Raw genomic sequence first — 55,087 nt, 5'->3', positions numbered from 1 at the left:
CGCGCGAGCGCTTCAGGGTTTCCATGGCTTTCAGCACGCCGGCCGCTTCCGGCACGACGACGGCTTCGCGCATGCTGTCCGGGTCGATCTTGCCGCGCGACACCAGGTCCTCGATGAGGTCCTTGCTGCGCGCGATGCCGACCACGTTGTCCAGGTCATCATTACAGACAGGAATCATGCTGTGCGGCGTTTCGCGCAGCAGTTGCAGCATCTTCTCGCTGCTGTCGTTCAGGTTAACCCACGAGACGTCGCCGCGCGGCGTCATCACGGAGCGGATCGAGCGTTCGGCCAGGGTCAGCACGCCGCTGACCATGTTGCGCTCTTCCACGCCGAAGGCGGACGGGTCGAGCGCTTCCTTGACTTCGTGCTCTTCGACGGCTTCGCGGCCCTTGCGCCCGCCCAGCAGACTCAGGACGGCTTGCGCCGTGCGGTCGCGCAGCGGCGCGTTCGACTGCAGCTTGAGGAAGTTGCGGCGCGCCAGCTGATTGAAAAATTCGATGACGATCGAGAAACCGATAGCGGCGTACAAATATCCTTTCGGAATGTGGAAGCCCAGGCCCTCGGCCACCAGCGACAGGCCGATCATCAACAAGAAGCTCAGGCACAGCACGACAACCGTGGGGTGGGCGTTGACGAAGCGCGTCAGCACTTTTGACGCGAGCATCATGACGACGATGGAAATGACGACGGCCGCCATCATCACGTACAAGTTGTCCACCATGCCGACGGCCGTGATGACGGCGTCGAGCGAAAAGACGGCGTCGAGCACGACGATCTGCGCCACCACGAGGCCGAAGCCGGCGTAGACTTTCGGGCCTGTCTGGGCGTGCGTGACGCCTTCGAGGCGTTCGTGCAGCTCGGTGGTGGCCTTGAACAGCAGGAACAGGCCGCCGATCAGCAGGATCAGGTCGCGTCCTGAAAACGAGAATGTCCATAGGGAAAACAATGGCGTGGTCAGCGTGACCAGCCAGGAAATCAGGGAAAGCAGGCCCAGGCGCATGACGAGTGCCAGGGTCAGGCCCAGCACGCGCGCCTTGTCGCGCTGGTGCGGCGGCAGTTTTTCGGCCAGGATGGCGATGAAGATCAGGTTGTCGATACCCAGTACGATTTCCAGTACGACCAGCGTCAGCAGGCCGACCCAGATTGTCGGGTCAAATAACCATTCCATGTGTGTAACCTTGTAAAGTCGATCAGTGTAAAGCGTACCTGGCGGCTAAAGCCCCAGGCGCGTGGGTGCTGCATGCATGTGTTCAGAGGCGGACGCGCGGCGGCCGGGTGGCCAGCCGCACGTCCGCTTCGGCAAGTGCGCCCGGTCCCGCTTGCCAAATGATGGCGCAAAACGGCGCGGCCTGGCGCGAGGTCGGGTACAGCGTGATGGGGTCGTTGTCGCATTCTTCGCTATCGCAGCTGTCGCCAGGCAGGCCCGCATGGAAGCTGGCGTCGGCACAATCGATGCTGAAGGCGGGCGTGGCTGTTGTGCCGGCCGCGATTGCATGCTGGAATGGGGAAGGGCTGGCGTAGGCCATGCTGGCGAACGCCTGGGGTAATGCGATGAAAACAAAAAGGCAGAGCAGGACGAGAGCTCGTCTCATATACAGGCAGATAGTTCTGGAACCATGGAGTATAACACGGGCACATAACAGCTCGATGACAGGACTTGCGTAAGTGATAAGCATGACGTAAATTGTGAGAGCAATAATTTCCCTGGGCGGCGAAGAGGCAGCGCGGGCCTATGGCAATGTTTGCGTTTGTATCGCATTGCGCTTGCGTATCTTTCGCCTGTGCATCTTTAAACGTAGTGTTACCAGGACTCCGACTTGAAACCCATTACCGCCCTCCTGCTTGCCGCCGGCATCCTTTCGCCGTCGTTCATCCTGGCCGCCACCCCGGTAGACGCCGCGCCGACCCAGAAAACCGGCAAGGCTGCACCGAACCGCGGCGCCGCCGTCAAAGTCACGTCCGTCGAAGGCATCACCGAATATCGCCTGGCCAATGGCTTGCGCGTGCTGCTGTTTCCCGATGCCAGCAAGCCGACCCTGACCACCAACATCGTCTACCTGGTCGGCTCGCGCCATGAAAACTATGGCGAAACAGGCATGGCCCACTTGCTCGAGCACTTGCTGTTCAAGCCCAGCGCCAACTTCGGCGTCAAGAAGGGCACGAAAACCCCGGTCGAGATCCTGAACTCGACGGGCGCCCAGTTCAACGGCACCACCTGGTACGACCGTACCAATTACTACGCTACCTTCCCCGCCAACGACGACAACCTGCGCCAGATGCTGGCCATGGAAGCGGACCGCATGGTGAACGCCGCCATCGACCAGAACGACCTGTGGAATCCGAAGACGCAGAAGGGCGAAATGACCGTGGTGCGCAACGAGTTCGAGATGGGCGAGAGCGACCCGATCGGCGTGACGAGCGAGCGCATCCAGGCCATCGCCTACGATTGGCACAACTATGGCAAGTCGACCATCGGCGCCCGCTCCGACATCGAGCAAGTGAATATTCCCCGCTTGCGCGCGTTTTACCATAAATATTATCAACCAGATAACGCTGTACTGATGGTGGCGGGCCGCTTCGACGAAGCCAAGGTCTTGAAACAGATCAATGATCTGTTCGGCAAGATTCCGAAACCTACGCGCGTGATCGAACCGACCTATACGGCCGAACCCGTGCAGGATGGCGAGCGCGCCGTGACGGTGCGCCGCAGCGGCGGCACGCAGTTCGTTGGCGCCGGCTATCACGTGGCGCCGTCCGGCAACCCGGACGCCGTCGCCATCGAGGTGCTGGGCCACGTGCTGACGGACGCGCCGGCCGGCCGCCTGCACAAGGCGCTGGTGGAAACCAAGCTGGCCAGCAAGATCGAATACAACTCCGTGAGCAATCTGGAGCCGGGCTACAACCTGTTTGGCGCGCTAGTGCCCGTCGATGGCAACCTCGATGCGGCGCAAGCGGCCATGCTGAAAGTGCTGGAAGAGCTGAAATCGCAGCCCATCACGGATGCGGAAGTGGCGCGCGTGAAACAGCAGCTGAACAAGCAGGTGGAACTGATCACCTCGAACACGGCGCGCATGACGATCGCCTTGACGGAGTCCTTGGCGGCCGGCGACTGGCGTTTGTTCTTCCTGCAGCGCGACCAGCTCGACAAATTGACGACGGCGCAGGTGCAGGCGGCGGCCGAGAAATACCTGAAGAGCTCGAACCGCACCCTGGGCCGTTTCATTCCCACCGATGCGCCGGACCGCACCGTCGTGCCGGCCTACGCCGACGTGGCGCCGCAACTGGCCGGCTACACGGGCCGCGCCGTCGTGGCGCAGGGCGAAGCGTTCGACCCCAGCCCCGACAATATCGAGGCGCGCACCACGCGCTTCACTTTGCCGAACGGCTTGAAGGGCGCCTTGCTGCCGAAGAAAACCAAGGGCAGCACGGTCAGCGTCGTGCTGAAATTGCAGATCGGCAGCGAAGAGAGCTTGCGCGGCAAGTCGTTTGTTGGCAGCTACACGGCCAATCTGCTGTCGCGCGGCACGGATAAACTGTCGCGCCAGGAAGTGAAGGACAAGTTCGACCAGCTGGGCATGCAAGTGGCCATCACGGGCGGCGCCGAGGGCGTCACCGCCATGCTGACGGGCAAGCGCGAGAACTTGCCGGCCGCCATGGACTTGCTGGCGCAAGTGCTGCAAAAGCCGGCCCTGAACGAAACGGAATTCCTGGAATTGCAGCGCGAGCGCGTGGGCCGCGCGGAGCAGGAATTGCCTGAACCGCAACCGCTTGCCGTGAATGCCTTCCGCCGCCTGCTCGACGCCACGCCGGAAGGCCATGTGCGCCACGTGGCCACCTTGCCGGCCGAACTGGCGCAATGGAAAGCCATCCAGGTAGCTGATGTGAAAGCCTTCCATGGCGCCTACTATGGCGCTGCCAACGCGACTTTCGCTGCCGTGGGCGACTTCGACCCGGCTGCCCTGAAGGCGCAAGTGGCCAGCCTGTACGGCAGCTGGAAGGCGCAGCAGCCATATGTGCGCATTCTTGATGCCGTCAAGCCTGTCAGCGGCGAGAAAGTCACGCTGGAAACGCCGGACAAGGCGAACAGCGTGCTGTTCGCCATCCAGCCAATTCCCCTCAAGGATGACGCCGCCAGCTATCCGGCCTTGCTGATCGCCAATCACATGCTCGGTGGCGGCGCCTTGCGCAGCCGCCTGGCCGACCGCATCCGCCAGAAGGAAGGCCTGTCGTACGGCGTCGGCTCGCAAGTGACGGTGCCGTCGCGCGAACCGGCCGGTTACTGGATGGCGTATGCCATCAGCGCGCCGCAAAACACGGTCAAGGTGGAAGCTGCCCTGCGCGAGGAAATCGCCAAGGTGCTGGCCGACGGCTTTACGCAAGAGGAATTGGCCGAGGCGAAGAAAGGCTGGCTGCAATCGGAAGAAGTGGGCCGCACGCAGGATGCGGGCCTGGCGCGAGAACTGGCCGGCTACCTGGCGCAAGACCGCACCATGGCTTACGACAAGGACCTGGAAGCGAAAGTGGCGGCCTTGACCCTGGCGCAAGTGAACCAGAGCCTGCGCGAGTACCTGAAACCATCGGCCGTCTCGGTGGTGGTGGCGGGCGACTTTGCCAAGGTGGCGAAAGAGGGCGAAAGCGGCGCCAAGGCAACGACGTCGGAATAAGCCGTTTTACATAGAAAAAACCCGCCGGCAAGTGACCTTGCCGGCGGGTTTTTTATTGATGCTGTCAACTTAGCGTGGCGCCATTTCGGCTACATAAATTTCCACGCGGCGATTGCGTGCGCGTCCCGAGGTATCTGTATTCGAGGCGATCGGCTCGCGGGCGCCGCGGCCTTCCGTGACGACGCGGGTCGGCGAGACGCCGCGCATGGACAGGTAGTCGCGCGTGTGGGCCGCGCGTTCCACCGACAGCGGTTCGTTGATGGATGCGCTGCCCGTGCTGTCCGTATGGCCGATGATGCTGACCGTGGTGTTCTGGTTTTCGTTCAGGGTGGCGGCAAAGCGGTCGAGGATGGGGCGGAAGTTGCCCTTGATGTCGGCGCGGTTGGTGTCGAAGGAAATATCGCTTGGAATTTCCATTTTCAGGCGGTTATCGGCCGTCTGAGACACTTGCACACCAGTACCCTGTGTGGCTTGTTCCATCGCGCGCTTCTGGTTTTCCATGCGGTTAGACCAGATATTGCCGATCACGGCGCCAGCAGCCGCACCGATCAGGGCGCCGCCGGCCGTGCGGCCGCTGCTGCCGCCACCGGTGGTGCCGCCGATCAAGGCGCCCAGGCCAGCGCCGACGCCGGCGCCCGTGGCCGTGCCGCGTTGTGTCGCGGACATGTCCGCGCAGCCGCTAGCGGCCAGTGCGATGACCAGCATGCCGATCAGGGATTTGGCGCCAGGGCCTTTTTTGAATGTTTCTTTCATGGATTTTCTCCTTGTTTTGTTATTGGGACATACCCAAGACTACCCGTACACGTTACTGCAAAATGACGCTGCTTACCAGTGGGCGCACACTGTACGCACAAGACGGCAAAAGGCGGCGCCCGTTTGCACGCGCGCCGCTCTTGTCAGGCCAGACTAATGGCCTGGGCTATAAACCGCGCCCGCTGATCAGGCGCAGCAGGATCATGATGACGGCGACCACCAGCAGGATGTGGATGAAGCCGCCAACAGTATAGGAAGTTACCAGGCCCAGCAGCCAAAGAATAATGAGTACGACGGCGATTGTATACAGCATGATATGTCCTCCGAGAGTAATGTGTGGATGACGGCGACTGCCTTGCCCTTGCAGGCGCTGGCGCGTGGCGCCGCCATCGGTTCTTGTCATTGCGCGGCGACTGGGTCGCTGAACGCTGATGCCATGACTAAGTGTCTACGTTGTTTCCCCTGTGTTCTGTACGCTGTCGTACACAAGGCTCAACTATCGGGGGCGATCGGCGTGTTCATCGGCCATGCCTGGCACCCACGCCAGCATACCGGCCATGCCGACGGCGCCCGCCAGGCAGCTGACCATGCCGCCCGTGAGCAACAGCATGACGCCAAATACGGGGCCGCCCGCTTCCGGCGCCAGATCCAGCGCGCAGAAGCCCAGCGCGGTGGCCAGCAAGCCGCCGCCAATAAAGCCGAGCCAGATCCTGTTGCTGCTTGCCTTGTCGCTATCCATGGTTACTCCCTGATGACACTGCGTTGAACTTTCCTGAGTGCATCATCTCGCGCGACGGCAAGCTCATCTGTACGCCAACGAACATTGCTAAAAAGAAAACGCCCGGACAGGCCGGGCGTGTGTTTGATTTGCCACGTTGGCGGGCGGCACGCTGGCCGCCAACCGCTTAGCCCATGGCGCGCAAGCCGCCGTTGACGACGCGTACGCGGTCGCCCTGGCGCCAGTTCGGTGCGGCGCTCTGGTGCACGGTGCGCGTCTTGCCGTTATCGAGGCGCACGACGATGTTGTAGCTGCGCGTGGCGCGCACGCTGCCTTCGATCTGGTTGCCGGCCACGGCGCCGCCAACGGCGCCCAGCACGGTGGCCAGCTGCCTGCCGTGACCACCACCGACCTGGTTGCCCAGCAAGCCGCCGACGACGGCGCCGCCAGCCGCGCCCACGCCGCTGCCTTCGGCGCGCGTATTGACTTCATGGATGGCTTCGATCACGCCGCAATTGCCGCACACCTGTGGCGCAGGGGCTGCCGCGTATTGTTGCTGTGGTTGCTGTGGTTGCTGCTGTGGCTGCGGCTGGCGCACGGGCTGTTGCTGCTGTTGCTGTTGCTGCTGTGGCGGCAGGGCGGCCAAAGGCTGCGCACCAGCCGGCGGCTGGTTCGCCTGCAGGCTGGCCAGCTGTTCGGCCGAGGTGCTGGCCGCCAGTGGCTGGCTATCGCCCTGGGACGAAGGCAGCCAGCCCATCAGGGCTGCCGTGCCTACGCCGCAAAACAGCAGGACGGCGACGGCGGCGGCAAGCACCAGCGGATGGAGGGATTTGGTGGTGGTAGTCATGGAAAGCTCCTTGGTTTTTATAAATAATGAAATGGGTAGTGCGTGTTATCCGTGCATGCAGCCAGTGTGCTGCGCCGCTTGCTCCGCTTCCGTGCGTCACCGTACATACAGGGCCCGTACTGCCCCGTAGGCTAAGTAAAAATTATGTCGAGTTGTAACGACACCAAGGAAAAGCAATGCCACCAACGACTGCCAGCATGACCCTGTCCCGCGACGCAGGCCGATCCGGCCTGGGCACGCCCGTGGGCGCGCTTGACGCCGGCAACCGCTTGCTGGCCAGCCTGCCCGAGCACGACTTGCGGCACCTGACGGCGCTGTTCGATACCGTCACGGTCGAGGTGGGCGAGGTGCTGTACGAACCGGGCCAGCCTATCGGCCACATCTATTTCCCCGGCGACTGCCTGATCTCGCTGCTGGCCGTGGCGGAAGGCCGGATGACCCTGGAAGTGGGTTCTGTCGGCCGCGAAGGTGTCCTGGGCGCTTCCGTCGCGCTGGGCCACGACCTGGCGCAAGTGCGTGCCGTGGTGCAACGTTCCGGCACGGCCAGCCGTATCGCGCGGGCCGAGTTCTGCGCCGAGTTCGCCCAGCTCGAGTCCCTGCAGCGCCTGCTGTACCGCTACACGGACACTCTGCTGGCGCAAGCCATCCAGATTGCCGTGTGCAGCCGCTTCCACGTGCTCGAGGCGCGCCTGGCCCGTTCGCTGCTGATCACGCGCGACCGTTTGCAATCCGAAAAATTTCACCTGACGCATGAATTCCTTGCTCACACCCTCGGTGTGCGGCGGGTTGGCGTGACCAAGGCGGCCAGCGCGCTGCAACAGCAAAAACTCATCACCTACAGCCGCGGCAATATCGAGATCCTCGATTCGGCGGGGCTGGAAGCCGTTTCCTGCCGCTGCTACGAGCTGGTCAAGGATAGCGGCGCCATCGGCATGGCCAACGTCTTCGTCTGATCATCCTTCTTGCTTTTATCCTTATGCCGCAGACGCAAAAAAGCGGGGCGGGCGCCTGGGCACCCACCCCGCTTTTTTGATCAACGATTACTTCGGCTTGACCTGGTTACCGATCACGCCGCCGACGGCAGCGCCGCCGACTGCGCCGATGGCGCTGCCGCCCGTCAGCACGGAGCCGGCTACGGCGCCGACACCAGCGCCGATGGCCGTGTTTTTATCCTGGCCGGACATGTTGGCGCAAGCCGTCAGGCTCAACAGCAGGGCGGCAACAGATGTGGTAGCGGCGATTTTTTTAATGATTTGCATGGTAGTTCTCCTATGAATTCGGACCTCGTGGCGCCGGCATGGTATGGGCCGGTGGGACTTCATATCGCCACGTCTTGGGTGTTTCAGGCACGATTACAGAATAGAATTGTGACAAGGCTGGGTCTGTTCGGCAACGCACATAGGCGTGTAACAATTGTAATCGTGCACAGATGCCCTATCCTGCCGGATTGTTCAGCGGTTTTTGCGCGGTGTCTTGCCCGGTTTCGGCGCCACCGGTTTCACGCGCGCCTGGGCCAGCAGTGCCGCGCATTCGCTGTCCTCGACGGGGCCGGTATTCACCAGTGGCAGCAGCGCCGCCACGGGCGCCACCACGGCCAGCGCCAGTGCGCCACCGGCGCGCAGGGCCAGCACGCCCTTGTCGACGCTCACGTCGGGCTTGCTGAAGGTGCCATGTACATACAGGGGCGAGCGCAGCGAAAAGATGCGCAAGCCCTTGCTATCCGGCCGCAGGGTCAGGTCCAGCCGTTCATCGGCCAGGTTCACCGTGCCATCGATATTCAGGACGGCGTCATCCGTGTCGACGATGAACTGGCGCGTGCGCATCAACCCCTTGGTGACGGTGAAGTCGGCGGCCATGCAGTTCAGCTTGACCTGCTTGTCGCCCGCCAGTTTGGCCAGCACCACACTGCCGATATTCAAGCCCATTTCTTCGAGTAACAGCTTGCTGATGCTGCCCCGGTTGATCAGCGCGCGCACTTCGCCGTTCGAGCTGCCCAGCAGGGTGGCGACGGAATTGCCCGTGGCCGACAGCGACGCGTCGCCATTGATTTCGCCCACGCTCGCTTGCAGGGCCGGCAGGCGGGGGAACAGTTGCTGGATGTGCAGATGGCGGGCGCTGGCCTTGAGTTCGGCGGCGATGCCGTTGGCGATGACCTTGCCGCTGCCATCGAGCTTGATCTGCGACGTCAAGGTGCCGCCCGCCACGTTGAAGTTGAGCGGCGTCAAGGACAGCACGCCGTCCGTCAGCACTACATGCGTGTCGAGTTTGCTGATCGGCAACTCGGCGTCGCGCGTGATCTTGTCGGCCGTGTAGCGCACGTCGGCGTCCAGGCTGGTCCAGCGTTCCGTCTTGAAGGTTTCCACCGGCAGCACGCGGCCGACTGGCTGCGTCGACGGCACGCCCCGTTCCTTCTTGCTGGCGCTGGAATCGGCGCCCACCAGCGGACCCAGGTCGGAAAACTGCAGCAGGCGCGAGTGGACTTCACCCGTCAGGCGCTTGCGCGGCGTGCTGGCGGAAAAGGCCAGCTTGCCTTCGACATCGCTGGATCCCACCTTGCCGCTGAACTTGTCGTACACCCATTCGCCGCCGCGGGGCGCCAGGGTGCCCGTCAAATGGCCTTCCGTGCTGAAGTGCGGCGTTTCCGGCAGCAACACGCCCGTCAATGGATACAGGCGCGCCATGCTGGGTCCGGATATTTTCAGGCGCACGTCGAGCGCGGCCAGGTCTGCCGGGCGCGTCAGGGTGCCTTCGATGGCCACGCTGCTGCCGCTCGCGCGCATGTCGGCCTGGATGGGGAAGGGCGTGCCTTGCCGCTGCAGCGACAGCACGCCGCCCGCCTTGCCGCCACCGTTGACGGTTTCGCCGTGGTAAGTGCCGGACAGTTTCCACGCGATGCCGTAGCGCGCATCGTCTGCGATGGTGTCGACATCGGCGCGCATCGCCGTTTTGGTGACGCCATCATCGAGCGTCACGGTGCCCTTGCTGAAGACCACGCTTTGCAGTTCCAACTGCCACGGCGATGGCTGTTCCTGCTTGTCGAAAGTCCAGTTATTTTTGCCATCCTTGCTGCGTAACAAGTGCACCTGCGGCGTGTCGAAGCGCAATTGCGGGATGATGATTTTCTTGTCCAGCAGGGCCAGCGGGTTGAGCGAGAACGCCAGCTGGCTCACGCTGGCCAGCTGCGCCTCGCCATCCGTGTCCGCCATGGCGCGCGGGTTGCCCAAGCGCACGTCCTTTGCCTGCAGGTGCGGCCAGGGCAGATAGTCGCGCCAGGTTTTTTGCCCCGCAGTAGTTGGCTGCTGCCACGTCAGCACCAGGTCGCCCGCAATGGCAAACGGCCGCCCCAGCGCTTCGCTGGCGCGCGCATTGAGCCAGGGCTTGGCGCGGTTCCAATCCATGTTCAGCAGGACGAGCGAGGCGGTGACGGGCAGGGCGATCAGCACGGCGGTGCTGGCGAGGGCGATTTTCTGACGGCGGGTAAGGGACATGGTGCGTGGCATAGGTGAGGTAAGAAGCATTTCTTTCTGGACAGATACCCGATGCTACAGGAATCGCTCCAAAGCCGGGGGCGTTTCAGGTTTTGCTGGCGCGCACGTGCGCTGGCGCACGTTGCCCATGCAAGCATTGTCGATTTCTTACTCTATGTGCGGCACCGAACGGATATGCAGGGAGCCGGAGCCTATAACGTCATACATCAAACGCAGTTCCTGATTCCAGATGCTCCGACATCACCCCCTCACGCTTAACATTCTCCAGGAGAAGAAAAATGACAAACCGAGATTTCAAGATTTCCCCGCTGGCCGCTTTCGCCGCATGTGCCACCGCCATCGTACTGATGACGGGCTGCTCCAGCCTGAAAACGCCTGCCACGGCCGACGTCGCCGTATCGCGCGCCGCCGTCGATAACGCTGCCAGCGCCGGCGCGGCCGACCTGGCTCCCGATGAAATGCGTTCGGCCCGCGAAAAAATGCGCATGGCCAACCAGGCCTTGAAAGACCGCGACTACAAGACGGCACGCGACCTGGCCGACCAGGCGCAAGCCGATGCCAAGCTGGCGCAAAGCAAGGCCAACTCGGCCAAGGCCACCAGCGCCGCCGATGAAATCAACGAGAACATCCGCGTCATGCGTGAAGAGCTCGACCGTGCCAACCAGCAAGCTCCAAAACAATAACTAACAACAATAACCAGGACCTCATCATGAAAAAAACTACCTACACGACCCTTCCCGGCCTGCTGGCCATGGCCGCTTTTGTCGCTGCCTGCAGCTCCGCACCAACCACCACCAGCCTGCTCGACCAGACGCGCGGCGACTACATGGCGGCGCAATCGAACCCGATCGTGTCGACCTATGCACCACGTGAATTCCGCGAAGCGAGTGCTGCGCTGGAAGCGGCGAACGCGGCTGCCACGCGCCAGGAAGATAGTGAAAAGGTCGACAAGCTGGCCTACCTGGCCAAGCAAAAGATAGCCACGGCGCAAGAAGTCGCCAAGCAGAAAGCAGCTGAGGCCGATATCGCCAACGCCGGCAAGCAGCGCGACCAGTTGCGCCTTGATGCGCGCACGCAGCAGGCTGACCAGGCCACGGCCCGCGCCCAGGCGGCGCAGGCCGATGCGGAAGCAGCCAAGGCCCAGGCGCAATCGGCCGAAGCATCGGCGCGTGACGCCACCGCCCGCGCCGCCGCGCTGGAAGTGCAGCTGGCCGACCTGGCCGCCAAGAAAACCGAACGCGGCATGGTGATCACCCTGGGCGACGTGCTGTTTGGCACGGACAAGGCGAACCTGACGGCCGATGGCGCCAATACGGCGCGCAAGCTGGCCGACGTGTTGAAAAACAACCCGCAACGCACCGTGCTGATCGAAGGCTTTACGGATAGCACGGGCGGTTCCGCGCATAACCTGGAACTGTCGCAACGTCGCGCCGAGTCCGTGCGCAATGCGCTGCTGGAGCAAGGCATCAGCCGTGACCGTATCGCCACGAAAGGCTATGGCGCCGCCTATCCGGCCGCCGGTAATGACAGCGCGGCGAATCGCCAGCTGAATCGCCGGGTGGAAATCGTCTTGTCCGAGGACAACACGGCCATTCCCGCCCGCCGCTAAGCTGCGTCAGTTGACGCGGCAGTAGAAAGGCAGCACCGGCCGCACCTTGGCCGGTGGATACCCATGCAAGACTTGAAAGGAAACATCATGACCCAAACATCTGTTGAGATTCCAGCTGGCATCGACACGGCCGCCATCCGCGCTGCCGCCATGAACCTGGACGACGGCGCCGTGACGGCCGGCTATCAAGGCGACCGCCAGGAATTAATTACCCTGTTGAATGGGGCGCTGGCCACCGAACTGGTGTGTATTGCGCGCTATAAACGCCATTACTACACCGTGAGCGGACGCGATAATGGCAGCATCAAGGCCGAGTTCCTCGAGCATGCGCAGCAGGAGCAGGAACACGCGGACTGGCTGGCTGAACGCATCGTGCAATTGAATGGCAAGCCGGATTTTAATCCTGCAACATTGCTTGCGCGTAGTCATGCCGAGTATGATGACTCCGAAGACGTGCAGAGCATGGTGCGTGCCAATCTGATCGCGGAACGGATAGCGATCGAGTCGTATCGCCAGATGATCGTGAAAATTGGCGACAAAGATCCGACCACACGCCATTTGTTGATCAAAATCATGGCTGTCGAGGAAGAGCACGCCGATGATATGCGCGATCTAATGGAATAGTGTTTTTGAGTAAAGTAGGTATAGTAACCACATTCATCCACAGCTAAGGAGCTAAACCATGTTGGAAAACAATATCACCACCGTCAATAACGATGTCAAAACCCTGGTCAAAGATGCGCAAGCCCTGTTCAGCGCCGCTGCCGCCCTGACCGGCGAAAAAGCCGATGAAGTGCGCATCAAGGGCATGAAAACCCTGGACGCCGCCCTGGCCAAAGCGCAAGAAGCGCAAGCATCGGCCATCGTTGCCACCAAACAGATGGCTGCTCAGGCTGACGGTTATGTCAAGGAAAACCCATGGCGCACGGTGGCCGTCGCCGCTGGCGTCGGCGTGCTGGTTGGCTTCATCCTGGGCCGCAAGTAATCCACTGTCAGGAGCGATATGGACAAGTCTGCTTCGTCTCACCAGGGGCCGGGATTGATCGGCTCGGTCGCCGGCCTGGCCAAAAACGCCGTCGGACTGATGTTGTCGCGGCTGGAACTGGCCACCATCGAACTGTCGGAAGTGCGCAATCACATGCTGCAGCTGATTGTCATTTTCGCGTTGGCGACGGTGGCGGGCTTGTTCGCCATCGCTTACGGCAGCGTGCTGATCGTCTTCCTGGCGTGGGATAGCCTGGGCTGGAAGATCCTGGCGATCATGACGGTCGTGTTCGTACTGCTGGCCATCGCCCTGGTCATGTATGCGCGTGCCATGCTGCGTCAAGGAAAGCTGTCCATGCCGGCCACCATGGCGGAATTAAAGGCTGACCGCGACATGCTGATGTAAGCTGCCTTACGAGGAGAATTCATGTCGGACAACGACAAACTGGCGGCGCAAGCCGCCCGCAAGCGCCTGCTGATCGCCCAGGGTGAAATGTACCGCGTGGGCATCGTGCATGCGCGCGCCAACGTGGGTTATGCACTGCGCCCCGAGTCGATGCTGCAGGGCGTGGTGGAAACGGCGGTCGGCTTTGCCGGCCACCGCGTCGAATCCCTGCTGGCGCCGGGCGGCATGCGTTTGCAAGGCGCCATGCCCTACGTGCTGACGGCGCTATCGTTTATCGGACGCAAGAAGCTGGTCAAGCCGGCCCTGGTCCTCGTGGCCGTGGCCGCCGTCGCCGCCAGCTGGCTGCGCCGCAAGCGCTGAACGCCAGCCGTGTTGCACAGAAACGCCGTCATCGACGGCGTTTTTTTTTGCCCGTACCCACCGTCCGGCGCATACGGACGCAATCCCTTACAATGATTCACGCCGCATTCCGCGCGGCGGACAGAGGGGCCATCTTGATGACGAATTCGAAGACACCGATCAATCAGTTAAATCCGTCGCGCCTGCGCATCGTGCTGGTGCTGCAAGGCGGCGGCGCATTGGGCGCTTACCAGGCTGGTGTTTACCAAGCGCTGCACGAACATGGCCTGGCGCCCGACTGGGTAGTGGGCACCTCGATTGGCGCCATCAATGCCGCCATTCTGGCCGGCAACAAGCACGAGGACCGGCTTGTGCGGTTGAAACAGTTCTGGCAGCGCGTGGCGCACCGCGACAGCATTGACATGAACCTGGTATCGGACCAGCAGCGCCGCTCGAACATCTGGCTTGCCACGCTCGATACGGTGCTGCGCGGCGTGCCCGGCTTCTTCAAGCCGCGCGCCTTCAGCCTGTTTTCTGCCGGAATCGCCGTCAAGCCGGAAGAAGCCAGCTTTTATGACACCGGCGAGCTGGCCAGCACCCTTGAAGAACTGGTCGATTTCGATTACCTGAATCAGCCTGGCGGCATGCGCCTGACGGTCAACGCCCTGCGTGTCAAATGCGGCAGCCTCACCAGTTTCGACAGCCAGCAGCAGTCCGTGACGGCAAACCATATCCGCGCCAGCGGCGCCTTGCCGCCCGGCTTTGCCGGCGTGCGCGTCGAAGGCGATTTATATTGGGATGGCGGCCTGTACTCGAACACCCCGCTGGAAACCGTGCTCGACGACACGCCCCACGTCGACACCCTGGTCTTCATGGTCGACTTGTGGAGCTCGGAAGGGCCGGAACCGACCACCCTGGATGAAGTGCAGACGCGGCAAAAGGACGTCACTTTCGCATCGCGCTCGAAGCGGCATATCGAAGATTACGTCAATACGCATACCTTGCAGCACAAATTGCGCGAACTCTACGCCAAGCTGCCCGACGACGCACATAACCGGCAGCAGACGGAAGAACTGGTAGCGCTGGGCTGCGACAGCACCATGCACATCGTGCGCCTGCCGTATGCGGGGCGCGACTGGCACATGGCGGCCAAGGATATCAATTTCTCCAGGGGCTCCATCGAGTGGCGCTGGGAGCAGGGCTACCAGGACGCCTTGCGCGCGATCAAGGCGGCCGGCTGGCTGGCCTTTGTCACGGAAGACACGCCGCTCGTGGTGCACGAGTTACCGCCCTACGAGCGCGACGCCGCTTAGTGACGTCTGTCAAAACCTGCTGCGCGTCGGTATAGGCGGCCTGCGATGCTCACCGTACTAGAGTACGGTTGCGCTTCTTAGCCACCTCTCCCTTCCGCTCGCGACGGTTTTGTCAGGTGTTGCAATTTTGTCCGGCGTCGCACCAGCACGGCGCATCACTGAGAATGCGCCGCTACGCGCAGTTTTTCCGCGTTTGCCATGTCTTGCCGGTAAGTTTCTTGCGCGTCCTTCAGGCAGGTGGCGCGCCCGGCGGAGGGTTCCGAACGGCAGGCTTTTTTGGCCTCAGCCAGGGCGGCGGCGATTTCCTTGCGCAGGGTGCGCAGCTGGGCTTGCGCCGTGCTGTCTTCCTGGTACCAGCGTTGCGGGTCGCCCGGCTGCGGCGTGGCCGTCTGGGCCAGTGCCAGTGGCGCCAGGCTGAAGGCAAACAGGGTGGCCAAGAGTGCGTTGTGGATAGTCATGATATTTCCTTCTTGAAATAAAAAAGGCGCCGAAGCGCCTTTTTTTACAACCTGCCCGTCAGTAATAGCAGGATCAGTATCACGACGACCAGGCCGGCGATGCCGCTGGGGCCGTAACCCCAGTTGCGGCTATGCGGCCAGGTAGGCAGGACGCCGACCAGGGCCAGGATCAAGATGATCAGAATGATGGTGCCCATGGCAACTCCTTGTTATCGTACGACGCATGCGGGATGGCGGATGCCTGCTGGCAAGCTCCGCCGAAAATTAATAGCGGTAGACGCGGCCATCAACGACGCGCACGCGGTTGCCTGGGCGCAAGTCATTCGCGTCGTCCTGCACCACGGTGCGGTATTCGCCGTTGTCGAGGCGCACGCTGATCTGGTAGGCCTGCGCTTGCTGCCTGCGGCCTTCCACCTGGTTGCCAACGACACCGCCGGCAACGGCGCCCGCTACGGTGGCGGCCGTGCGTCCGCCGCCCGAGCCGATGGTATTGCCCAGCAAGGCGCCGGCGATGCCGCCGACCACGGCGCCGGCGCCGCTGGTTTGTCCGCCACCCTGCACGATCTGGATGGAGTCGACGGTGCCGTACATGGCGGATTCAGGCTGGTTGGCCGGGTAGTACTGTTGTGACTGGGAAGGGCCGGTAGCGCAACCGCTGAGTACGGCGGTGGCGGCGAGCATCAGTGCAGCCAAGGTGGCGTTGGTTTTCATTTTATTCTCCTGACGGTGAGGGTGTAGTGCCATCTTAGTCATGCCCCTGTTTCCGGTCTGTACGCTGCCGCACGTACTTATTTAGTGTCGAAATGGTATTTTTCCCCTGGAGAGATCGAGCAAAACGTTGTTATTTCTCCTTGTCTGTCTCCTGCTTTCAAAATAAATTGCTTGTGTACGGCAGCGTACAGAAGAGAGGCGGCGATCCACGTAAAACGTTAGTCATGCCAAGCAGACATGCTTGTCACCACCAGGGAGAAATACATGATCAAGAATAAGCTTTTCACCGCCGTCGTCGTCAGCCTGGCGTGCGCCGCCTGGGGCGGCCAGGCAGTGGCCGCCACGCCGGAAGCGAAAGCAGCCTACAAGGCGGCCAATGAACAGGCGGGCCTGAATTACAAGCTGGCGCATGCCGAATGCGAAAAAATCACGGGCAACCCGAAGGATGTCTGCATCGCCGAAGCGAAGGCCGTGCGCGCCTACGATGAAGCGGTGGCCCAGGCGCAATACACGAATACCCTGCGTGCCTACACCAAGGCGCGCATCAAGATTGCCGATGCCAACTACGACGTCGACGTGACGCGCTGCAATGCGCTGACGGGCAACGACAAGGATGTCTGCGTCAAGCTGGCCAAGTCCACCAAGGTGGCGGCCCTGGCTGATGCCAAGGCGGACAAGAAAGTCATCGAAGCGCGCAGCGATGCGCGTGAAGCAAAAAGAAAAGCCGAGTACAAGGTCGCGACAGAAAAATGCGATGCATTAGCCGGCGCAGCCAAGGATGACTGTATCAAGGCTGCAAAAACCCAGTTCGGTTACTGAGCTCCCTCCGGCGCGCAGTCACCAAACTGGTATAAGAAGCTCATTGTGAGCACATTGATTGACCACTCCTAAGGAAAAAACCATGAAATTCACTAAATCTATCGCTACTGGCCTTTTCGTCGCTTCCCTGTTCGCCGTTGCAGGTTGCGCTTCGACCCCAACCAAGGAAGGCACGGGCGAGTACATCGACGACGCGGCCATCACCACCAAAGTGAAAGCCAGCATCTTCAATGAGCCTACCCTGAAATCGACGGAAATCAACGTTGAAACCTTCAAGGGCGTGGTTCAGCTGAGCGGCTTCGTGGCCCAGCCTGCCGATGCCGCCAAAGCGGGCGAAGTTGCCCGTGGCGTCAAGGGCGTGAAATCGGTGAAAAACGACATCCGCGTCAAGTAATGGCCTGACCTGCCGCAGCGGCCAGCTCCACGGCTGGCCCTGCGGCCCTCCACCGACCGTCGCGGGAATCCCATGCATATCCAGCCTACAGATACCCCGCCCGAGCCGGTGGCGGCTGCCTCCACCGAGCCTGCCGGGCCACCTCCCGGCGCGCCCGTGGAGCATCCGGATTCATCCCTGCGTTTGCCGCTGCATGTCCATGCGCGTGGCATGGCGCTGGGCATCATCGCCACCGTCAGCTTCATTTATGCGCTGCAGTGGGCACAGAAATTCCTCATTCCCGTCATTTTCGGCATTTTCATTGCCTACACCCTCAATCCCGTCGTCGCCTGGCTGGAAAAGCTGCGCCTGCCGCGCGCCATCGCCGCCACGGCCGTCACGGTCCTGATCCTGTTCGGCTCCATCGTCGTGGTCGAGCGCGTGCAGGGTGAATTTGAATCCATCGTTGAAGAATTGCCGGCCGCCACACATAAATTCTCGCGCCTGATCGCCGCCAATACAGGCGGCAAGAACAGCACTTTCCAGAAAATGCAGGCCGTGGCCAATGAAATCGAGCAAGTGGCCGCCGGCGCCGAAGCGCGCCGCAACAACCGCCGTGCCGCCGCCGCCGAGGCGCCCAACTTCAAGATCATGGACTGGGTCTGGGCCGGTTCGCTGGGCCTGGTGGGCTTCCTCAGCCAGGCCACCATGGTCATCTTCCTCGTGTTTTTCCTGCTGCTGTCAGGCGACACCTTCAAGCGCAAGCTCGTCAAGCTGACGGGACCATCGCTGAGCCGCAAGAAGGTCACCGTGCACATCCTGGAAGACATCAATACCTCGATCCAGAACTATATGTTCATGCTGCTCGTCACGAATGGCTTGCTGGCGGTCCTGATGTGGATCGCCCTGCGCGTGATCGGCCTGGAAAACGCGGGCGCCTGGGCCATCGTGGCCGGCTTGCTGCACATCATGCCGTATTTCGGCCCCTTGCTCATCACCATCGCCACGGGCCTGGTTGCCTTTTTACAGTTCGAATCGCTGGAAATGGTCTTGCTGGTGACGGGCACGTCGATGGCCATCGCCACCTTGGTGGGCACTTTTGTCACGACCTGGATGACGGGGCGCATCGCCCGCATGAATCCCACGGCCGTGTTCATCAGCCTGCTGTTCTGGGGCTGGCTGTGGGGCGTCTGGGGCTTGCTGCTGGGCGTGCCCATCATCGTCATGGTGAAGGTGGTGGCCGAGCGCGTGCAGGGCATGGAAGTGGTGGCCGAGCTGCTGGGTGAATAGCTTGCGGCAGTGCCAACGGCGTCCGCGGGCGCCGTTGTTGCGTGTGCTACAGACAATCAGGATTGGTGGCGTTTCAGAATCTTGACTTGCACATCGCCGTCTTCCGTCTTCGGCATGTGCTTCATGCTGCCCAACTGCAGGGCGAACTGGCGCGTGAATTCGGCGCCCAGGAAGAAGATTTGCGCCGAGTAATACACCCAGAGCAGCAGAGCCACCAAGGATCCGGCCGCGCCATAGCTGCTGGCTACGCCGCTATTGCCGATATATACGCCAATAGCATATTTCCCCAGTGAAAACATGAAGGCCGTGCCCACGGCGCCGATCAGCACGTCGCGCCAGGACAGGCGCACGCGCGGCAGCATTTTATAGATGACGGCAAACAGGCTGGCGATGACGGCGAAGCCGATCAGGTTCGACAGGATGGTAAACAGCACGGCCGTGTCTTTCCACACGCCTTCCCAGAAGTTGGCGAGGATGGCCATGGCCGCGTTCACCACCAGCGACACCATCAGCAGGAAGGCCAGTACCAGCACCAGGCCGAAGGACAGCAAACGCGTGCGCAGCATATCCCAGGCGCCCGCTTCCTTCAGCGGTGGCACTTGCCAAATTTCATCGAGACTGGCTTTCAGTTCGGCAAACACGCTGGTGGCGCCAAACAGCAGCAGGGCGCTGGCGATGAGGGTGGCAATGCGCCCCTGTTCATGGTTCTTTGCGCCGGCCAGCACCAGCTGGATGGCTTCGGCACCCTGCGTACCCAGCAAGCCCTGCAATTGCCCCATCAGCTCGCCGCGCGCAGCGGCCGGGCCATAGAAAAAGCCGGCGATGGCGATCACCAGCACGAGGATGGGGGCGATGGAAAACAGGGTGTAATAGGCGAGGGCGGCGCCCTTGCTCGAGGCGCGGTGTTCCAGCCATTCGGTGACGGAACAGACGATGACACTGCGCATCTGCTTGCTGAACGGCGCCAGGCCGGCCAGTTTGGGATAGCGGGTAGAAAAATTCATGGTGACTTTCAATGAAAAAAAGGGGCCGCAGCCCCTTTTTTAACTAGTGGCGTACCACTTGGTCATGCTTACTGTACGCGGCGTTCGATGGTAATTTGCTCCACTTCAACGCGGCGGTTTGGTTCCAGGCACTTGATCAGGTCGGCACGCTTCTTGTTATCGCAGGTGACGACAGGATTGGTGGAGCCCTTGCCTTCGGCCGTCAGGCGGTTGGCGGCGACACCGTGGGCGACCAGGTATTCCTTGACTGCATCAGCGCGCTGCTGCGACAGTTTCACGTTGTACTTGGGCGAACCGATGCGGTCGGCATAACCACTGATGACGACGTTGTTGACGTCCGGCGCTGCGTTCAGCACGCGGGCGATTTCGTCGAGCTTGGTCTGTGTCGGACCCAGCTTGGCGCTGTCGAACGCGAACAGTTCCGTTGCCGCCATCGTCACTTTTTCAAAGCGTGCTGGCGGTGGCGGCGGCGGTGGCGGCACGACCACGACGACTTCTTCACGCACTGGCGGCGGTGGCGGTGGTGGTGGCGGTGCAGGTGGTTTGTCGAACGCGAAGTTCAGGCCGACGGTGACGTAGTAGTTATTGGCCTTGCTGCTCGGGTCGAACGTATTGCCACGCAGGAAGCCGTGCACATTGCGTACGTCAGCCTGGAACGACAATTGATCGGTGATCGTGGACTGGAAGCCCAGACCGACGCTGGCGTAAGGCGAGCTCTTCTTGCGTTCGCCGAAAGCGAAGCTGGTGTCCTTGTCGCGCTGCATGCCGGCACCGACCAGCAGGAAGGGGCGGAAGGCTTTGCGCGAGAACATGTACAGACCATCTACGCCCAGCGTATTTTGCTGGTAACGCTGTTGGCCATCTTTGGAGCGGGCATACGTGGTGCCCAACTGGATATCCCAATCCTGGGAAACGGGTTTACCGAAACGCAAGCCTGCGCCATAGCCGGTTTTATCCGTAGCGAAGTCGGAATCTGGCTTGAGTGCGTTGAGGCTAGGTTGAATGTACCAGGAGGGGTTGATTTCCTGGGCCTGTGCGCCGAGGGCGGAGCACAGTACTGCGGCGGCAACGGCGATTTTTTTTAGATTATTCACAAGTAACTCCCAACGTTGATAAGAGATTTTCTCTATTGCATCAATGCGACAACTGCCAGACATGCTATTGCTAGAGGTAGACAACAATTCCAGGTGCGCTTTCTTGCGATAAATGCACTGCTGTTGGACTAGAGAATACGGTTACAGGTTCACGTGGTCGGTGCGTTAGCGCACAAAGCATTGTTGTATATCTATGGTGTTGCAGATTCACGACAAAGACTTCGGTATTGAAAAAAACTAATTCGCCTCCGAAAATTTTTGCAATCACGGCGACTTCCTGGCGCCGCGACCAGAGGCAATCGTACGACTTGTTACCCGCGTGCCACTGTATATTAGCAACAATGATGAGCTTGATAACAAATATTACATTGATGTTGTATTCATGCCGCATTCTGTTGTCTTACCGGGCTTCTCTCGGGCAACTTTCGTGCGCCGCAGCCAGCTCCGCCACTTTTCATCAAGGAGTCACCCGTGCCTGATCACCCCCGTGTTGTTTCTTCCCCGCTGTCTGGCAAACTGGGCCCGCTATATCTGCTGCTGTCGCTGGGCCTGGCTATGCCGGCCTGGGCCGATAGCGGCGTGTCCCTGTTTTCACCGAGCGGCACGGTCAAGGCCGTGCGCCAGGTGCGGGCCCAGTTTGCCACGCCGATGGTGCCGTTTGGCGACATGGGCTTGCCGGCGCCGTTTGCCATCGATTGTGGCAAGGCCGAGCCGGCCGTCGTGGCGGGCGCGGGACGCTGGGCTGACGAGCGCAACTGGAACTACGATTTCGAGCGCGATTTGCCGGCCGGCGTGGCGTGTAGCTTTACCTTGAAAGCGGGGCTGAAGGACCAGGCGGGCCAGCCCTTGCAGGGGGCAGCGTCGTACCGTTTCAGCACGGGCGGGCCGGCCATCGTCGAGGCCGTACCGTATGACGGCCAGCCGTATATCGATGAAAACCAGATCTTCGTGCTGGGCCTCGACGCCGCGCCGAACGCAGCCAGCGTGGCCGCCAACGCGTATTGCCGCGCCGATGGCATCAATGAAAAGATTCCCGTGCGGCAGCTTGTGGGCAAGGAACTGGAGCAGGTCTTGACCTTGCGCAAGAGCTTTCTTGACCGCTACCTGACCGTGTATTTCAAGAAGCGGGGCGTCGTATGGAAAGTGGGCATGCCCGTTGCCAGCAAGGGCGCACCGCCGCTGCCTGTCACCGTGCTGCAATGCAAGCGCAGCTTCCCTGCCAACGCCAAGGTGTCGCTGGTGTGGGGTGCAGGCATCGCCAGCGCCAGCGGCATCGCCACGGACAAGGCGCAAACCCTGCAGTTCAAGACGCGCCCCGACTTCACGGCCAAGTTCAGCTGCGAGCGCAGCAATCCGAAGGAGCAGTGCATTCCCTTCCTGCCCATGCGCGTGCAGTTTTCCGCGCCTGTGAGCGCGGCGCAGGTGCGCGCCATGACCTTGAAGGGCGGCGGCAAGACGTATGCGCCGACGATTTCAAAAGAGGAAGAAAAGGCCGAATTCCTGTATGGCGCCACGTTCAATGGCCCCTTCCCCGTGCAAGCCAGTTTCGTGCTGAATCTGCCGCCGAAGCTGACGGATGATGCGGGCCGCGCCTTGCTCAATCGCGCGCGCTTCCCCATGACGGTGCGCACGGGGGAACAGCCACCGCTGCTGAAGTTCCCGGCCCCGTTCGGCATCATCGAAGCCAAGGGCGACGGCTTGCTGCCCGTGACGGTGCGCAATATCGAACCTGTGCTGTCGGGCAAGGAAATCGCCAGGGAATCGGCACCGGCATCGGCCGCCACGGGCGCCACCTTGCGCGTGCCAGACAATGACGACAAGTTCATCATCGAGTGGATGCAGCGCCTGGCCGGCAATGGCGATGGGGGCGAATACTGGCAGCCGTATGCCCAGTATGCGGGCAACATGAGCAAATCCGTGCTGGCCGATGCGGCAGGCACGCGGCCCATCAGCCTGCCCCGTCCGGATGGCAAGAAAACCTTTGAAGTGATCGGTATTCCGCTGCAAAAACCAGGCTTTTATGTGGTCGAGCTGGCCAGCCCCATCCTCGGCAAGGTGCTGCTGGGCAAACCGACCACGGCGTATATTCGCACGGCCGCGCTGGTGACCAACCTGGCGGCGCACTTCAAGCATGGGGCGCAATCGTCGCTCGTGTGGGTGACGTCGCTGGACAAGGGCGCACCTGTTGCGAAAGCGCAAGTGGCCGTGCGTGACTGCGCCGGCAAGTTGCTGTGGCAAGGCGCCACGGGCGCGGATGGCGTGGCGCACATCCCCGGCGAGCTGGCCAATTCCAGCTGCAAGAACAATGGCCGCTACTTTATTAGTGCGCGCAGCGGCGGCGACATGACGTTCACCCTGTCGGACTGGGTGGGCGGCATCGAAGCCTGGCGCTTCAATTTGCCCACGGACGACACGCGCGCCGACAATACCTTGCTGGCAACGGTTTTCGACCGCACCTTGCTGCGCGCCGGCGAAACCGTGCACATGAAGCATTTCATTCGCAAGCACACGGGCGAGGGCATGAGCCTGGTCGACAAGAACAATGGCCCCGGCAGCGCCACCTCCGTTGTCATCACGCACCAGGGCAGCGACCAGAACTACCAGTTGCCCCTGCGCTGGTCGGCCAGCGGCACGGCGGAAAGCGACTGGGCCATTCCCGCCGACGCCAAGCAGGGCGAGTACAGCGTGACGATGGCGGGCCGCCCATCCGGCAGTTTCAGGGTCGAGGCCTTCCGCGTGCCCACCATGAAGGCCGTGCTGCAGGGTCCGAAAGCGCCCGCGGTGCAGGCGAAGCAGGTGGCCCTGGATGCGCAAATCACGTATCTGGCCGGTGGCGCCGCCACCAACGCACCGGTCAAGCTGCGCACGGTGCTGCAAGACAAGAGCGTGACTTTTGCTGATTATCCCGATGTCAGCTTCAGCAATGGCGACGTGAAGGAAGGGCTCGTCAAGCAGGGCACGGGCTACGACGACGATGAAGGCGAGTGGCAGGATGAGGGCAATGGCGGGCGCGCCGGCGCCGGCGCGACGGCCGCGCGCACGCAAAGTTTGACCTTGGACAAGGCGGGTGGCGCGCGCATCGTCATCGACCAGCTGCCGCAACTGTCTTCGCCGCGCGACCTGGTGGCGGAAATGGCTTTCCAGGACGCGAATGGCGAGACGGCCTCGGTCGCCACGCGCGTGCCGCTGTGGCCATCGAATGTCGTGATCGGCATCAAGCCCGACGCCTGGGCCTTGAGCAAGGATGCCTTCAAGTTCACGGTCGCCGTGCTGGGTACCAATGGCAAGCCCGTGGCGAATGCGGCGGTCGCCGTGGATTTCTTCCAGCGCAATAGCTATTCGCACCGCCGGCGTTTGATCGGCGGCTTCTATGCATATGAAAACAGCAGCGAAGTCGTCAAGCTGGGCTCGGCCTGCACTGGCAAGACGGACAACAAAGGCTTGCTGATTTGCGACGTGAAGGCGCCTGCCAGCGGCAATTTGATTCTGCGCGCCCGTACGCAGGATAGTGCGGGCAACGCGGCTGTCGCCAACCGCGAAACCTGGGTGGCCGGCAGCGGCGACTGGTGGTTCAATGCCAGCGACAATGACCGCATCGACGTGCTGCCTGAAAAGAAACGCTATGAACCGGGCCAGGAAGCGAGCTTGCAGGTGCGCATGCCGTTCCGTTCGGGCACGGCGCTGATCACGGTCGAGCGCGAAGGCATCCTCGACACTTATGTGCGCCAGCTCAATGGCCGGGAACCGGTGGTGAATATCCCGGTCAAACCGAACTACGCACCGAATGTGTATGTGTCCGTGTTTGTCGTGCGGGGCAGGGTCGATGGCGTGCAGCCGACGGCGCTGGTGGATCTGGGCAAGCCGGCCTACAAGATGGGCATCGCGCCCCTGAACGTGGGGTGGCAGGCGCATGAGCTGAATGTCATGGTGGTGTCCGACAAGGAAGTATATAAAACGCGCGACAAGGCGGAGGTATCCGTGCGCGTGCGCCGCGCCGACGGCAAGCCGTTGCCGGCTGGCGCCGAAGTGGCGCTGGCGGCCGTCGATACGGGCTTGTTGGAACTGATGCCCAACGATAGCTGGAAATTGCTCGATACGATGATGGCGCAGCGCAGCCTGCAGGTGGAAACGGCGACGGCGCAGATGCAGGTGATCGGCAAGCGCCACTTCGGCCGCAAGGCCTTCCCGGCCGGCGGTGGCGGCGGCAAGGGCGCCAGCCGCGAACTGTTCGACACCCTGCTGTTCTGGAAGGGTACCGTCAAGCTCGACGCCAAGGGTGAAGCCACGGTGCAAGTGCCGCTGAACGATTCGCTGACGGCGTTTCGCATCGTCGCCATTGCCAGCGCCGGCAAGGAATTGTTTGGCACGGGCAGCACGGATATCCGCAGCTCGCAAGACTTGATCCTGATGTCGGGCTTGCCGACACTCGTGCGTGAAAGCGATCAGTTGCGCGCAGGGTTCACTGTGCGCAACACCTCGGCCGCCTCCTTGAGCGTGGACCTCAATGCCAGCGCTGCCGGTAAGGCCTTGCCGCGCCAGAGCTTGACCCTGGCGGCTGGCGAAGCGCGCGAAGTGGGCTGGGATTATCAGGTGCCGCTCGGTGCGGCGAGCATCGTGTGGGATATTAGCGCCAAGGCGGGCAGCGGGCTTGGCAACACCTCCGATAAGCTCAAAATCACGCAAAAGGTAGGCCAGGCCACGCCCGTGCGCACGTACCAGGCCACCTTGCAGCAAATTGACAAGCCGATCAATATGTCCGTGCAGATGCCGGCCGGCGCCTTGCCGGGCCGGGGCGGCATCCAGACCAGCTTTGTTGCCAAGCTGGGCGGCGAGCTGCCCGGCGTGCGCGAGTACATGGCCGCCTACCCCTACACCTGCTTCGAGCAGAACACGTCGAAAGCCATCGCCCTGCAAGACCAGGATGCGTGGAACAAGCTGGCCGCCAGCTTGCCCGCCTACCTGGACAGCGATGGCATGCTGAAATACTTCCCCATCATGGAGCAGGGCAGCGACAGCCTGACGGCGTATGTGTTGTCGGCCACCAGGGAAGCGGGCTATGCGATTCCCGAGCAGACGAAAAACCGCATGGAAGAAGCCTTGACGGCCTTCGTGCAGGGCCGCATCGTACGTCGCTCCGCGCTGGCCACGACCGACCTGGCCGTGCGCAAGCTCGCTGCGCTGGAAGCGCTGTCGCGTTCGAACAAGGTACCGCCCGATGCGCTGGAGAGCTTCAGCATCAGCCCGAACCTGTGGCCCACTTCCGCCGTCATCGACTGGAGCTTGTTGCTGCAACGCACGCCAAGCCTGGCGCGCCGCGATGCGCTGCTGGCCGAGGCGCAGCAGATTTTGCGGTCACGCCTGAACTTCCAGGGCACGACCATGGGCTTCTCCACCGAGCGCAAGGATAACTGGTGGTGGCTGATGGTATCGGGCGACGTCAACGCCAACCGGCTGCTGCTGGCCGTGATGGACAACCCGGCGTGGAAGGACGACATCGGCCGCCTGGTGCGCGGCAGCATGGGGCGCCAGAAGAAGGGACGCTGGGATACCACGGTGGCCAACGCCTGGGGCACCCTGGCCATCGCCAAATTCTCGGCCAAGTTCGAGTCCACGCCCGTGACGGGCGCCAGCGCCGTGAAGCTGGGTGGCGATACGCAAGCGCTCGTGTGGAATGGCGCGGCGAAAGTCGGCCCCGTGCTGCAAGCGTGGCCGAAGGGCACGGATACGCTGGGCCTGGCGCACAGCGGCACGGGTCAGCCATGGGCTACCGTGCAAAGCTTGGCGGCCATCCCGCTCAAGGCGCCTGTGTCCAGCGGCTACACGATCAAGAAAACCATTACGCCAGTGGAACAGAAGACGACAGGCCAGTGGTCGCGCGGCGATGTCTACCGCGTGCGCCTGGACTTGTCCGCGCAGGCGGACATGAGCTGGGTGGTGGTCGACGACCCGATTCCCGCCAGCGCCACGGTGTTGGGCAATGGCTTGGGCCGCGATTCGCAGTTGCTCACGGCCGGCGAAAAATCCACGGGCTGGGTCTGGCCTACCTTCGAGGAACGGGCGTTTGATGCTTTCCGTGCGTATTACGCGTTTGTGCCGAAGGGCAGCTGGAGCGTGGAATACACGGTGCGCCTGAACAACGCAGGCGACTTCAGCCTGCCGGCCACGCGCATCGAAGCCATGTATTCGCCCGAAATGTTTGGCGAGTCGCCAAATGCGAATGTGAAGGTGGGGCAGTGAAACGTCTGGCTTTGATGATGTGTTGCGTGCTGGCTGGTCCGGCATCCGCGCAAGCGGTGCTGACGCCGGCCCAGGTGCAAGCCGCCTACCGCAGCTCGGAAGCGCAACTGCTGGACCGCAGCGGCGCGCCCCTGCAATCGTTGCGCGTGGATATGAAAGTGCGGCGCTTGCCGTGGGTGCCGCTGGCCGACATTTCTCCCGCCGTGCACCAGGCTGTGCTGCTGGCGGAAGACCAGCGCTTCATGCGCCATGGCGGCGTGGATGTGTCCGCGTTGGCCACGGCTGCCTGGGACAATCTGTTTTCGAAAAAGCCCCGGGGCGCCTCGACCATCACCATGCAGCTGGCAGGCCAGCTGGACGCGGACTTGCAGGCGTCCGCGGGCGGACGCAGCCTGCGCCAGAAATGGGACCAGATGCGCGCCGCCCAAGCCATCGAGGATAGCTGGAGCAAGGCGCAGATTTTCGAGGCGTACTTGAACCTGGTGTCGTTCCGCGGCGAGCTGCAAGGCATCGCGTCCGCCTCGTACAGCCTGTTCGGCAAGGCGCCGTCCGGCTTGAATCAGACGGACGGCATCATTTTGGCCAGCCTCGTACGGGCGCCGAACGCGCCGCCGGCCACCGTCACGCGCCGTGCCTGCGCGCTGGCGAAAGAGTGGCGCATGGATAGCAGCTGCCAGCTGATCGGCCAGCGCGTGCAGACGGCCTTGCAGCGTACGGCCCTGTACGCGGACCTGGCCCCCGCGCCGCAAGTGGCGCAGCAACTGCTGAAACAGGCGGGTATGCAGGTCGCCAGCACCCTGGACGGCCCCTTGCAGCGCTTCGCACAGGAAAATCTGCGCCAGCAACTGGCGTCCTTGCGCGAGCGCAATGTCAACGATGGCGCCATCATCGTGCTCGACAACCGCAGCGGAGAGATCCTCGCCTATGTCGGCAATGCGGGCGGCAGCCATGTCGATGGCGTGGCGGCCCTGCGCCAGGCCGGTTCCACCTTGAAACCATTTTTATATGAACTGGCGATCGAACGTCGTTTGATGACGGCCGCCTCCGTCATGGACGACTCGCCGCTGGACGTCGCCACGGCGTCCGGCATGTATGCGCCGCAAAACTACGACCGCAACTTCAAAGGTTACGTCAGCGCCCGCACCAGCCTGGCCAGTTCCCTCAACATTCCCGCAGTGCGCACGGTGCTGTTGACGGGGCAGGACGGCTTCTACAATCGCCTCAAGGACGTGGGCCTGGCTAGCCTGACGGAACCGGCCGAATACTACGGCCCTTCGCTGGCGCTGGGTTCATCCGAAGTGACCCTGCTGGAACTGGCCAACGCCTACCGCGCGCTGGCCAATGGCGGGCTGTACAGCACGGCCAGCCTGCAGCCGGGGCAGGCTGGCAAGGACAGGCGCCGCGTGATGGAACCGGGCGCCGCCTTCATCATCGGTGACATCCTGGCCGACCGCGCCGCGCGCAGCATGACCTTTGGCTTGCGCAACGAACTGGGGACGAACTTCTGGAGCGCCGTCAAGACGGGCACCAGCAAGGACATGCGCGACAACTGGTGCATGGGCTACTCGGAGCGCTACACGGTGGGCGTGTGGGTGGGCAACTTCGATGGCAAGCCCATGTGGGACGTCTCGGGCGTGACGGGCGCCGCGCCCGTGTGGCGCGACGTGATGGATTATCTGCACAAGAACGTGCCCAGCCATGCGCCGAAAGCGCCGCCCGGCGTGCTGCAGCAAATGGTGGCGTATCAGCCCGCGCTGGAAGCGCCGCGCCGCGAATGGTTTATCGCCGGCACGGAAAGCGCCGTCATCGCCGTGCTGGGCGACACCGTGAAGCCTGCCGCTATCGTGTATCCGGCCGAGGACAGCATCCTCGCCATCGACCCCGACATCCCGCCCGCCCTGCAGCGCGTCTTCTTCCAGGCCCAGGGCAGCCATGCCTTGCGCTGGGTACTCGATGGCAAGGACATGGGCGCGGCAGCCGAGAGCATCAGCTGGCGCCCCGTCCCTGGCAAGCATGCGCTGGCCCTCGTCGACGACGCCGGCAAGACGGTGGCCAGGGTGGCGTTCCAGGTGCGGGGCAATGCGCTGGCGCAGCTGAATTAGGCGGAGCGATTTATGCCCTTGGCTAGCTTCTAGCGTAGTGTTGTCAAAAAGTATTTACGGCGCGCTGAGGATGTTCGTCAGCGCGATGCGGTAGGCCGGCTGCACGTCGCCATCCTGGTCCAGCTTGTCCGTCATGATCAGGCCGTAGCCCTGCGCGTACCACACGTATTCACCGCTTTGACCCTTGCTCTTGCCGCCCACGTCATGCAGCTCGAACTTGCAGGCGTCGGGGAAGCGGCGCCCGCCCAGTTCCAGGCGTTCCCAGCCCAGGAAGGTGATGGAAAAATCGCGTTTATCCGTGCGCGTCGAGGTGGTGATCTTGTCGGACAGGCCGGCCAGCGGGTAGTGGGTGCTCGTTTGCGTGTCCGTGAAGCGCACCCGCACTTCCTGGCCGGGGCGCATGTTGGCGGGGATGGCGGACTGCGACGTATAAACGTTCTTGCTGCGCACGGTACCGTCTTCGTTGTAATGGACGTTGCCTGTCAGGAATACCTGGCCGTCGCGGATGTCCTGATAGGACGTGGCCAGCAAGACGCCGCCATCGAGGATCAATTGCGTGCCCTTGAGTTTCTTGCCCTCGAAGGTTTCCTCGACGTTGACTTGCGCGTCGCCATTGTTCTTGCTGAACTTGATGCCCGTCGTCAGTTCCATGCACTCGCCCACCGTGGGCGCGGCCTGTACACTCGCTGCGGCCAGTACGCCTGCCGCCACCATCACTTGCCATGCTGCTTTCATTGTCATCCTAGCTATCTTGCAAAGGCGCGATGATAGCGTGCTTGGAGGCAACGTGGCGCAGCGCTGACACTATTTAGAGGGGGCGATGGGGATGCTGGGCACTGCTGGCGTCGAGGCTGGCGGTGCCGTGGGCTTGCCGCGCCGGCTGCGTTTGTCCGTGCGTGTCTTGCTGGGCTTGCCGTCGTGGATCAGCTTGCCCTTGTTGTCCAGTTTGTCGGACTGGTCCGATTGCTGGCCCGGATCGTTGCGGTTGTTGGTGTGGTTGCCCGTCTGGTTGACATTTGTCGTTGACTGGGCTTGCACCCAGGCGCCGCCCACGGTCATCAGGGTAGCGGCCAGCAAGAGAGCGGCGGTTTTCATGGCAGTGTCCTGTGCAGAGATGAGTAAGAGTTTGCATTCTCACACAGGATGCCGCCGGCACGGGTAGGACGCCGCCTCATGGCTGTGTCGGCTACTTGCTCAGATTAGCGAAATTGTTCCGTCGAGATATCAAATCGCTTGAGCTTGTCGTACAGGGTTTTTTTGGGAATATTCAGGCTGGCCGCCGCATCGATGACGTTGCCATTGTGGCGGCGCAGGGCTTCCTCGATGATGGAAATCTCGAACGTGTCGACTTGCTCGGCCAACGATGCTTCGCGGCAGCCGGCCGGGGTCAGGGTGTCGTCCAGCAAGCCCAGCACGAAGCGGTCGGCCACGTTGTGCAGCTCGCGCACATTGCCGGCCCAGCGCTGCGCCATCAAGGAGGCGATCAGTTCGCCACTGACGAGGGCGGCCGGCTGGCCATATCGCAGGGCCGCCTGCAGCACGAAAAATTCGAACAGCAGCGGGATATCCTCGCGCCGGTTGCGCAGGGCGGGCAGGGTCAGGCTGGCCACGTTCAGGCGGTAATACAGATCGGGACGGAATTTCCCCTGCTCCGCCAATACATTCAAATCTTCCTTGGCGGCGGCGATCACGCGGAAATTCACGGAAATGAGTTTGTTCGATCCCAGGCGTTCCACCTGCCGTTCCTGCAGCACGCGCAGCAGTTTCACTTGCAGGGCCAGCGGCATGCTTTCGATTTCATCGAGGAACAGGGTGCCGCCGTTCGCGTACTCGATCTTGCCGATGCGCTGGCGCTGTGCACCCGTGAATGCCCCTTCCTCGTGGCCGAACAATTCCGACTCGAAGATCGACTCGGGCAGGGCGCCACAGTTGATGGCCACGAACGGGTGGTCGCGCCGCTCGCTGAAGTCGTGCAGGCAGCGCGCGATGAGTTCTTTTCCAGTGCCCGTTTCGCCCAGGATGATGATGTCGGCAGACTTGGGCGCCAGGTTCAGCACCAGCTGGCGCACCTTGGCCATGGCTGCGCTGCGGCCCACGATGCGCGCCTCGATGCCGACCCGTTGCTCAAGCTGGCGGCGCAAGTTCATGTTTTCCAGCACCAGGTGGCGCTTGTCGAGTGCGCGGCGGCACACTTCCACCAGCAGGTCGGCGGAAAACGGCTTTTCGATGAAATCGTAGGCGCCACGGCGCATGGCGCCCACGGCCATCGATACGTCGCCGTGACCGGTGACGAGGATGACGGGCAGACTGGCATCCTGCGCCACGGCGATATCGAGCAGTTTCAAGCCATCCATGCCGGGCAGCTTGATGTCGCTCAATAAAATGCCGGCAAATTCGGGCACCAGGTAGGGCAGCGCTTCCTCGGCCGTGGCGACGGCCGTGACTTGCAATCCTGCCAGTTCCAGCGATTGCCGGGCGCCCTTGCGCACGACGGCATCGTCCTCCACCAGCAGCACTTGCATGCCCTCAAAATTATTCTCGTGCATTCCCTATTCCTTCGTCTCTATCTTATTCTCCCTCGGGGCGCAGCTCAGGGTGATGGTGAATTGTGCGCCGCCCCCTTCCTGCGCGCTGCGGTTGCGCACGGCCAGCGCGCTGCCGGCCGCCCGCAGTATGCCTGCGCTGATCGACAAACCCAAGCCCAGTCCGTGTTCCTTGGTGGTATAGAAGGGATCGAAGATCTTGTCGAGCGAGGCCAGCGGGATGCCGGGGCCATTATCGGTGATATGCAGTACGGCGAGGTCGCCCTCGCGCCGCACCTGGAACCATATCTGCACGGGTTCGCTTTCTGGCACGGCATCCATGGCGTTCGTGATCAGGTTGGTAAACACCTGTTCCAGGCCGATGGCGTTGCACAGCACGGTGATGTCGTCCTCAAGCCAGCTTTCATGCAGGGTCAAACGCTGTGAATGCTTGCGCGTGCGGATTTGCAGCATGGTTTGCGCAAACGCCTGGCGCACGCTGACGGGTTTGCGCGCATCGTCGCTGCGCCGCGCAAAGCCTTTCAATTGCGAGGTGACATAGCCGAGCCGCTTGACGAGGTCGGAAATGGTTGACAGGTTGTCCAGTGCATCGTCGATGCGCCCGCGCGCCAAAAAGACCTTGGCATTGTCGGAAAACGTTTGCAGGGCGGCCAGAGGCTGGTTCAGCTCGTGCGTGACGCCGGCCGCCATCTGGCCGATGGCCGCCAGCTTGCCGCTTTGCACCAGTTCCGCCTGGGCGTAGCGCAAGGTTTGCTCGGCCCGCTCGCGCTCGGCTACTTCCGCCTGCAGGCGGCCATTCGCATGCACGAGGTCGGCCGTGCGCTGCTCGACCTTGATTTCCAGCTGTTCATAGGCGCGCGCCAGGGTTTGTTGCGCATTGAGCTTGTCGGCGATGCGGCGTCGACGCTGGCGCGCATACATCAGGGCCAGCAGCAACAAGGCCCAGCCCAGCGCGGCGGCGATGGCCGCGTTGCGCGCCGCCTCATCGACCTGGTCGAGCTCGGCCAGCACGGTAATTTGCCATTGCAGCGGGCCCAGCGCGCGGTTCACGGCCAGATAGTTCACCTTGTCGGCGCTGCCGGACAGGGCCGGCGTGTCGCCAGCCTGCGGGCGCTCCAGGGTCATCACGCTGGCGCCGTCGGCGAACTGGCGCTGCACCTTGTGCGGCAAAATGGGGAGATTTTCCTGCAGGAACTGGCGCTGCGCGCTGATATCGTTCTTTGCGGCCGGCGACAGCGGCGCCAGGGTCTTGAATTTGAAGGCGGGTGTGGTCGCCAGGATGATCACGCCATTCGCATCCTTGACCCAGATCTGTTCGCCTGCGCCGGGCGTGCGCCACGATTGCTCGATCCAGTCCAGGTTGACCTTGGCGGCGACGATGCCGATGATGCGCCCGTTGCGCTGCACGGGCTGCGAAATGAAATAGCCGGCCTCGAAGGTGGAGAAGCCGATGCCGTAAAAGCGGCCGATGCCGCCCGCGAACGCATCCTTGAAGTAGGGCCGGAAACCATAGTTGACGCCCACATAGGAGCTGCGGTCTTGCCAGTTGCTGGACGCCAGGGTCGTGCCCTTGTCATCGAGCACATAGACGGCAAAGGCGCCCGCGCGGCGGTTCATGTCGACCAGGTAGGCGTTGATCTGCGCGACTTTGTCGGCGCTGGGCTGTTCCAGCAATTGCGCCACGGCATCGCTCTGGGCCACGGCCAGGGGCAGGAATTCGTACTTGTTGAGGGCGCCGCCGATGGACGCAGCATACAGTTCCGCGCGCGAATCGAGCGTGCGGTGCAATTCATCGAGCTGGCGCTGTTTGACCCAGGCATACGAAGCCCACGTCAGCACGACCAGCGAGCCCACGGCCAGCAGGGGGCCGAGCGCGGGTCTCAGGGTCCATTTGCCGAATGCCATGGTGCTCCGTGTATTTGGTTAAGCTTGCGTGTGCCGCAAAGAGGGAATGGTAGTGTACGGCGGGATTCACCCGAGTGGGTGAATCCTGATTTACGATTGACAGGCAAACTTGCAGTGTCTGACAAAACCGTAGCGAGCGGAAGGGAGAGGTGGCCGAGAAGCGCAACCGTACTCTAGTACGGTGAGCATCGCAGGCCGCCTATACCGACGCGCAGTAGGTTTGGTCAGATATCACTAATCAGCAGTACTCGCCATCGTTTCTGCGTTATGGTGCCTTTGCTGCTCTTCCATCACCATCTCGCCCAACATGCGCTTCAGGCGGTTGAACTCGGGGTCGCTCGGGTCGCGCGGGCGGGGCAGGTCGATGGCCACGTCGCGCTTGATGGTGCCGGGACGGTAGGTCATGACGATGGTGCGGTCGGCCAGGTAGATCGATTCCTCGATCGAGTGCGTGACGAACACGATGGTGGTGCCGAAGACTTTCCAGATTTTCAGCAATTCATCTTGCAGGTTGCGTCGCGTCAAGGCGTCCAGTGCGCCGAACGGTTCATCCATCAGCATGATCGGTGAGTCGAGGGCCAGCACACGGGCGATCGCCACGCGCTGGCGCATGCCGCCCGACAAGTCTTTCGGGTAGCGGGTACGGAATTCCGTCAAGCCCAGCATGTTGAGCAGCATGTCAACCCGTTCCTTGATTTCGGCCGGCGTCTTGCCGGCGATTTCCAAGCCGAAAGCGATATTGCTTTCGATGGTCATCCATGGGAACAGCGCGTATTCCTGGAACACCATGCCGCGGTCGGGACCGGGCTCGGTGATCAGCTTGCCGCCAGCGAGGATCTGGCCCGATGTCGGCTGCGAAAAGCCGGCAATGGCGTTGAGCAGGGTCGACTTGCCGCAGCCGGACGGCCCCAGCAGGCAGATGAACTCGCCGCTGGCGATTTCCAGGTTGATATCCTTCAGGGCGATGACGTCTGCGCCGCCCGTGGTGAAGATTTTATTGACTGCGTTGATATTGATCGTGGTCATGGCCGTTCCTCTTAGTGTTCCAGGCCGCGGTGCCACTGCAGCAAATGATTATTCAGGGCATTCATGGCGATATCGATGGCCAGGCCGAACAGGCCGATGGTGAACATGCCAGCGATAATCTTGTCGGACCAGAAGTACTCGCGCGCTTCCAGGATGCGGAAACCGAGGCCGCTGTTGACGGCGATCATCTCCGCCACGATCACGACGATGAAGGCCGTGCCCATGCCGATGCGCGCGCCAGCCAGGATGTAGGGCGTGGCGGCCGGCAAGATAACGCGGCGGAACATCGTCATCTGGCTGGCGCCCAGGTTACGCGCGGCGCGAATATAAATGCCGTCGACCTGGCGTACGCCGGCGATGGTATTCATCAGCACGGGGAAGAAGGAACCGATGCTGATCAGGAAGAAGGCGGGCGGGTTGCCCAGACCGAACCACAGGATCGCCAGCGGAATGTAGGCGATGGGCGGAATCGGGCGCAGTACCTGCACCAGCGGATCGAACAGTTTATAGACGGTCTTGTTGGTACCCATCAGCAGGCCCAGTGGCAAGGCCAGGCCGGCGCCGATGGCGAAGCCGCCCAGCACGCGCGACAGGCTGGCCCAGGCGTCATGCGGCAGTTCGCCGGAGAACATCCACACCAGGTAATTGCCCGCTTCGGGCGTGTACGCTTCCATGGGAATCAGGTATTCATACCACTTCACCACCACGGCCACGGGCGAGGGCAGGATTTGCGGATTGATCCAGCCGAACGTGGACAGCGCCTGCCAGAACAGCAGCACGGCCACGGGCACGGCGGCACCGTGCACGAAGCGTTTCATCATTTGAATATTCATCGTGATACTTTCAGATTGGCGTGGTCTTGGTTAGCGTGGTGCATACGACTTCTTGGCTTTTTCCAGCAGATCCAGCTTGACCCAATCCTGTGCGGCAGGCGGTTTGGCCATGCGGCCCACGCCGAATTTCACCATATAGTCGGTGGTCAGCTGCACGTGGCTTTGCGTGATGTCTTCCGTGAAGATGGCGTTGTCGATGGCATCGCGGTAATCCTCGGTCGTGATCTGGTTCTTGAACATCGATTCGCGCACGTACTTTTCCGCCAGTTTCGGGTCGGCCAAAAACGCCCGGGTGGCGGCGACGAAGCAATCCATGAAGCGCTGGGCCACGGCCGGCTTTTCCTTGTACATCTTTTCCGTCATCACGAGCGCGCGCACGGGCTCGCCCAGCGGCGTGTCATAGGGCTTGATGATGGCCGCGCCGTATTTCTTGTGGATGGCTTGCGTGGAGTACGGCTCGGACTGGCTCATGACGTCGATATCCTTGGTCAGCAGCGCCTGGTTCAAGTCCGGGTAGCCCATGTACAGGATTTGCACGTCCTTGCCCGGCTTGTCGGACCAGGTCAGCTTGGCCTTGGTCAGCTCGGCAAACAGCAGGATTTCCTGCGGGCCGCCGCGCGTGACGCCGACTTTCTTGCCTTTCAGGTCGGCAATACCCTTGATGTTCAGGTCGGGACGCCCGACGATCTGCACGCCGCCCTTGGCGAAGCCGCCCACCAGGTACACGGGCAAGCCCGTGGCGCGGCCCGTGATGGCCGCTTCCAGCGCACTGGCGGACACGTCGATTTCGCCGGCGATCATGGCTGGCACGATGTCGAGGCCTTTGGCGAAGATGCGTTCTTCAATTTTCAAGTCATATTTGGGCGCGATTTCCTTCATGTAGGCGACGGCGCCGTAATGGGCGAATTTCAGGTTGCCCAGGCGTACGGTATCGGCTGCATGGACGGCCAGCGGGAATTGCGCGGCCAGTGCGACGGCCACGGTCAGTGCCTTGGTGTTCAGGAAGGACGAGATGCGGAAGGTGCTTGCCATGCTGTTGTCTCCAAAAGGTAGATGGTTTTATATAGTGGGTCAGGCTGCCGCTCTGATGGCGGTTATGAAAATATAAAAGCATCTTCCGTGCCAGTGGAGCGCATTTTGACCTTTATTGCAAGTGATTGTTTATAAAGGTTTAATTTGAATGTATTGAAAATGGTAAATGGCCATATTCCGCCTTTCCGCACGGCGAGGGGAAAGCATGTGCGGATTGCCGCATTTTTGGCGGGCGGGTTCGATGTCGGCTTGCAGGTTCACTGAAGGTGAACCTAAATGGCGTGGCCGACTCCAATCGTAAAAAAACGCGTTGCAAACAGGCTGGCAACGCGTAACTCCCCCGTGGAGTAGGGATGGCGCCGCGCGGGCGCCTGATTGATCACCGTCCGGCGGCCTCGACTGTAGGCTTTACTTCGGCGCCGTGGCGGGCGGCAGGGCGGGTGCGGTGGCGGGATCGGTCAGCGGCGCAGGCGGCGTCGTGCTGCCAGGCCCCGTTTCCGGCGTGGCTGGCGCGACGGGGGGCGGCATCACTTGTGGGGCGGACGTGGGGTTGGGTGCCGTTTCGGGCAGGGGCGCCTCGGCCGGTTTCTTACAGGCGGACAGGGTGACGAGCAAGGCGGCGGCCAACAGGGCAGGCATTTTCATGATATTTCCTTTGCAAGAGTCGAAGTATCGCGATGCGGGCGGCGGACGCCGCGTGCGAAGCTTGAATTTATTGCAATGGCGCTTCCGCTTCTGTTCGCTATTTCACTTTGCGCCATGAATGGGGGCAGAGTGGGGCGCAGCGTTTTTCTGATGCCAATTCAGATGCTATTTTTAGATGCCATGAGAGAAAGAATTCAGTAGGGCAATATTTTTCACTTTCTTGCTTCTAATGTTCGTTAACGCACAGACCAGTGAGGAGCAGGATGGCATTCTGTGCCCAGACGCTCAGGATTCGTGGTGTTCTGGTATAAAAATTGCCAAGAACTTAACAATCCGGGCTACCGGCAATCGTTAAAAGGAGTATTCAAATGCATGCAATGACTCAGTCTCACGTGAAGAGCGAATTAAAGGCAGCGCACCAGGAACTTCGTAGCCCCGAAAAAGGCTCGCAAATGGTAGAACGCGCAGCACCCATCCCCCCGGAACGCATGAATCCCATTTCCATGGCACCGATCGAGCGCGTGCGTTCGACGTCGGCCACCCTGCGCCGCATTGAAAACATGCAAAAGCTGATCGGCGAATTGTCGCTGCATGAGATGCTGGCCGACGAAATCGCCTGGTTCCTCAAGTTTTCGCCATCGGGCGCCCGCAAATACATCCGCGACCTGCGCGAAGCGGGCGTGATCGAACTGGCACGCTACATCGAAGGCACCGCCACCTACCTGGGCAAGGCAGTGTACCAGCTGACGCCAGACCCTGAGCGCGTGCGCGCCTTCCTGGCCGCCATCGTCCAGCCGAAACGCGAAGGCGCGCCACCGCGCAAGGACCGTCCCGGCCTGCGCGAGCAAAGCATGGCAGGCAGCGGCCGCCACTTCCACATCCTGGCCGATGACACGCATTACGCCATCCGCGTCAACCGCGGTCCCGTAACGCGCGATCCGCTGGTGGCGGCCCTGTTTGGCGCGCCGCAGCAAAAGGCTGCAGAGTAAACAATATTGCGCCTGAGCGGCCGCGTGGCGGCTGGCAGGCGTAATGCTTGTGGTTTTGATTCTCAGATGCATGTTGAAAGCCGGGTGATTCCCCGGCTTTTGGCGTTCAGGCAGGCCGTTTCACGTAGTCGGATTGAAAAGACTGCAAGCATCCCCATGTGGGCTGGACTGCTGCCCGCAACGCGCGGGTTCACTTGAAGGAGCTTGTCCTTGTCTGCCTACGCCATCTCCCTTTGCCCCATTGCCCTCCTTGTCCAGAAGCGGGTCGCCGCATGAACCCGCTGCTGTGGATCGCACTCGTCACGGCCGCCATCGTGTTGTCGCTGTGGTTTCCCCGCTGGCGCTTGAAGCGGGCCCTGGCCAAACCCTTGCCGGCCGAAGGCTTGGCCGTGCTGGAAAAAAATATTCCCGTCTACCGGCATATGCCGGCGCCGCTGCAGGAACAATTGCGCCGTCTCGTCGTGCAATTTCTGTATCAAAAGAAATTTGTCGGCTGCGGCGGACTGGAGATCACGGACGAGATGCGCTACACGATTGCTGGCCAGGCTTGCTTGCTGCTGCTCAATCGCCAGACGCAGGTGTATCCGGAGCTCGACACCATCCTCGTGTATCCCAACGAATTCATCGTCACGCGCGATGAAGTGGGGCCGGGCGGCGTGGTGACGCCATCGGCCAACGGCCTGCTGGGTGAATCCTGGGGCGATGGCCGCGTGGTGCTGGCCTGGGACCACGTGCAGCGCGGGGCGGCCGACTGGACCGATGGTCACAATGTCGTGCTGCATGAATTTGCCCACCAGCTCGACAGCGAATCGGGCGCCGCGAATGGCGCCCCCTACCTGCCCAGCGTGTCGAGCTACCGCAGCTGGGCCACCGTGCTGTCGCGCGACTTTGACAACCTGCGCCGCGACGCCATCTACCAGCAGCAAAGCGTGATGGACCATTACGGCGCCACGAATCCCGCCGAATTCTTCGCCGTGGCCACGGAAACCTTCTTTGAAAAGCCGTATCAGATGGCCGAGCACCACGAAGAGCTGTATGCGCAATTCTTGCAGTACTACAAGGTCGACCCGCGCGACTGGATGGCGCCGCCCGTGGAGCCCGAACACATGGCCTCGCCATTCCCCAACTTTGCCCAGCACTGGTAAGCGGGGACTTTAACCTAGCAGCCGCTGTTTCAGCGCGGGATAGCTGCTGCGCGAGACGGGTATGCCCGTGCTGGTCTGCGTGTCGAGCGCGTATTTGCCGCCCGCCGCGATCTGCAGCCGCTTGAAGCCCAGGCTGTTGACGATGTAGGAGCGGTGCACGCGCAGGAAGTGGGGCGGCAGCAGGGCCATGAGCTTATCGATAGCCAGGTCGTGAAAGCACTGTTCACCGCTGCGCAGCACGATATTGCTGTAGTGGCCATCGGCTTGCACGTGGTCGATCTCGGCCATGGCGATCCATTCCAGCGCTCCCCGTTTCTTGACGGCCAGCGAGGCCGCTTCCGTGTGCCGTCCCGTATAGCGTTGCAGCGCCTTGTGCAGGCGCTCGCGGCTGAAGGGCTTGGCAACGAAGTCGAGCACGCCAAACTCGAAGGCGGTGATCGAGCGTTCCGCGTGGGCCGAGACGATGATGGTCTGGAACGGGGCTTTTTGGGCCAGGCGCAGCAAGTCATAGCCGTCGGCGCCGTGCAGGTGCAAGTCCAGCAGCAGCAAGTCGACCTTGTCCTGGGCCAGGGCGGCCAGGGCTTGCGGCACGTTGTCATGCAGCGCCAGCGCTGTCAGGCGCTCGCCGAAATGCGCGCGCACCTCGCGTTCGAGGCCTTGCGCGATCAGCGGTTCATCTTCCAGTATCAACACGTTCATGGCGCCGCCGGCATGGTAAAGGTGAGGCGCCAGCCCGCTGGCAGTTGTTCGCTGGCATAGTCGCTGACATAGCGGGCATGATCGCCAAACACGGCCTGCAGGCTGGCGCGGATGTACTGTTCGCCCACGCCACTGCCCGCGTGCGGGCGTGTCTCGCCTTCCGGCACGATCAGGGTGAGCACCTGCGTTTGCGCATGTTTTACGATGCGCAGGATAAAGGCCGCGCCGTGGCGGTAGCGGTTGTGGCTGAATGCGTTTTCCAGCGCCGTTAGCAACAGGGCGGGCGGCACGGTGATGCCCGCCGCTTCGCCATCGAGCTGCAGGCGGCACGGTTGCTGCAGCCGGGTGCCCATGATGCTCAGGTAATTTTCGCACAGGGCCAGTTCCTGCGTCAGGGCAATACTGGGTTGCTGGGCAAACTCGTTGAGCATGCGCAACTCGGCGCCCAGCGCCTCGATGAAGGTTTCGGCCGCCTGCGGCGATTGCGCGTTGAGTTCGCTGATCAGGCTCAATGAATTCATCAGGAAATGCGGTTGCATGCTTTTGCGCAAGAGCTGGTTTTCCAGCTGCTGGGCACGCGCCGCCTTGCTGCGTTCGTGCAATAGTTGGGCCAGCAGTTGCGCGCACAGGGGCAGCAGCAAAAAGCACACGACGAGGGCGAAACCGCCTTCGGCAAACTGGCTGCCCGTCAGCAGGAACAGGGCGCACGAGGCCAGCGCGATCATCGTGCCGCTGCGGCTGCCCGGCAGGCGGCGCCACTGGGCGACCAGGTTGAGCGCCAGGCTCGCTGCCAGGCCCGTCAGAAACATCAGCCAGCAGCGCGCGTCGAAATGCGTGGGCAGCGCGCCGGCCAGCGCGATGCACGCCAGCAGCACTGCCGCCGCCAGCGGCCAGCGCGGTAGCCGGTATGCCGTATAAAAATACAGGGGCAGCAAGGCGGAAAACAGCCAGGTCAGGACGCTGACGGCGTACAGGCGCGGCAAATGCAAGGGGTAGGCATAGCCGGTAACGCTGCGCCAGAGTTCCACCACCAGCAGCAGCGCCGCTACCAGGCACAGCGCGGCAAACATGGCCCAGTGCCGCTGCCGCTGGTACAGCACCGTCAAGGCGAGGAAGAGCAGGGCGACGGCGCCCAGCGCCCCGGCCAGCAGCAGCGGCGGCAGCCTGTACCAGGCCAGCGCCGCGCGGTAGTCTTGCCGGTCGACCAGGTACAGCGCATAAAATGGCGACGCCAGGTGCGCCGGCGCCTGCTGCGTCGACAGCAGCAGGCGCAGGTGGTGCTTGCCCTTGGCCAACTGCTGCGGCCTCAGGTGAATGGCGAAATCGATGTCGCCCGCGCGTTCCCCGTTGGCTTGCCCGGCCGGTTGGCCATTGCTGCCGACCAAGACACCATCGAGCCACAGCTCGCTGGCGGCCAGCGCCGACAGCACCAGCAGCTGCGTCGACGACGGCGTGGCGGCCAAGGTGACCTCGCGCTCGACGCACAGCAGCTGGCCCGGCCGGAGCAACTGGTGCAGCGTGGCGGCGGGTGCGGCGCTTGTTGTGCCGCAGGCGCGCCAGCCCGCGTCCAGCGGCAGGCGATCCATGGCGCCGGCGAAACCGGGCAAGACCAGGCAGCAAGCGAGGCAGTACCGCAGCAGGTAGTGGAAGAAGGAGGGCATGGCGGGCATTGTAGCTGTTCATTTGCTACCCTTTTGCAACATTTTCATCCTCTTTGGTGCCGTTCATGCGGGGCAAGTGCATTTCGTGCACCGCCCGCCTGTGGAGCCGTCATCATGCTTATCATGCATCAGCGCCGCGTGGTGGACGCGGCCTCACCAGGGAATGACTGATTATGCAAAGCAGCAAATATTACGGTGTCGCCGGCGCGCTGGCGCTGCCCTGCGGTGTGGCGCAAGCCGGTTCCGCTCCCTCCGCTGTGCTGGCCGCGCGCCTGGCCGACTTCGACGGCTGGGCGGCCCAGCGCATGGGTGCGGAGCGCATCCCGGGCGTGACCGTCGGTTTCAGCCAGGGCGACGTGGAATGGGTAAAAGGCTATGGCTATGCCGACCTGGAAAACCGCGTGCCGGCCACGGCCCGGTCCAGCTACCGGCTGGCGTCCGTCACCAAGCCCATGACGGCGGTGGCCATTCTGCAACTGGTCGAACAGGGTAAGGTCGACCTGGATGCGCCCGTGCAAACCTATGTACCGTACTTCCCCGTCAAAGCGTTTCCCGTGACGGTGCGCCAGTTGCTGGGCCATCTGGGCGGCATCGATGCCTACCGCGACAGCAAGGCGGAGCAGCATTTCAAGGAACACAAGGATACGCGCCATTCCATCGCCGTATTCGAACGGTTCGACCTGATCGCCGAACCGGGCACGCGCTTCCGCTACACCAGCTATGGCTACAACTTGCTGGGCGCCGTCATCGAGGGCGCCTCGGGCGAAAGCTATGGCGGCTACATGCGGCGCCACGTATGGGGGCCGCTGGGCATGGACGCCACCGTCATGGATGACCCGGACGCCGTGATCGCCCATCGCGTGCGCGGCTACCGGCTGGCCGGCAAGGAATGGAAGAATTCGGAATTCGTCGACATCAGCAGCCGCTTTTCGGCCGGCGGCACGCGCGCCAGCGTGCCCGACATGCTGGCGTTCGGCAGGGGTGTCCATGCAGGCAAGATATTGTCGGCGGCCAGCGTGGCCGCCATGGTGCAGCCGATGGCCACGCGCGCGGGCCGCTTGACGAACTATGGCATGGGCTGGGAAATCTTCCCCACGAGCGGGCGCTACGCCATTGCCCACAGCGGCCAGCAGCCGGAAACCGTCACTTATCTGTACAGTTTCCCTTCGCGCAAGCTCACCATTGCCGTCGCCGCCAATCTGGAGCGCGTCAATCCCGAGGCTTTCGTGCAGCGTCTGTTCGAGGTGGTCACGGGCGAACCATGGCAGCTGAACACGTATATCGCCGATGCGGGTGAGCAGCGCGCTTACCAGGTGGCGCAAGGGCTGTTCGAGGAGGGCAGGGCGCACGCCGAGCGCACGAATGAACCCTATGCCGATGCGGCCGCCACGCGCGAGGCATTCCTGCAAATCAACCGGCAAGCGCTGGCGCCCGACGCCAAGGCGGCGCGCGCCTATATCGAAGCGGCCCGCCATCCTGCAAGCGGACGCGTCTTCCTGGCGGCCGGCGCCAGCATGGCCGCAGCGTTGCGCCAGTCGGGCATCGACCTGGACACATACTCGCGTGGCGGCGCGCTGGCGTTTGCACGCGACTATGTTTTATTGTCGCAAGGCGCGGCGGCCGGCACCTTGCCCCGCTTCGATCCTGCCTTCGAGCAAGCCGTCGTGACCCTGGCCGCCAGCTGGGACCGCACGGCCACCATCGCCTGGCCGGCCGCACCTGCACCCGCCTCCGCGTCCGCGTCTATTCCTGCACTCGATAGCCAGCTGCGCACGGCCTTCCGCGGCCAGCGCGCCTACCCCGATTTCGTGCCCGAGTTGCAGGAACTGGCGCAAGCCTCGGCCGCGCGCGGCGAGGCGGAATCGGCGCTGGCGGCCAGCAGCCTGGCCGTGGCACTGTATCCGCTCAGCGACCGCGCACATGCGCTGCAAGGCTTGACCTTGCTGCGTGCCGGCAAGTGGGAACCGGCTCTCGCCGCCTTGCGCCTGGCACAGGCCCGCGATCCGCTGGGTGCGGCCAGTCCAACGGCGTTGAACCTGGAAGCCTACCGTTTGAAAGGCAGCGGGGCCGTCGCGCAAGGCATAGCCGTGCTGCAGGCGGCCGCCAGCCTGCATTCGCGCGACGCGAATTTGCAGGACAGCCTTGCCGAGTTTTATGTGGAGCAAGGTTTGCACGCGCAAGCGGTGGCAGCCTACCGCCAGGCGCTGCAGCTCGACCCCCGCTATCCGGGCGCCGTGGGGGCCAGGGCGGCGATCATTCGCTTCGGTGGCGAGACGAAGGCGCTGGCGCCTTAGGTGAGGCCTTAGATGAATTCTTCATATGCAAGGGTGAAAAGATTCCTTTTTGGAAATAAGAGCGCTGCGGTCTAATGGCGGCATTCATTATCCACCAGAGGAATTCCATGCAGACCCGTCTTCATTTCGCCGCGCTTCTTTTCACCTCCATCGCCTTCACGCAGGTGGCGCAAGCGGACCAGCTGGCCGCCATCAAGGCGAAGGGCGAGCTGGTCTGCGGCACCCTGGGCACGGACGAGCCAAACAGTTTCATCGACGCCAAGTCGCGCCAGCTGGTTGGCTATGAAGTAGATCTGTGCCGCGCCATCGCTCAAGGCCTGGGCGTGAAACCCGTCGTGAAACAACTGGCCGTGGCTGCCCGCATTCCCGAATTGCAGCAGGGCCGCATCGACATCCTGACGGCGTCCTTGACGCACAACAAGGAACGCGAAGCGCTGATCGACTTTTCCCTGTCGACGTTTTACACGGGCCAGCGCGTGCTGGTCAAAAAAAGCAGCAATATCACGACGGTCGCTGGCCTGGCCGGCAAGAAAGTGCTGACCGTCAAGGGCGGCACGCAGGAACCGAATATCCGCAAGGCCGTGCCCGGCGTGGATGTGGTGACGTTCGAGACGGCGGGCCAGGCCTACCTGGGCTTGCAGCAAGGCAAGGGCGTTGGCTATGTCGACGATGAAGTCTCGCTGCTGAACAACTACGCCAAGCTGGGCGCCGCGCAAAAGGATTATCTTGTGCTGCCGCAAAACATCAGCCAGGAAGTGTTTGCCTTCGGCATCCGCAAGGGTGAGACGGGCGTGAAAACAGCCGTCGACAAGGTGCTGCGGAGCCTGGAAAAATCGGGCGAGGCGGAAAAACTGTTCTTCAAATGGTATGGCCCGACGAGCAATGTGAAATTTGAAAAACGCACATTTAAAATTGAATCGGACAAGATCGACGCCTGAACCTCGCCTGACTCTTCCGCATGTTTGATCTGAACTTTTTGCTGGCCGGCGACTACCGCGACTGGTTGCTCTCCGGCCTGCTGTTGTCCATGCAACTGATGGGCATCACCTTGCTCTTGTCCCTGCCGCTGGCGTGCGGCGTGGCCATGCTGCGCCTCGCCCCGTCACGCCTGCTCAATGGGCTGGGCGCCGCGTATGTCGAGCTGATCCGCAACGTGCCCTTGCTGGCCCATTTCCTGTTCTGGTATTTCGGCGCACCCGAATTATTGCCCGACGCGTGGAAGGAGCGCTTGTATGCCGGCAATATCGAAGCCGTCAGCGCCATCACGGCCCTGACTTTATACACGGCCGCCTACATGGCGGAAGACATCCGCAGCGGCATCCGCGCCATTCCTGCTCAGCAATTTGAGGCGGGCCGTGCGCTGGGTTTCAGTTTTCTCGCCACCATGCGCCTGTGCATCGTGCCGCAGGCGCTGCGGCTGGCCGCGCCGCCGCTGCTGTCGCAAACCCTGAACCTGTGGCAAAACACCAGCATCGCCACCGTCATCGGCGTGGCCGAGCTGATGTACCAGACGCAGCGCGTGGAAGCGGCCTCCTTCCGCAGCGTCGATGCTTTTGTCTTCGCCAGTGCGGCTTACCTGGCCGTTTCGCTGGTGATCGCGGGCCTGGCGGCCTTGCTGCAAAGGAAGGTGTCCTGATGCTGGAACTCATCCACGATTACTGGCTGTATTTTCTCGTCGGCCGCTATCCCGAGGGGCCGTTGGGCGGCCTGGCGCTGACGGTGCTGCTGGCCAGTCTGGCACTGGTGCTCAGCTTGCCCTTCGGCTTGCTGCTGGGGCTGGCGCGCCTCAGTCCCTGGCGCCTGCTGCGCTGGCCCGTCGCCGCGCTGATCCACGTGGTGCGGGGCATCCCTTTGCTGCTGGTGATCTTCTGGGCATATTTTTTCCTACCCAGCATCACGGGTCACGAAAGCGGGCAATTCGGCACCATGCTGGCGGCCCTTGTCATTTTCGACGGCATTTACCTGGCCGAGATCGTGCGCGCCGGTGTGCAAGCCGTGCCGCGCGGACAGGTGGAGGCAGCCCGTTCGCTGGGCTTGAACTATGCGGACAGCATGCGCACGGTGGTGCTGCCGCAGGCGCTGCGCCACATGCTGCCCTCGCTGGTGAACCAGTTTGTTTCCACCATCAAGGAAACCTCGCTGGGTACCATCATCGGCCTGGCCGAAGTGTCGTTCATCGCCTCGCAAGTCAATGGCCTGGTGCTGACGAAACCCGTGCAAGTGTATTTCCTGCTGGGCATGACGTATTTTGTCTTGTGTTTCAGCCTGTCGCGCGCCGCCTTCTGGCTCGAGCGGCGCCAGGCGCGTCTCTTGAAAGCGGCTGCATGATTACCTTTGACAACGTCAACAAATACTATGGCGATTATCACGCCTTGAGCGGTATCAACGAGCACGTCGCCAAGGGCGAGGTGCTGGTCGTGTGCGGGCCGTCCGGCTCCGGCAAGTCGACCCTGATCCGTACCATCAACCGCCTGGAGCCTATCGCCTCGGGCCGCATCACGGTGGCGGGCCAGGATATCCATGCGCCGGGACTGGACGTGAATGCCTTCCGCTCGCATATCGGTTTTGTGTTCCAGCAATTCAACCTGTTTCCGCATTTATCGGTGCTGGACAATTGCGCGTTGGCGCCGCAGCGCTTGCGCGGCCTCACCCGGCGCTAGGCGGAAGAGCGGGCGCTGGCCCTGCTGGAAAGGGTGGGGCTGGCGCACAAGGCGCGCGCCATGCCGGCGGCCTTGTCGGGCGGCCAGCAGCAGAGGGTGGCCATCGCCCGCGCGCTGGCCATGCAACCACCGCTGATGCTGTTTGACGAGCCGACCAGCGCCCTGGACCCGGAAATGGTGGGCGAGGTGTTGCAAGTGATGCGCGACCTGGCGCAGGGCGGCATGACGATGGTGTGCGTGACGCACGAGATGGGCTTTGCGCGCGAAGTGGCGGACCGCGTCTGGTTCATGGACCACGGGCAAGTGCTGGAACGGGCCACGCCCGAGGAATTCTTCGCGCGGCCGCAACATGCGCGCGCACAGCAATTCCTGTCCGATATCCGCAGTCCTTTCGGCGTGACCGCATGATTGAGCAAATGAGTGAGCGGCTGTGTGCGCAAGCGAACGGTATCTTGGCGCCGTCCGGCGCACGCTATCCTGGTGGCGCACGGTGCGCCCGCAGCCGACCAGGAGGGCCATATCATGTCACGCATCATCGCAGGTCATTTTCAGTTGCAGGAGCAGATAGACACCGCGCGCGCCGTCCTGAACCAGGCGGGCTTTCCCGATAGCCGCATCAGCGCCTTCTTTGTCAACCAGCCGGGCCAGCACGACTTGCACGCGCTTGGCGGCGACCGCGCTATCTCGCCGGGGGCGAAGGAGACGCCGGAAGGCGTGGTGGAGGGCGTGGCCGTCGGGGCCGCCGTGGGTGCGGGCATCGGCGCGGTCGCCACCCTGGCGACGGGACCGCTGGGCCCGGTGGTGGGGGCGCTGGTGGGCGCCCACGTAGGCTCGCTCTACAGTTTCAATAAAATGAAGGACGCGGGCGAGCCTGAAGCAAATGGCGAGCGGAACGGCGAAAACCGCCGGCTGCCACGGCATCCGGGTATGCTGATCGCCGTCGCCTTGGGCGGCCTCGACGAGCGCGAACGGGCGCTCGAAGCGCTGCACCGGCTCGGCGCCGAGCATATCGAGGAAGCGGAAGGCACGATCGCCAATGGCGACTGGCATGATTTCGACCCGCTCAGTATTCCCGTGCTGGTGGCGTGAATCAGCGCCTCTGTGGCGCAATATGCATAAATGCCGCGCTGCATGAAATTTAGGTATGATACTTGTCAGTATTGGTGATTATTGGTAAACAATGCCGACAGGGATAGTTTCCGCGCGCCCGAAGTGACACTGGACCCAGGTGACTGCCTGTAGTACTTGCCTCGCATGCTAACGAGTATGAATAGGAGGTCGCGTCATGACACAGGCATGGTTCATTCTGACACGGGCCGATGGGCGCGACATCTGCGCGCCCTCGCCGGCACAGCTGGCCGATGCGCTGGCCGAGGTCTACCGTGGTGGCGTCACGCCGGACGGCGGCCACGCCGCCGTCGTGTTGCGCTTCGGCTACGACGATGGCTTGATGTATCAGGTCGAAGTTGCTAGCGGAGGCGAAGTCACTTTCGAGGAATGGTCGGACCGCGATTGCGAAATCGCCCTGGCCAGGCCGCGCCACATGTCGGCCCTGCCGCAGGACGACGCCCTGCAGCTGTGGCAATGGCTGGCGCAGCGCCAGGTGGCGAAGATCCGCAGCCAGCCCTGGCAGGGCGCTTAGCCCGCCGCTTTCAACGGGCTCTAGTGCGCCATCAGCACGGGGATCGTCATGCTCTGCAGAATCGTGCGCGTGACGCCGCCCAGGATGGTTTCGCGCAGGCGCGAATGGCCATACGCCCCCATCACCAGCAAGTCGGCCGACAGGTCGGCGGCCTGCGCCAGCAGCGCTTCGCCGATGTCGCCGCGCCGCACACCACCACCATCGAGCAAATGCAGCCGCGCTTCCACGCCGTGGCGCGCCAGGTATTGCGTCAGCTCGGCGCCCGGCCGTTCGCCGTGCTCGGCGGCATGCACCTGGGCGTCGAAAATAGCCACGTGAACTTGTCCGGCGCGCTGCAGCAGGGGCAGGGCGGCGCTCACGGCGCGGCTCGCTTCCTTGCTGGCGTTCCAGGAAATGAGCACATTGCGCGCGGCTGCCGGCGGCGCCAGCAGGGGCAGGGGCGGCGCATACGGCACGATCAGCACGGGACGGCCCGAATGCAGCAGCACATAGGCGGGAAAGTCGCGCATCACGGACGGCGATTTATCCTTGGCATTGTATTGACTGATGACGACCAGGTCCGCATAGCGGGCCAGCAGGCTGATGCCGCCTGCCGCTTCGTCGTCGAGCACGCGCTGTTCGAACGAGGCGACGCCGGCCGCGCGCACCTGCTGTTCGAAACCGTCGAGAGCGTGCGTCGCCCGTGCCCGCAGGAAGTTCAGATGCAAGCTCAGGTTTGGGTCGGCATCGAGGTCGGGTTGGTTCTGGTACAGCAGGCGCGACACGCCCGTCAGGGCCACGCCCGTCAGGTGGCCGCCGCAAGCCTGGGCGATGCTGGCCGCCGCTTCGATGCGGGCGGCGCGCCCGGCACTGTCGTCGATGTGGAGCAATACGGTCTTGTACGTCATGGCCTGTCCCCTCGCTGTGCAGTAGTGACTATTCTGGCACAGACCGGGGTGCCGGCCGCGCACGACTGCATCAGGCTGAGCACTTGATCTTGCGCAAAGCTGACGATAAAAACTGCTCCTACACTTGATCCTACGCAGAACAACCATAACAAGCGGGGAGAGACAGCAATGAAAGAACAAAAGGTAGCGCTGGTGACGGGCGGCATGGGCGGCCTGGGCACGGCCTTGTGCCGCAGGCTGCATGCGGCTGGCTTTGCCGTCGTGGCGGCGCATACGCCGGGCAATGCACGCGTGGAAGGCTGGCTCGACGAGCAACAGGCGCAGCAGTATTATTTTCATCCGCTGGCCCTCGACGTGGGCGATTTCGATGCCTGCAGCGTAGCCGTGGCAAGCGTGCTGGCGCAGTTCGGCCGCATCGACGTGCTGGTCAACAACGCTGGCATCACACGCGACCAGAGCATGCGCAAGATGGAATTGCCGCACTGGGCCGAGGTCATGCGCACCAATCTCGACAGCCTGTTCAACATGAGCAAGCAGGTGATTGAGCCCATGCTGGCTAACCGCTGGGGCCGCATCATCAACATTTCTTCCGTGAATGGCCAGAAGGGCGCATTTGGCCAATGCAACTACGCGGCCGCCAAGGCGGGCGTGCATGGTTTCAGCAAGGCGCTGGCGCTGGAAGTGGCGCGCCACGGCATTACCGTCAACACGGTTTCGCCAGGCTACCTGCGCACGCAGATGGTGACGGCCGTGCCGGCCGATATCCTGGAAACGAAGATCCTGCCGCAGATTCCCCTGGGCCGCCTGGGCGAGCCGGACGAGGTGGCGGCCCTGGTCGCTTACCTGGCGTCCGACGAGGCGGCGTTCGTCACGGGCGCGAATATCGCCATCAATGGCGGCCAGCACATGAGTTAAGCAGACTGAGTCAAGCAAACTGAGTCAGGCAAGCGTGCAGCTTGCAGCAGGGCAATGGCAGTAGAGGAGACCCGTCCACCCAGCCGGCACGCACGATGTTGGCGAGGGACGACAGGCAACATGGCAGTCACGCTGGAAAACAGGGGGCAGGGCAGCAATGCCTTGCCCTTTGTTGTTGCGCAGCCGTCATGGTATTCAGCGCCGGACTTTTTCCAGCCGCGTCTGGCAATCGATGCACAGGCGCGCTTCGGGACGCGCGTTCAGGCGCGACAGGCCGATGGCTTCGCCGCAGTTGTCGCACAGGCCGTAACTGCCATCGGCAAACTTGGCCAGCGCATGCTTGATGATGGACAGCTGCGCCAGATTGTGCTCGGCCGCTTCGCTGACGAGGGCGTTCAAGGTGCGCACGCTGGCGTTGTCGGCCGGCGAGGCTTCGATTTCATTGAGCAAGGAGGCGCGCGCGTCCGCTTCGGCCGCTTCGTTCCCGATCTGTTCCAGCAGTGCCAGCTTGCGTTGCTCCAGCACGCCCTGCAGGCGCTGCAGCTGGTCTTGCGGCAATCCATTCATGGTTGTCACCCGGTAGAGCTTACTTCCATCATGGTAGTCCAAGATTGGCGACTCTGCTTGCGCTACTACCCGCGCCGCGTTTGACGCGGCGCAGGCAGGCGTGGGCCGTTCTATGCTGGTTCTTTCAGACAGTTGACCATCCAGGCGACGCCGAACTGGTCTTTCAGCATGCCGAAGCGCTTGGCCCAGAACGTTTCTTCCAGCGGCATCTGGACCTTGCCGTCACGCGCCAGCGCCGCGAAGACCCGTTCCGCCTCCTCCGGCGTATCGACGGTCAGGCAGATCGAGCTGCCGCTCATGCCCTTGGCGCCCTCGTCGCAGCCGCCGTCCGAGCCCATCAGCATGGTGGGCCCCAGCTGCACGGAGCCGTGCATGATCTTGTCATACCAGTCTTCCTTGACTTGCTCCTGGGCTGGCGTGCCGCGATACGGCATCAGGCACAGGTCCGTGCCATGCAGGTGCTGGCGGTAATATTCCAGCGCTTGCGCGCAGTTTCCATCGAATTGCAAATACGGTTCGATACGCATGTTGGTCTCCTCTGCTTATCGCCCCGCAGGCACGATTGCCAGGCGGGGACGTCCCAGTATAGGCGCTCGCCGGCCGATTTCAATCAGTCTGGCGCCATCTCTTGCAGCCGCTCACGCACCTTACCGAGGGTGTCGAGGATGCGTTCGGGATTGCCGGCGAGGACGGCGCTGCCCAGGTGCAACAAACTCGTCGCCAAGCTGATCCAGTGCCGCACCTCGTCGTTGCGGGCGATGCGCAGGCGCACCGTGTCGAGCAGGCCGCTGAGCTGGCGCTGCGCCGTTTCCAGGCCCGCCACCGTGTGCCCGGCGGCATCGGCATACAGCTGGTTGGCTTGCTGGCGCAAGGCTACTTCCAGGGCGAAGACGGCTTGCGCCTGGCCGTGGCTGATGCCGTTGGCGCCCTGGCTGGCGCGCTTGCGGATGGCGCGCATGACGGCGCCGTGCAGGGTGACGGCCGCCTGCGACAGACTGTCTGCCAGTTGCTCGACGCGCATGGCGCTGCTGAGAGCCGCCTCGCGGCGTTCGCTGCTGCCGCTCCTGTCTACCGATCCGTCCATCCTGCCTCCGTGGTGGTGAGGGCGGCAGCGAGCTGCGCGTGTTCGCATCCCAGTGCCGCCAGTTGTCGGCGCGCCAGGGTATGGCGCAGGCCTAGCAGGCGATATTCCTCGGTTTTGCTCTGCTGCATGTTTTTCGCCAGCACGGCCAGCAGGCGTTGCTGCGGTGCATCGGCATACGCGATTTCCACGTCGAGCAAGCCGAGCACCATGTCGCGCTCGTTATCGCCGCTTTTGTCGTACAGCGCCAGCAAGCTGTCGAGCGCGCCCAGCAGGACTTGCAGCGGCGCGTCGCCGTCGTGCAGCACTTGCGCCAAGTGCGCCTGCTGGCTGGCCGCGCCGCCCAGGCGCGACAGTTGCTGCAGCAACAAGGTGTAGGCGCTGACATGGCGGTCGTCGATGCCGCTGCCGGGCCAGGCGCGGATGGCGGCGCCGGCGCCGGCCAGTTCGGGCTGCACGTCATACGCATCGGCATCGGCCAGCCGGCCCAGCGCCTGCAGGTACAGGCGCACGGCCTGCGCCAGGCGCGCGACGTCCGCCTGCGCGGCGCGGCGTTGCGCATCGAGCAGGCGTTCGCGCGCGTCTTCGGTGGGCGACAGGTAGGGGCGGGCGCGCCGGTAGCTGTCCACGTGGCGCTGCGACAACTCGCTGAAGGCGGTCACGGCACCGGTGCCGGCGGCCAGCGCGCGCACTTGCGCCAGCTCGGGGCGCGCGGTGGCGCAGCCGCACAGTACGACAGCCAGGAAGAGGCTCAGGTACAGGTGCAGGCCAAGGGCGCGGCGATGGCGGGCGGGCAGGGCAGACACGTCACCTCTCGACAGAAAATACTGTATGGAAAGGTATTGTCGTGCCGGCCTGCGCTGCCCGCCTTGTGCGGGCGCAAGCGCGCTGCGATCAGGCGCCGATTGTGCCCGCTATGCCCGCTGCGGCGGTCAATTGCTCGCGCCAGCCCAGTCCGGCCACGGTGTCGCTGGCGGGACGGTATTCACAGCCGACCCAGCCTGCGTAGCCGATCTGGTCGAGCAGCTTGAACACATGGCGGTAATTGATCTCGCCCGTGCCCGGTTCGTGGCGGCCCGGCGTGTCGGCGATCTGGATGTGGCGGATCAGGGGCAGCAGGGCGCGGATGGTGTTGCTCAGTTCGCCCTCCATGCGCTGCATGTGATAAATGTCGTACTGCAGGAAAATATTGCTGCGCTGGCAGTCGGCGATGATGTCGGCCGCCTGCTGGCTATGGTGCAGAAAATAGCCGGGCATGTCGTAGCGGTTGATCGGTTCGATCAGCACGTTGATGCCATGCGGACGGCAGGCGTCGGCCGCATATTGCAGATTGCCGATCAGGCTTTGCCGCGCCCGCTCCAGGCTCATGCCGGGCGGCACGATGCCGGACATGCAGTGCAGCTGTTTCGCCCCGAGCGCCAGCGCGTAATTGAGCGCCAGTTGCACGTTGCTGCGAAATTCCTCGCCCCGGCGCGGATCGCAGGCGATGCCCCGTTCGCCGTGTTCCCAGTCGCCGGGCGGGAAGTTGAAGACGGCCAGTTGCAGATGGTGGCGTTCCAGCCGCATGGCAATCTGGCGCGCCTCGACGGCATAGGGGAAAAGAAATTCGACGGCATCGAAGCCCGCTTCCCTGGCGGCGGCAAAGCGGTCGAGGAAGGGCAGTTCGGTAAACATCATGCTGAGGTTGGCAGCGAAGTTCGGCATGGCAGTACGCAGTGAGGACGATGGATACTATCCTAGCCCAAATCGGCAATCGGTGGCGTGCATAAAAAAACCGTTCCAGAAGCAAATTCTGGAACGGTTTTTATTCCTGCGATACGCGCTTAACAGCGTGTATTAACGGCCGCGGCCGCCGGAACGGTGGTTTGCTGCCGAACGCGGCGCATTGCCGCTGCGGTTGCCGCCGCCACCGCCGCCCGATGGGCCGGCGCTGCGTGGCTTGGCGCCGCTGCCGCCGGTTTTTACGCGCACCACGGCGCCGGCTGGCGCGCGGCTGTTGTTGCGGTGGCCGCCGGTGCCGCTGCGCAATTGCACAGGCTGGGCGCGGGCGTTCAGGTCTGGCTCGAAGCCTTCGATGACTTCGCGCGGCAGGGTTTGCTTGATCAGCTTTTCGATGTCTTTCAACATTTCGTGCTCATCCACGCAGACCAGCGACACGGCTTCGCCCTTGGCGCCGGCACGGCCCGTGCGGCCGATACGGTGCACATAGTCTTCCGGAATGTTCGGCAAGTCGTAGTTGACGACGTGCGGCAACTGGTCGATATCGATACCGCGCGCGGCGATGTCGGTGGCGACCAGCACTTGCAAGGTGCCATCCTTGAACTCGGACAGCGCGCGCGTGCGCGCCGACTGGCTCTTGTTGCCGTGGATGGCCAGGGCGCCGATGCCGTCCGCACCCAGTTGCTCGACCAGCTTGTTGGCGCCATGCTTGGTGCGCGTAAATACCAGCACTTGCGTCCAGTTGTTCGACTTGATCAGGTAGGACAGCATCGGGTGCTTCTTGTCGCGGTCGACCGGATGGATCTTTTGCTTGATTACTTCCACGGTCGAATTGCGGCGCGCCACCTCGATCATGGCTGGCTTGTTCAGCAAGCCGTCGGCCAGGGCCTTGATCTCTTCCGAGAACGTGGCCGAGAACAGCAGGTTCTGGCGTTTCGGCGGCAGTACGGCCAGCACTTTCTTGATGTCGCGGATGAAACCCATGTCGAGCATGCGGTCGGCTTCGTCGAGGATCAGGATTTCCACTTTCGACAGGTCAACCGTGCCCTGGCCCATATGGTCCAGCAAGCGTCCCGGCGTGGCGACGAGGATGTCGACGCCATGCTTGAGCTGCTTGATTTGCGGGTTGATGCCGACGCCGCCGAAGATCACGGTCGAGTTCAATTTGGTGTACTTGCTGTAGGCGCGCACGCTTTCCTCGACCTGCGCGGCGAGTTCGCGCGTCGGTGCCAGGATCAGGGCGCGGATCGGGCGCGTCGAGGTGTTGCTGGTGATGGATGCGCCATTCGCGTCCGTCGACAGGCGGTGCAGCACGGGCAGGGTGAAGCCGGCCGTCTTGCCGGTACCGGTTTGTGCACCGGCCAGCAAGTCGCCGCCAGCCAGCACGGCGGGAATCGCCTGCGACTGGATGGGGGTCGGCACGGTGTAGCCGTGTTCGGTAACGGCACGTACGATAGCGTCGGACAATCCGAGGGAGGAAAAGGACATGGTAACTTTATTGTGAGATCGGCCTGTCGCCATCGTGGGGCGCCAGTCGCAGGCAATCAGATTAGGGGTCGAAAGACAGCGGCAAGGGGACTGGTCATATGTGCCGCACACGCGAAGTATAACAGCCTGGCAAAAACGCGCCTGTTT

At 62.7% G+C, this 55,087-nt stretch carries 53 protein-coding genes and 1 pseudogene (1 of these 54 running past the window's edge); 24 read left to right on the top strand and 30 right to left on the bottom strand.

Annotated elements, in window-relative coordinates:
• Positions 1-1,168, bottom strand: partial view of a TerC family protein gene (locus ACQ4WY_RS18520; protein WP_436505248.1) — the 5' portion only. 380 nt of this gene lie to the left of the window's left edge; only the first 1,168 of its 1,548 coding nucleotides appear in the window; it begins with the start codon at positions 1,166-1,168; its stop codon lies off the left edge, out of view.
• Between the two features lie 82 nt (positions 1,169-1,250).
• Positions 1,251-1,526, bottom strand: coding sequence for a hypothetical protein (locus ACQ4WY_RS18515; RefSeq protein ID WP_353658170.1), 276 nt, complete (start codon positions 1,524-1,526; stop codon positions 1,251-1,253).
• A 291-nt stretch (positions 1,527-1,817) separates the two neighbouring features.
• On the opposite strand from ACQ4WY_RS18515, the gene ACQ4WY_RS18510 reads away from it, so the two are divergent.
• Positions 1,818-4,664, top strand: a complete 2,847-nt coding sequence (locus ACQ4WY_RS18510; RefSeq protein WP_436505247.1) for a M16 family metallopeptidase — start codon at positions 1,818-1,820, stop codon at positions 4,662-4,664.
• A 69-nt stretch (positions 4,665-4,733) separates the two neighbouring features.
• On the opposite strand, the gene ACQ4WY_RS18505 is transcribed toward ACQ4WY_RS18510, so the two are convergent.
• The 4 genes from ACQ4WY_RS18505 to ACQ4WY_RS18490 form a co-directional block, all read right to left on the bottom strand.
• On the bottom strand, positions 4,734-5,369 hold the full coding sequence (locus ACQ4WY_RS18505) for a YiaD family glycine zipper/OmpA-like lipoprotein (protein ID WP_495542781.1): 636 nt from the start codon (positions 5,367-5,369) through the stop codon (positions 4,734-4,736).
• A gap of 214 nt (positions 5,370-5,583) precedes the next feature.
• Positions 5,584-5,730 (bottom strand): lmo0937 family membrane protein, encoded by a 147-nt coding sequence (locus ACQ4WY_RS18500; protein WP_353658167.1) that lies wholly within the window; start codon positions 5,728-5,730, stop codon positions 5,584-5,586.
• Between the two features lie 183 nt (positions 5,731-5,913).
• On the bottom strand, positions 5,914-6,156 hold the full coding sequence (locus tag ACQ4WY_RS18495) for a hypothetical protein (RefSeq protein ID WP_353658166.1): 243 nt from the start codon (positions 6,154-6,156) through the stop codon (positions 5,914-5,916).
• A 166-nt stretch (positions 6,157-6,322) separates the two neighbouring features.
• Positions 6,323-6,982: an outer membrane lipoprotein gene (locus ACQ4WY_RS18490; RefSeq protein WP_436505245.1), complete on the bottom strand. Its 660-nt coding sequence runs from the start codon at positions 6,980-6,982 to the stop codon at positions 6,323-6,325.
• Between the two features lie 176 nt (positions 6,983-7,158).
• Between ACQ4WY_RS18490 and ACQ4WY_RS18485 the strand changes: the two genes are divergently transcribed.
• Complete coding sequence (locus ACQ4WY_RS18485) at positions 7,159-7,935, top strand: Crp/Fnr family transcriptional regulator (protein WP_353658164.1); 777 nt, start codon at positions 7,159-7,161, stop codon at positions 7,933-7,935.
• 87 nt (positions 7,936-8,022) lie between these two features.
• Here ACQ4WY_RS18485 and ACQ4WY_RS18480 read toward each other — a convergent pair whose 3' ends face one another.
• Positions 8,023-8,241, bottom strand: coding sequence for a YMGG-like glycine zipper-containing protein (locus ACQ4WY_RS18480; protein ID WP_077401543.1), 219 nt, complete (start codon positions 8,239-8,241; stop codon positions 8,023-8,025).
• Positions 8,242-8,433: 192 nt separating this feature from the next.
• Positions 8,434-10,470, bottom strand: a complete 2,037-nt coding sequence (locus tag ACQ4WY_RS18475; protein WP_436505244.1) for an AsmA family protein — start codon at positions 10,468-10,470, stop codon at positions 8,434-8,436.
• A gap of 278 nt (positions 10,471-10,748) precedes the next feature.
• Here ACQ4WY_RS18475 and ACQ4WY_RS18470 point away from each other — a divergent pair, with 278 nt between their 5' ends.
• The 7 genes from ACQ4WY_RS18470 to ACQ4WY_RS18440 all read left to right on the top strand — a co-directional run bounded on the left by ACQ4WY_RS18470 (position 10,749) and on the right by ACQ4WY_RS18440 (position 15,121).
• A complete protein-coding gene (locus ACQ4WY_RS18470; RefSeq protein ID WP_436505243.1) occupies positions 10,749-11,153 on the top strand; it encodes a DUF4398 domain-containing protein in 405 nt (134 codons plus the stop codon).
• 26 nt (positions 11,154-11,179) lie between these two features.
• Positions 11,180-12,079, top strand: a complete 900-nt coding sequence (locus ACQ4WY_RS18465; protein ID WP_101480359.1) for an OmpA family protein — start codon at positions 11,180-11,182, stop codon at positions 12,077-12,079.
• 63 nt (positions 12,080-12,142) lie between these two features.
• Complete coding sequence (locus ACQ4WY_RS18460; RefSeq protein WP_436505242.1) at positions 12,143-12,703, top strand: ferritin-like domain-containing protein; 561 nt, start codon at positions 12,143-12,145, stop codon at positions 12,701-12,703.
• Positions 12,704-12,761: 58 nt separating this feature from the next.
• Positions 12,762-13,064 carry an ElaB/YgaM/YqjD family protein gene (locus ACQ4WY_RS18455; RefSeq protein ID WP_353658160.1) on the top strand — a complete coding sequence of 101 codons (303 nt, stop codon included), beginning with the start codon at positions 12,762-12,764 and terminating at the stop codon, positions 13,062-13,064.
• A gap of 18 nt (positions 13,065-13,082) precedes the next feature.
• Entirely contained in the window at positions 13,083-13,469 is a 387-nt protein-coding gene (locus tag ACQ4WY_RS18450) for a phage holin family protein (protein ID WP_034758936.1), read from the top strand.
• Positions 13,470-13,490: 21 nt separating this feature from the next.
• Entirely contained in the window at positions 13,491-13,829 is a 339-nt protein-coding gene (locus ACQ4WY_RS18445; RefSeq protein WP_034786335.1) for a hypothetical protein, read from the top strand.
• Positions 13,830-13,966: 137 nt separating this feature from the next.
• Positions 13,967-15,121, top strand: a complete 1,155-nt coding sequence (locus ACQ4WY_RS18440) for a patatin-like phospholipase family protein (RefSeq protein ID WP_436505241.1) — start codon at positions 13,967-13,969, stop codon at positions 15,119-15,121.
• Positions 15,122-15,276: 155 nt separating this feature from the next.
• On the opposite strand, the gene ACQ4WY_RS18435 is transcribed toward ACQ4WY_RS18440, so the two are convergent.
• The 3 genes from ACQ4WY_RS18435 to ACQ4WY_RS18425 all read right to left on the bottom strand — a co-directional run bounded on the left by ACQ4WY_RS18435 (position 15,277) and on the right by ACQ4WY_RS18425 (position 16,290).
• Positions 15,277-15,579 carry a hypothetical protein gene (locus tag ACQ4WY_RS18435; protein ID WP_436505239.1) on the bottom strand — a complete coding sequence of 101 codons (303 nt, stop codon included), beginning with the start codon at positions 15,577-15,579 and terminating at the stop codon, positions 15,277-15,279.
• Positions 15,580-15,623: 44 nt separating this feature from the next.
• On the bottom strand, positions 15,624-15,776 hold the full coding sequence (locus tag ACQ4WY_RS18430) for a DUF3309 family protein (protein WP_010396415.1): 153 nt from the start codon (positions 15,774-15,776) through the stop codon (positions 15,624-15,626).
• Between the two features lie 67 nt (positions 15,777-15,843).
• Positions 15,844-16,290, bottom strand: a complete 447-nt coding sequence (locus tag ACQ4WY_RS18425) for an outer membrane lipoprotein (RefSeq protein WP_353658158.1) — start codon at positions 16,288-16,290, stop codon at positions 15,844-15,846.
• A gap of 264 nt (positions 16,291-16,554) precedes the next feature.
• Between ACQ4WY_RS18425 and ACQ4WY_RS18420 the strand changes: the two genes are divergently transcribed.
• The 3 genes from ACQ4WY_RS18420 to ACQ4WY_RS18410 all read left to right on the top strand — a co-directional run bounded on the left by ACQ4WY_RS18420 (position 16,555) and on the right by ACQ4WY_RS18410 (position 18,772).
• Positions 16,555-17,109: a hypothetical protein gene (locus ACQ4WY_RS18420; RefSeq protein WP_353658157.1), complete on the top strand. Its 555-nt coding sequence runs from the start codon at positions 16,555-16,557 to the stop codon at positions 17,107-17,109.
• An 82-nt stretch (positions 17,110-17,191) separates the two neighbouring features.
• Positions 17,192-17,503 carry a BON domain-containing protein gene (locus ACQ4WY_RS18415; protein ID WP_034758914.1) on the top strand — a complete coding sequence of 104 codons (312 nt, stop codon included), beginning with the start codon at positions 17,192-17,194 and terminating at the stop codon, positions 17,501-17,503.
• 72 nt (positions 17,504-17,575) lie between these two features.
• Complete coding sequence (locus ACQ4WY_RS18410) at positions 17,576-18,772, top strand: AI-2E family transporter (protein ID WP_436505238.1); 1,197 nt, start codon at positions 17,576-17,578, stop codon at positions 18,770-18,772.
• A 56-nt stretch (positions 18,773-18,828) separates the two neighbouring features.
• Here the strand turns inward: ACQ4WY_RS18410 and ACQ4WY_RS18405 are convergent, their stop codons facing one another.
• Together ACQ4WY_RS18405 and ACQ4WY_RS18400 are read right to left on the bottom strand one after the other, a co-directional pair.
• Positions 18,829-19,776 carry a YihY/virulence factor BrkB family protein gene (locus ACQ4WY_RS18405; protein WP_436505236.1) on the bottom strand — a complete coding sequence of 316 codons (948 nt, stop codon included), beginning with the start codon at positions 19,774-19,776 and terminating at the stop codon, positions 18,829-18,831.
• A gap of 68 nt (positions 19,777-19,844) precedes the next feature.
• Positions 19,845-20,870 (bottom strand): OmpA family protein, encoded by a 1,026-nt coding sequence (locus ACQ4WY_RS18400; protein WP_436505235.1) that lies wholly within the window; start codon positions 20,868-20,870, stop codon positions 19,845-19,847.
• 471 nt (positions 20,871-21,341) lie between these two features.
• Here ACQ4WY_RS18400 and ACQ4WY_RS18395 point away from each other — a divergent pair, with 471 nt between their 5' ends.
• Both ACQ4WY_RS18395 and pbpC read left to right on the top strand, forming a co-directional pair.
• A complete protein-coding gene (locus tag ACQ4WY_RS18395) occupies positions 21,342-27,107 on the top strand; it encodes an alpha-2-macroglobulin family protein (protein ID WP_436505234.1) in 5,766 nt (1,921 codons plus the stop codon).
• Between the two features lie 17 nt (positions 27,108-27,124).
• Positions 27,125-29,209 (top strand): penicillin-binding protein 1C, encoded by a 2,085-nt coding sequence (pbpC, locus tag ACQ4WY_RS18390; RefSeq protein WP_436505451.1) that lies wholly within the window; start codon positions 27,125-27,127, stop codon positions 29,207-29,209.
• A 54-nt stretch (positions 29,210-29,263) separates the two neighbouring features.
• Here pbpC and ACQ4WY_RS18385 read toward each other — a convergent pair whose 3' ends face one another.
• From ACQ4WY_RS18385 to ACQ4WY_RS18350, 8 genes are all read right to left on the bottom strand, one after another.
• Entirely contained in the window at positions 29,264-29,944 is a 681-nt protein-coding gene (locus tag ACQ4WY_RS18385; protein ID WP_436505233.1) for a hypothetical protein, read from the bottom strand.
• A gap of 69 nt (positions 29,945-30,013) precedes the next feature.
• The gene (locus tag ACQ4WY_RS18380) at positions 30,014-30,304 is read right to left on the bottom strand and encodes a hypothetical protein (RefSeq protein ID WP_436505232.1); all 291 of its coding nucleotides are present in this window, start codon (positions 30,302-30,304) and stop codon (positions 30,014-30,016) included.
• Positions 30,305-30,408: 104 nt separating this feature from the next.
• Positions 30,409-31,755: a sigma-54-dependent transcriptional regulator gene (locus tag ACQ4WY_RS18375; protein ID WP_353658152.1), complete on the bottom strand. Its 1,347-nt coding sequence runs from the start codon at positions 31,753-31,755 to the stop codon at positions 30,409-30,411.
• 3 nt (positions 31,756-31,758) lie between these two features.
• On the bottom strand, positions 31,759-33,657 hold the full coding sequence (locus tag ACQ4WY_RS18370) for a sensor histidine kinase (RefSeq protein ID WP_436505231.1): 1,899 nt from the start codon (positions 33,655-33,657) through the stop codon (positions 31,759-31,761).
• Between the two features lie 234 nt (positions 33,658-33,891).
• Entirely contained in the window at positions 33,892-34,683 is a 792-nt protein-coding gene (locus ACQ4WY_RS18365; RefSeq protein ID WP_353658150.1) for an ABC transporter ATP-binding protein, read from the bottom strand.
• A gap of 11 nt (positions 34,684-34,694) precedes the next feature.
• Positions 34,695-35,516 (bottom strand): ABC transporter permease, encoded by an 822-nt coding sequence (locus tag ACQ4WY_RS18360; protein ID WP_436505230.1) that lies wholly within the window; start codon positions 35,514-35,516, stop codon positions 34,695-34,697.
• 30 nt (positions 35,517-35,546) lie between these two features.
• On the bottom strand, positions 35,547-36,548 hold the full coding sequence (locus ACQ4WY_RS18355) for an ABC transporter substrate-binding protein (RefSeq protein WP_353658148.1): 1,002 nt from the start codon (positions 36,546-36,548) through the stop codon (positions 35,547-35,549).
• Positions 36,549-36,956: 408 nt separating this feature from the next.
• Positions 36,957-37,193 carry a hypothetical protein gene (locus tag ACQ4WY_RS18350; RefSeq protein ID WP_353658147.1) on the bottom strand — a complete coding sequence of 79 codons (237 nt, stop codon included), beginning with the start codon at positions 37,191-37,193 and terminating at the stop codon, positions 36,957-36,959.
• Positions 37,194-37,681: 488 nt separating this feature from the next.
• Here ACQ4WY_RS18350 and ACQ4WY_RS18345 point away from each other — a divergent pair, with 488 nt between their 5' ends.
• Both ACQ4WY_RS18345 and ACQ4WY_RS18340 read left to right on the top strand, forming a co-directional pair.
• Positions 37,682-38,182: a winged helix-turn-helix domain-containing protein gene (locus ACQ4WY_RS18345; protein WP_010396453.1), complete on the top strand. Its 501-nt coding sequence runs from the start codon at positions 37,682-37,684 to the stop codon at positions 38,180-38,182.
• A 272-nt stretch (positions 38,183-38,454) separates the two neighbouring features.
• Complete coding sequence (locus ACQ4WY_RS18340; RefSeq protein WP_436505228.1) at positions 38,455-39,327, top strand: M90 family metallopeptidase; 873 nt, start codon at positions 38,455-38,457, stop codon at positions 39,325-39,327.
• Between the two features lie 9 nt (positions 39,328-39,336).
• On the opposite strand, the gene ACQ4WY_RS18335 is transcribed toward ACQ4WY_RS18340, so the two are convergent.
• Together ACQ4WY_RS18335 and ACQ4WY_RS18330 are read right to left on the bottom strand one after the other, a co-directional pair.
• Positions 39,337-40,026 carry a LytR/AlgR family response regulator transcription factor gene (locus ACQ4WY_RS18335; RefSeq protein ID WP_436505227.1) on the bottom strand — a complete coding sequence of 230 codons (690 nt, stop codon included), beginning with the start codon at positions 40,024-40,026 and terminating at the stop codon, positions 39,337-39,339.
• Complete coding sequence (locus tag ACQ4WY_RS18330; RefSeq protein WP_436505226.1) at positions 40,023-41,696, bottom strand: histidine kinase; 1,674 nt, start codon at positions 41,694-41,696, stop codon at positions 40,023-40,025. The genes ACQ4WY_RS18335 and ACQ4WY_RS18330 overlap by 4 nt, the downstream gene beginning before the upstream one ends.
• A gap of 164 nt (positions 41,697-41,860) precedes the next feature.
• On the opposite strand from ACQ4WY_RS18330, the gene ACQ4WY_RS18325 reads away from it, so the two are divergent.
• From ACQ4WY_RS18325 to ACQ4WY_RS18295, 7 genes and pseudogenes are all read left to right on the top strand, one after another.
• Positions 41,861-43,981, top strand: coding sequence for a serine hydrolase domain-containing protein (locus ACQ4WY_RS18325; RefSeq protein WP_436505225.1), 2,121 nt, complete (start codon positions 41,861-41,863; stop codon positions 43,979-43,981).
• 107 nt (positions 43,982-44,088) lie between these two features.
• Positions 44,089-44,919 carry a transporter substrate-binding domain-containing protein gene (locus tag ACQ4WY_RS18320; protein ID WP_436505224.1) on the top strand — a complete coding sequence of 277 codons (831 nt, stop codon included), beginning with the start codon at positions 44,089-44,091 and terminating at the stop codon, positions 44,917-44,919.
• Positions 44,920-44,939: 20 nt separating this feature from the next.
• Positions 44,940-45,617: an amino acid ABC transporter permease gene (locus ACQ4WY_RS18315; protein WP_436505223.1), complete on the top strand. Its 678-nt coding sequence runs from the start codon at positions 44,940-44,942 to the stop codon at positions 45,615-45,617.
• A complete protein-coding gene (locus ACQ4WY_RS18310) occupies positions 45,617-46,309 on the top strand; it encodes an amino acid ABC transporter permease (protein ID WP_436505222.1) in 693 nt (230 codons plus the stop codon). Before ACQ4WY_RS18315 ends, ACQ4WY_RS18310 begins: the two co-directional genes overlap by 1 nt.
• Positions 46,306-47,049, top strand: a pseudogene (locus tag ACQ4WY_RS18305) (amino acid ABC transporter ATP-binding protein). Before ACQ4WY_RS18310 ends, ACQ4WY_RS18305 begins: the two are co-directional and overlap by 4 nt.
• A 114-nt stretch (positions 47,050-47,163) precedes the next feature.
• Positions 47,164-47,730 (top strand): hypothetical protein, encoded by a 567-nt coding sequence (locus ACQ4WY_RS18300; RefSeq protein WP_436505221.1) that lies wholly within the window; start codon positions 47,164-47,166, stop codon positions 47,728-47,730.
• A 196-nt stretch (positions 47,731-47,926) separates the two neighbouring features.
• Positions 47,927-48,283 carry a hypothetical protein gene (locus tag ACQ4WY_RS18295; RefSeq protein WP_436505220.1) on the top strand — a complete coding sequence of 119 codons (357 nt, stop codon included), beginning with the start codon at positions 47,927-47,929 and terminating at the stop codon, positions 48,281-48,283.
• A 20-nt stretch (positions 48,284-48,303) separates the two neighbouring features.
• Here the strand turns inward: ACQ4WY_RS18295 and ACQ4WY_RS18290 are convergent, their stop codons facing one another.
• Positions 48,304-49,170, bottom strand: coding sequence for a universal stress protein (locus tag ACQ4WY_RS18290; RefSeq protein WP_436505219.1), 867 nt, complete (start codon positions 49,168-49,170; stop codon positions 48,304-48,306).
• 168 nt (positions 49,171-49,338) lie between these two features.
• Here ACQ4WY_RS18290 and phbB point away from each other — a divergent pair, with 168 nt between their 5' ends.
• Entirely contained in the window at positions 49,339-50,085 is a 747-nt protein-coding gene (gene phbB, locus ACQ4WY_RS18285) for an acetoacetyl-CoA reductase (RefSeq protein WP_436505218.1), read from the top strand.
• Positions 50,086-50,280: 195 nt separating this feature from the next.
• Here the strand turns inward: phbB and ACQ4WY_RS18280 are convergent, their stop codons facing one another.
• The 6 genes from ACQ4WY_RS18280 to ACQ4WY_RS18255 all read right to left on the bottom strand — a co-directional run bounded on the left by ACQ4WY_RS18280 (position 50,281) and on the right by ACQ4WY_RS18255 (position 54,940).
• The gene (locus ACQ4WY_RS18280) at positions 50,281-50,652 is read right to left on the bottom strand and encodes a TraR/DksA family transcriptional regulator (RefSeq protein ID WP_436505217.1); all 372 of its coding nucleotides are present in this window, start codon (positions 50,650-50,652) and stop codon (positions 50,281-50,283) included.
• 110 nt (positions 50,653-50,762) lie between these two features.
• On the bottom strand, positions 50,763-51,179 hold the full coding sequence (locus ACQ4WY_RS18275) for a VOC family protein (protein ID WP_353658131.1): 417 nt from the start codon (positions 51,177-51,179) through the stop codon (positions 50,763-50,765).
• 83 nt (positions 51,180-51,262) lie between these two features.
• Positions 51,263-51,736 (bottom strand): hypothetical protein, encoded by a 474-nt coding sequence (locus ACQ4WY_RS18270; RefSeq protein ID WP_436505216.1) that lies wholly within the window; start codon positions 51,734-51,736, stop codon positions 51,263-51,265.
• Positions 51,721-52,539, bottom strand: a complete 819-nt coding sequence (locus ACQ4WY_RS18265; protein ID WP_436505215.1) for a hypothetical protein — start codon at positions 52,537-52,539, stop codon at positions 51,721-51,723. Before ACQ4WY_RS18265 ends, ACQ4WY_RS18270 begins: the two co-directional genes overlap by 16 nt.
• A gap of 88 nt (positions 52,540-52,627) precedes the next feature.
• A complete protein-coding gene (gene otnI / locus ACQ4WY_RS18260) occupies positions 52,628-53,437 on the bottom strand; it encodes a 2-oxo-tetronate isomerase (protein ID WP_436505214.1) in 810 nt (269 codons plus the stop codon).
• Between the two features lie 132 nt (positions 53,438-53,569).
• Positions 53,570-54,940 (bottom strand): DEAD/DEAH box helicase, encoded by a 1,371-nt coding sequence (locus ACQ4WY_RS18255; RefSeq protein ID WP_046682460.1) that lies wholly within the window; start codon positions 54,938-54,940, stop codon positions 53,570-53,572.
• Between the last annotated feature and the right edge of the window lie 147 nt (positions 54,941-55,087).

The sequence above is a fragment of the Janthinobacterium salmonicoloratum genome (genome assembly GCF_051380845.1).
Taxonomy (GTDB): Bacteria; Pseudomonadota; Gammaproteobacteria; order Burkholderiales; family Burkholderiaceae_D; genus Janthinobacterium; species Janthinobacterium lividum_F.
The sequence above is the reverse complement of the archived record's forward strand: the minus strand, read 5'-3'. Positions and strand labels throughout refer to the sequence as shown.

Excerpts from the sequence above, each read along its gene's own strand:
- ACQ4WY_RS18455 (WP_353658160.1), top strand. The coding sequence starts at position 12,762 with ATGTTGGAAAACAATATCACCACCGTCAATAACGATGTCAAAACCCTG.
- otnI (WP_436505214.1), bottom strand. The coding sequence starts at position 53,437 with ATGCCGAACTTCGCTGCCAACCTCAGCATGATGTTTACCGAACTGCCC.
- ACQ4WY_RS18435 (WP_436505239.1), bottom strand. The coding sequence starts at position 15,579 with ATGACTATCCACAACGCACTCTTGGCCACCCTGTTTGCCTTCAGCCTG.
- ACQ4WY_RS18440 (WP_436505241.1), top strand. The coding sequence starts at position 13,967 with ATGACGAATTCGAAGACACCGATCAATCAGTTAAATCCGTCGCGCCTG.
- ACQ4WY_RS18460 (WP_436505242.1), top strand. The coding sequence starts at position 12,143 with ATGCAAGACTTGAAAGGAAACATCATGACCCAAACATCTGTTGAGATT.
- ACQ4WY_RS18360 (WP_436505230.1), bottom strand. The coding sequence starts at position 35,516 with ATGAATATTCAAATGATGAAACGCTTCGTGCACGGTGCCGCCGTGCCC.
- ACQ4WY_RS18325 (WP_436505225.1), top strand. The coding sequence starts at position 41,861 with ATGCAAAGCAGCAAATATTACGGTGTCGCCGGCGCGCTGGCGCTGCCC.
- ACQ4WY_RS18270 (WP_436505216.1), bottom strand. The coding sequence starts at position 51,736 with ATGGACGGATCGGTAGACAGGAGCGGCAGCAGCGAACGCCGCGAGGCG.
- ACQ4WY_RS18295 (WP_436505220.1), top strand. The coding sequence starts at position 47,927 with ATGACACAGGCATGGTTCATTCTGACACGGGCCGATGGGCGCGACATC.
- ACQ4WY_RS18475 (WP_436505244.1), bottom strand. The coding sequence starts at position 10,470 with ATGTCCCTTACCCGCCGTCAGAAAATCGCCCTCGCCAGCACCGCCGTG.
- ACQ4WY_RS18345 (WP_010396453.1), top strand. The coding sequence starts at position 37,682 with ATGAATCCCATTTCCATGGCACCGATCGAGCGCGTGCGTTCGACGTCG.
- ACQ4WY_RS18465 (WP_101480359.1), top strand. The coding sequence starts at position 11,180 with ATGAAAAAAACTACCTACACGACCCTTCCCGGCCTGCTGGCCATGGCC.
- ACQ4WY_RS18310 (WP_436505222.1), top strand. The coding sequence starts at position 45,617 with ATGCTGGAACTCATCCACGATTACTGGCTGTATTTTCTCGTCGGCCGC.
- ACQ4WY_RS18470 (WP_436505243.1), top strand. The coding sequence starts at position 10,749 with ATGACAAACCGAGATTTCAAGATTTCCCCGCTGGCCGCTTTCGCCGCA.
- ACQ4WY_RS18275 (WP_353658131.1), bottom strand. The coding sequence starts at position 51,179 with ATGCGTATCGAACCGTATTTGCAATTCGATGGAAACTGCGCGCAAGCG.
- phbB (WP_436505218.1), top strand. The coding sequence starts at position 49,339 with ATGAAAGAACAAAAGGTAGCGCTGGTGACGGGCGGCATGGGCGGCCTG.
- ACQ4WY_RS18515 (WP_353658170.1), bottom strand. The coding sequence starts at position 1,526 with ATGGCCTACGCCAGCCCTTCCCCATTCCAGCATGCAATCGCGGCCGGC.
- ACQ4WY_RS18370 (WP_436505231.1), bottom strand. The coding sequence starts at position 33,657 with ATGGCATTCGGCAAATGGACCCTGAGACCCGCGCTCGGCCCCCTGCTG.
- ACQ4WY_RS18505 (WP_495542781.1), bottom strand. The coding sequence starts at position 5,369 with ATGCTGGTCATCGCACTGGCCGCTAGCGGCTGCGCGGACATGTCCGCG.
- ACQ4WY_RS18485 (WP_353658164.1), top strand. The coding sequence starts at position 7,159 with ATGCCACCAACGACTGCCAGCATGACCCTGTCCCGCGACGCAGGCCGA.
- ACQ4WY_RS18385 (WP_436505233.1), bottom strand. The coding sequence starts at position 29,944 with ATGAAAGCAGCATGGCAAGTGATGGTGGCGGCAGGCGTACTGGCCGCA.
- ACQ4WY_RS18425 (WP_353658158.1), bottom strand. The coding sequence starts at position 16,290 with ATGAAAACCAACGCCACCTTGGCTGCACTGATGCTCGCCGCCACCGCC.
- ACQ4WY_RS18375 (WP_353658152.1), bottom strand. The coding sequence starts at position 31,755 with ATGCACGAGAATAATTTTGAGGGCATGCAAGTGCTGCTGGTGGAGGAC.
- ACQ4WY_RS18335 (WP_436505227.1), bottom strand. The coding sequence starts at position 40,026 with ATGAACGTGTTGATACTGGAAGATGAACCGCTGATCGCGCAAGGCCTC.
- ACQ4WY_RS18490 (WP_436505245.1), bottom strand. The coding sequence starts at position 6,982 with ATGACTACCACCACCAAATCCCTCCATCCGCTGGTGCTTGCCGCCGCC.
- ACQ4WY_RS18300 (WP_436505221.1), top strand. The coding sequence starts at position 47,164 with ATGTCACGCATCATCGCAGGTCATTTTCAGTTGCAGGAGCAGATAGAC.
- ACQ4WY_RS18420 (WP_353658157.1), top strand. The coding sequence starts at position 16,555 with ATGATCAAGAATAAGCTTTTCACCGCCGTCGTCGTCAGCCTGGCGTGC.
- ACQ4WY_RS18315 (WP_436505223.1), top strand. The coding sequence starts at position 44,940 with ATGTTTGATCTGAACTTTTTGCTGGCCGGCGACTACCGCGACTGGTTG.
- pbpC (WP_436505451.1), top strand. The coding sequence starts at position 27,125 with ATGTGTTGCGTGCTGGCTGGTCCGGCATCCGCGCAAGCGGTGCTGACG.
- ACQ4WY_RS18410 (WP_436505238.1), top strand. The coding sequence starts at position 17,576 with ATGCATATCCAGCCTACAGATACCCCGCCCGAGCCGGTGGCGGCTGCC.
- ACQ4WY_RS18445 (WP_034786335.1), top strand. The coding sequence starts at position 13,491 with ATGTCGGACAACGACAAACTGGCGGCGCAAGCCGCCCGCAAGCGCCTG.
- ACQ4WY_RS18330 (WP_436505226.1), bottom strand. The coding sequence starts at position 41,696 with ATGCCCGCCATGCCCTCCTTCTTCCACTACCTGCTGCGGTACTGCCTC.
- ACQ4WY_RS18255 (WP_046682460.1), bottom strand. The coding sequence starts at position 54,940 with ATGTCCTTTTCCTCCCTCGGATTGTCCGACGCTATCGTACGTGCCGTT.
- ACQ4WY_RS18495 (WP_353658166.1), bottom strand. The coding sequence starts at position 6,156 with ATGGATAGCGACAAGGCAAGCAGCAACAGGATCTGGCTCGGCTTTATT.
- ACQ4WY_RS18430 (WP_010396415.1), bottom strand. The coding sequence starts at position 15,776 with ATGGGCACCATCATTCTGATCATCTTGATCCTGGCCCTGGTCGGCGTC.
- ACQ4WY_RS18500 (WP_353658167.1), bottom strand. The coding sequence starts at position 5,730 with ATGCTGTATACAATCGCCGTCGTACTCATTATTCTTTGGCTGCTGGGC.
- ACQ4WY_RS18320 (WP_436505224.1), top strand. The coding sequence starts at position 44,089 with ATGCAGACCCGTCTTCATTTCGCCGCGCTTCTTTTCACCTCCATCGCC.
- ACQ4WY_RS18450 (WP_034758936.1), top strand. The coding sequence starts at position 13,083 with ATGGACAAGTCTGCTTCGTCTCACCAGGGGCCGGGATTGATCGGCTCG.
- ACQ4WY_RS18290 (WP_436505219.1), bottom strand. The coding sequence starts at position 49,170 with ATGACGTACAAGACCGTATTGCTCCACATCGACGACAGTGCCGGGCGC.
- ACQ4WY_RS18280 (WP_436505217.1), bottom strand. The coding sequence starts at position 50,652 with ATGAATGGATTGCCGCAAGACCAGCTGCAGCGCCTGCAGGGCGTGCTG.
- ACQ4WY_RS18415 (WP_034758914.1), top strand. The coding sequence starts at position 17,192 with ATGAAATTCACTAAATCTATCGCTACTGGCCTTTTCGTCGCTTCCCTG.
- ACQ4WY_RS18380 (WP_436505232.1), bottom strand. The coding sequence starts at position 30,304 with ATGAAAACCGCCGCTCTCTTGCTGGCCGCTACCCTGATGACCGTGGGC.
- ACQ4WY_RS18365 (WP_353658150.1), bottom strand. The coding sequence starts at position 34,683 with ATGACCACGATCAATATCAACGCAGTCAATAAAATCTTCACCACGGGC.
- ACQ4WY_RS18340 (WP_436505228.1), top strand. The coding sequence starts at position 38,455 with ATGAACCCGCTGCTGTGGATCGCACTCGTCACGGCCGCCATCGTGTTG.
- ACQ4WY_RS18355 (WP_353658148.1), bottom strand. The coding sequence starts at position 36,548 with ATGGCAAGCACCTTCCGCATCTCGTCCTTCCTGAACACCAAGGCACTG.
- ACQ4WY_RS18405 (WP_436505236.1), bottom strand. The coding sequence starts at position 19,776 with ATGAATTTTTCTACCCGCTATCCCAAACTGGCCGGCCTGGCGCCGTTC.
- ACQ4WY_RS18350 (WP_353658147.1), bottom strand. The coding sequence starts at position 37,193 with ATGAAAATGCCTGCCCTGTTGGCCGCCGCCTTGCTCGTCACCCTGTCC.
- ACQ4WY_RS18480 (WP_077401543.1), bottom strand. The coding sequence starts at position 8,241 with ATGCAAATCATTAAAAAAATCGCCGCTACCACATCTGTTGCCGCCCTG.